Source organism: Roseomonas chloroacetimidivorans, from assembly GCF_049629625.1.
In the GTDB taxonomy this organism is placed as follows: domain Bacteria; phylum Pseudomonadota; class Alphaproteobacteria; order Acetobacterales; family Acetobacteraceae; genus Roseomonas; species Roseomonas chloroacetimidivorans.
The window spans coordinates 110,825-153,253 of the sequence record NZ_JBNBZS010000015.1 but is presented as its reverse complement, the minus strand read 5'-3'; the positions used below and the strand labels follow the sequence as shown (position 1 = coordinate 153,253).

31 protein-coding genes and 1 tRNA gene are annotated in these 42,429 nt (G+C 68.5%); 14 read left to right on the top strand and 18 right to left on the bottom strand.

Annotated elements, in window-relative coordinates; translation table 11 throughout:
• Positions 1-50: 50 nt before the first annotated feature.
• Positions 51-127, top strand: a tRNA-Met gene (locus ACO1BU_RS13875).
• A gap of 329 nt (positions 128-456) precedes the next feature.
• Here the strand turns inward: ACO1BU_RS13875 and ACO1BU_RS13870 are convergent.
• The 6 genes from ACO1BU_RS13870 to ACO1BU_RS13845 form a co-directional block, all read right to left on the bottom strand.
• Positions 457-903: a lysozyme inhibitor LprI family protein gene (locus tag ACO1BU_RS13870; RefSeq protein ID WP_424136545.1), complete on the bottom strand. Its 447-nt coding sequence runs from the start codon at positions 901-903 to the stop codon at positions 457-459.
• Between the two features lie 122 nt (positions 904-1,025).
• Positions 1,026-1,892 (bottom strand): hypothetical protein, encoded by an 867-nt coding sequence (locus ACO1BU_RS13865; protein WP_424136544.1) that lies wholly within the window; start codon positions 1,890-1,892, stop codon positions 1,026-1,028.
• 511 nt (positions 1,893-2,403) lie between these two features.
• Positions 2,404-2,589 carry a hypothetical protein gene (locus ACO1BU_RS13860; protein ID WP_424136550.1) on the bottom strand — a complete coding sequence of 62 codons (186 nt, stop codon included), beginning with the start codon at positions 2,587-2,589 and terminating at the stop codon, positions 2,404-2,406.
• Between the two features lie 296 nt (positions 2,590-2,885).
• Positions 2,886-3,710 carry a tetratricopeptide repeat protein gene (locus ACO1BU_RS13855; protein ID WP_424136543.1) on the bottom strand — a complete coding sequence of 275 codons (825 nt, stop codon included), beginning with the start codon at positions 3,708-3,710 and terminating at the stop codon, positions 2,886-2,888.
• Entirely contained in the window at positions 3,707-5,074 is a 1,368-nt protein-coding gene (locus ACO1BU_RS13850; protein ID WP_424136542.1) for an HlyD family type I secretion periplasmic adaptor subunit, read from the bottom strand. The genes ACO1BU_RS13855 and ACO1BU_RS13850 overlap by 4 nt, the downstream gene beginning before the upstream one ends.
• Positions 5,075-5,076: 2 nt before the next feature.
• The gene (locus ACO1BU_RS13845) at positions 5,077-7,269 is read right to left on the bottom strand and encodes a peptidase domain-containing ABC transporter (RefSeq protein WP_424136541.1); all 2,193 of its coding nucleotides are present in this window, start codon (positions 7,267-7,269) and stop codon (positions 5,077-5,079) included.
• A gap of 713 nt (positions 7,270-7,982) precedes the next feature.
• Between ACO1BU_RS13845 and ACO1BU_RS13840 the strand changes: the two genes are divergently transcribed.
• Positions 7,983-12,062, top strand: coding sequence for an autotransporter-associated beta strand repeat-containing protein (locus ACO1BU_RS13840; protein ID WP_424136540.1), 4,080 nt, complete (start codon positions 7,983-7,985; stop codon positions 12,060-12,062).
• A gap of 287 nt (positions 12,063-12,349) precedes the next feature.
• On the opposite strand, the gene ACO1BU_RS13835 is transcribed toward ACO1BU_RS13840, so the two are convergent.
• The 4 genes from ACO1BU_RS13835 to ACO1BU_RS13820 all read right to left on the bottom strand — a co-directional run bounded on the left by ACO1BU_RS13835 (position 12,350) and on the right by ACO1BU_RS13820 (position 16,453).
• Positions 12,350-12,934 (bottom strand): gluconokinase, encoded by a 585-nt coding sequence (locus tag ACO1BU_RS13835; RefSeq protein WP_424136539.1) that lies wholly within the window; start codon positions 12,932-12,934, stop codon positions 12,350-12,352.
• A gap of 45 nt (positions 12,935-12,979) precedes the next feature.
• The gene (gene gnd / locus ACO1BU_RS13830; protein ID WP_424136538.1) at positions 12,980-13,984 is read right to left on the bottom strand and encodes a phosphogluconate dehydrogenase (NAD(+)-dependent, decarboxylating); all 1,005 of its coding nucleotides are present in this window, start codon (positions 13,982-13,984) and stop codon (positions 12,980-12,982) included.
• A 103-nt stretch (positions 13,985-14,087) separates the two neighbouring features.
• Positions 14,088-14,987 carry a formylglycine-generating enzyme family protein gene (locus ACO1BU_RS13825; protein ID WP_424136537.1) on the bottom strand — a complete coding sequence of 300 codons (900 nt, stop codon included), beginning with the start codon at positions 14,985-14,987 and terminating at the stop codon, positions 14,088-14,090.
• Between the two features lie 14 nt (positions 14,988-15,001).
• A complete protein-coding gene (locus ACO1BU_RS13820) occupies positions 15,002-16,453 on the bottom strand; it encodes a sulfatase family protein (protein ID WP_424136536.1) in 1,452 nt (483 codons plus the stop codon).
• Positions 16,454-16,660: 207 nt separating this feature from the next.
• Between ACO1BU_RS13820 and ACO1BU_RS13815 the strand changes: the two genes are divergently transcribed.
• The 3 genes from ACO1BU_RS13815 (at position 16,661) to ACO1BU_RS13805 (ending at position 20,843) form a co-directional block, all read left to right on the top strand.
• Positions 16,661-17,707 carry a LacI family DNA-binding transcriptional regulator gene (locus ACO1BU_RS13815; RefSeq protein ID WP_424136535.1) on the top strand — a complete coding sequence of 349 codons (1,047 nt, stop codon included), beginning with the start codon at positions 16,661-16,663 and terminating at the stop codon, positions 17,705-17,707.
• 237 nt (positions 17,708-17,944) lie between these two features.
• Positions 17,945-18,946: a Bug family tripartite tricarboxylate transporter substrate binding protein gene (locus ACO1BU_RS13810; protein WP_424136534.1), complete on the top strand. Its 1,002-nt coding sequence runs from the start codon at positions 17,945-17,947 to the stop codon at positions 18,944-18,946.
• A gap of 73 nt (positions 18,947-19,019) precedes the next feature.
• Positions 19,020-20,843 (top strand): chloride channel protein, encoded by a 1,824-nt coding sequence (locus ACO1BU_RS13805; protein WP_424136533.1) that lies wholly within the window; start codon positions 19,020-19,022, stop codon positions 20,841-20,843.
• 360 nt (positions 20,844-21,203) lie between these two features.
• Here ACO1BU_RS13805 and ACO1BU_RS13800 read toward each other — a convergent pair whose 3' ends face one another.
• A complete protein-coding gene (locus tag ACO1BU_RS13800) occupies positions 21,204-21,572 on the bottom strand; it encodes a HigA family addiction module antitoxin (protein ID WP_424136532.1) in 369 nt (122 codons plus the stop codon).
• A 439-nt stretch (positions 21,573-22,011) separates the two neighbouring features.
• Here ACO1BU_RS13800 and ACO1BU_RS13795 point away from each other — a divergent pair, with 439 nt between their 5' ends.
• Together ACO1BU_RS13795 and ACO1BU_RS13790 are read left to right on the top strand one after the other, a co-directional pair.
• On the top strand, positions 22,012-22,476 hold the full coding sequence (locus ACO1BU_RS13795; RefSeq protein ID WP_424136531.1) for a GlcG/HbpS family heme-binding protein: 465 nt from the start codon (positions 22,012-22,014) through the stop codon (positions 22,474-22,476).
• On the top strand, positions 22,473-23,864 hold the full coding sequence (locus tag ACO1BU_RS13790; RefSeq protein WP_424136530.1) for a dipeptidase: 1,392 nt from the start codon (positions 22,473-22,475) through the stop codon (positions 23,862-23,864). The genes ACO1BU_RS13795 and ACO1BU_RS13790 overlap by 4 nt, the downstream gene beginning before the upstream one ends.
• Positions 23,865-23,918: 54 nt before the next feature.
• Here ACO1BU_RS13790 and ACO1BU_RS13785 read toward each other — a convergent pair whose 3' ends face one another.
• The 3 genes from ACO1BU_RS13785 to ACO1BU_RS13775 all read right to left on the bottom strand — a co-directional run bounded on the left by ACO1BU_RS13785 (position 23,919) and on the right by ACO1BU_RS13775 (position 29,977).
• Entirely contained in the window at positions 23,919-24,107 is a 189-nt protein-coding gene (locus ACO1BU_RS13785; protein WP_424136529.1) for a hypothetical protein, read from the bottom strand.
• A gap of 189 nt (positions 24,108-24,296) precedes the next feature.
• Entirely contained in the window at positions 24,297-28,067 is a 3,771-nt protein-coding gene (locus tag ACO1BU_RS13780; RefSeq protein WP_424136528.1) for a translocation/assembly module TamB domain-containing protein, read from the bottom strand.
• On the bottom strand, positions 28,067-29,977 hold the full coding sequence (locus ACO1BU_RS13775; protein ID WP_424136527.1) for an autotransporter assembly complex protein TamA: 1,911 nt from the start codon (positions 29,975-29,977) through the stop codon (positions 28,067-28,069). The genes ACO1BU_RS13780 and ACO1BU_RS13775 overlap by 1 nt, the downstream gene beginning before the upstream one ends.
• Positions 29,978-30,000: 23 nt before the next feature.
• On the opposite strand from ACO1BU_RS13775, the gene ACO1BU_RS13770 reads away from it, so the two are divergent.
• Together ACO1BU_RS13770 and ACO1BU_RS13765 are read left to right on the top strand one after the other, a co-directional pair.
• Entirely contained in the window at positions 30,001-31,152 is a 1,152-nt protein-coding gene (locus tag ACO1BU_RS13770; protein ID WP_424136526.1) for an amidohydrolase, read from the top strand.
• A 12-nt stretch (positions 31,153-31,164) separates the two neighbouring features.
• On the top strand, positions 31,165-33,798 hold the full coding sequence (locus tag ACO1BU_RS13765; protein WP_424136525.1) for a bifunctional acetate--CoA ligase family protein/GNAT family N-acetyltransferase: 2,634 nt from the start codon (positions 31,165-31,167) through the stop codon (positions 33,796-33,798).
• Between the two features lie 7 nt (positions 33,799-33,805).
• Here the strand turns inward: ACO1BU_RS13765 and ACO1BU_RS13760 are convergent, their stop codons facing one another.
• The 3 genes from ACO1BU_RS13760 to otnI form a co-directional block, all read right to left on the bottom strand.
• Positions 33,806-34,684, bottom strand: a complete 879-nt coding sequence (locus tag ACO1BU_RS13760) for a helix-turn-helix domain-containing protein (RefSeq protein WP_424136524.1) — start codon at positions 34,682-34,684, stop codon at positions 33,806-33,808.
• Positions 34,685-34,866: 182 nt separating this feature from the next.
• Positions 34,867-35,745, bottom strand: a complete 879-nt coding sequence (locus ACO1BU_RS13755) for a 2-hydroxy-3-oxopropionate reductase (RefSeq protein ID WP_424136523.1) — start codon at positions 35,743-35,745, stop codon at positions 34,867-34,869.
• Positions 35,746-35,768: 23 nt separating this feature from the next.
• A complete protein-coding gene (gene otnI, locus ACO1BU_RS13750) occupies positions 35,769-36,548 on the bottom strand; it encodes a 2-oxo-tetronate isomerase (RefSeq protein WP_424136522.1) in 780 nt (259 codons plus the stop codon).
• A 105-nt stretch (positions 36,549-36,653) separates the two neighbouring features.
• On the opposite strand from otnI, the gene ACO1BU_RS13745 reads away from it, so the two are divergent.
• From ACO1BU_RS13745 to ACO1BU_RS13725, 5 genes are all read left to right on the top strand, one after another.
• Complete coding sequence (locus ACO1BU_RS13745) at positions 36,654-37,829, top strand: AI-2E family transporter (RefSeq protein WP_424136521.1); 1,176 nt, start codon at positions 36,654-36,656, stop codon at positions 37,827-37,829.
• Positions 37,830-37,987: 158 nt separating this feature from the next.
• Positions 37,988-38,962: an ABC transporter permease gene (locus tag ACO1BU_RS13740; RefSeq protein ID WP_424136520.1), complete on the top strand. Its 975-nt coding sequence runs from the start codon at positions 37,988-37,990 to the stop codon at positions 38,960-38,962.
• A gap of 4 nt (positions 38,963-38,966) precedes the next feature.
• Complete coding sequence (locus ACO1BU_RS13735; RefSeq protein WP_424136519.1) at positions 38,967-39,878, top strand: ABC transporter permease; 912 nt, start codon at positions 38,967-38,969, stop codon at positions 39,876-39,878.
• Positions 39,878-40,867 (top strand): ABC transporter ATP-binding protein, encoded by a 990-nt coding sequence (locus tag ACO1BU_RS13730; protein WP_424136518.1) that lies wholly within the window; start codon positions 39,878-39,880, stop codon positions 40,865-40,867. The genes ACO1BU_RS13735 and ACO1BU_RS13730 overlap by 1 nt, the downstream gene beginning before the upstream one ends.
• Positions 40,860-41,885, top strand: coding sequence for an ABC transporter ATP-binding protein (locus ACO1BU_RS13725; protein ID WP_424136517.1), 1,026 nt, complete (start codon positions 40,860-40,862; stop codon positions 41,883-41,885). Before ACO1BU_RS13730 ends, ACO1BU_RS13725 begins: the two co-directional genes overlap by 8 nt.
• A gap of 11 nt (positions 41,886-41,896) precedes the next feature.
• Here ACO1BU_RS13725 and ACO1BU_RS13720 read toward each other — a convergent pair whose 3' ends face one another.
• On the bottom strand, positions 41,897-42,385 hold the full coding sequence (locus ACO1BU_RS13720) for a CreA family protein (protein WP_424136516.1): 489 nt from the start codon (positions 42,383-42,385) through the stop codon (positions 41,897-41,899).
• Between the last annotated feature and the right edge of the window lie 44 nt (positions 42,386-42,429).

The window sequence follows — 42,429 nt, the reverse complement described above, 5'->3', positions numbered from 1 at the left end:
CAAGACGGATCTCACCACCACGGGTTTTCACCCCAAGAAAACCCGACCATCGCGGGGTGGAGCAGCCCGGTAGCTCGTCAGGCTCATAACCTGAAGGTCACAGGTTCAAATCCTGTCCCCGCATCCAGCTTGACTTGTAGCAGCGCCCCGACGGCATCCGCCTCGGGGCGTTTTTTCGTTCCGGCCGCCTCCGACAAGCGGAGGATAACACCGAGGCGACTTTTGAGTGTGCCGGATGAGCTCATTCTGGCCTGCCGCATCAATCAGCCCTCCGATGCGACGATCTGGTCCGAGCCGACATTCGGCGTGATCTGAAGCGCACGGAGGAAATACCACATCGGTGGGCGGCCTACCCCGCGCCCGCCCGGAGCTCGGCGAAACAGTCGCCGAGAGCGGTACCGCGAGTGCGCCGCGGCCGAAGTAGCGCATCGCTGCTCCTGTCCGCGCGTCTGAAGATCAGTTGTCCGTGTATCGCTGAGTAAGTTGCTGGCTCCGGCGCGTCGTCTTGTCCAGCAGACATGACAGGCTGGCTGTTCCCGTCCCGCTGCCACTGTGCCACTCGTAACTGATCAGATCACCGCAGTCAGAATCACGGAAGGCGATCCAGTTCCTCTGGGCGACCTGCAGCGCGTGCTTCCAGGCCTGGCGCTGCAGCGGCGTGCTGTCCGTATCGGCATCGATATACCTCAGCGCGCGCTGGTAGGCGCTATTCAGCGCAGTGTCGGCCTGCCGCAGCAGCGCCTCCAGGCAGGTCCTCTGCTCCGGCGCGGAGGGCTTGTCGTCGCAGGCCGTGGCTGGCGACGACTGCGCCCATGCAGGTGCCGGATGCGCGGCAACCGCCAGCCAACATACGGCCGCCACAAGCCAGGCAAGGCAGCCCCGCGTTGGACAAGAAGGCTTCATGGCTCAGAATGTCTCCCGCTTGGTGATCTGATTACTGGCACTCCGGGCCAAGCCATCCATCTCCGCGAGGGCGCATCTCGAAGGCGGTGTGGGCGGGGCGCCCGCCCGTCATGCCTGGAGAATCAACGCCGTGCCCGGTAGCCTACGAGGCCACGATCCGCGTCGAAGAGGTAGTCGAAGCCATTCAGGAAACGAAAGCTGGTGTTCACAAAGACTGGCCGCTCCCCGGGCCCCACAAGCGTGATGCCACGTGGCGCGACCGGGTTCGATACGTCTTCCGCGGCGAACGTATAGCCCCAGGGTGCGCTTCCCTCAGGACGCAATTGTATGCTGACGCTTGTTCCCGGTATCAGGGTAAGCTCACCAGCGGTTCCCCGGGTCGCGACACCGGCGAGTTGGCCAGGGGGCACAGTTAGGAACATGCGCGATACGCCCGTGTCCATCAGGACCGTACCGCATGCTGGTGGAACTGCTCCAGCGACACTGATGCAGGCTGGCGGCGCAGCCCAGTCGACGAAGTGCTGGCTGCGTGCCAACTGCACCTTCAGGAAGTCGCTATGGATGTCGTCCCCCCGCAGGCCGACATGCACACCGTCGCGGGTCACCATATAACCTCGTCGCGCCTCATGCCCCGCCGTGTCGGCCAGTTGCAGGAAGGGGTTATGATCAGGCGTGCTCTGTGCCTGATGGTCTCCCTGCCGGGCGAAGCCGATACCCAGCATGGCCACGTGCCGCGGAGCCTCTTCAGGTGTACAGTCACGGGCTTGCACCAGGCAGGAGATGCGCGTGACGGCCAGGATCGGCATTGGCCGGGTTCTGATCGCTGCGCCGCCAGCCCCCGCAATGGTGACCGGCGCAACTACCCACTGTCCCTGCATGACGCGCCCCGAGCTGGAGTAGGTCAGCTCCGCGGGGCCCAACGAGGGAAGGGACTGCAGGTCAGGTATCATGTTGGCCGCGACAACAACACCAGTCGAGCCCGTGTCCATCACTGCTTCCCGCGCCGGTCCGCCGAGGGAAATTAGGAGGTGAGGGACCTCTTCCAGTGGCCGGTCGGGTCCAGGCGCGTTGAGAAAGCGCAGGAACGTACTGCCGTGCCCTCCGCCACTCGGAACTCCGCCCTGTAGGGCCTCGTCCCCTCGGGAGGAGGCGCAGCCGCCCGCCGCAAGCATCAGTGCCGCCAGACCAAGCCGGCGCATCAGGGCACTGCGCGAACTTTTCCGAGACGACGCGCGTGCCGTCATCTCCAGGCACTTCCAAACCGTCCACACGGTGCAAGACCTGGAGTATGCTGCCTCAGGATCATCAGCAGCGAAAAGCAGGTTACCGAAGATTCGTGAACACCCACGACCTGAGCGCACGGGGGTGATCATGGAGGAAGGCCGGTTCGGGTGTTGCCTGGCGAGTAACCATGCTCATTCGCACTCCTCGCCTCCTTACGAGGTGCTTGCCCACCACGGCCGGTGCGGCAATGCACTACCCCCGGGGCCGCAGTGAACCCTATTGCCAGTTACCCGGTATCCAGACAGGGCGTCCCCCGCGATTGTCCCAGTGCCCCGCGACAAAGCGCGAGCCATCCCCGCGGAAATCCGTCCAGTGACCGCCGATCCAGCTATAGCGCTCGCCATTCCAGTGCCAGTGGCCGGGTTGCCAGCTCCAATGACCTGGAGGCGCGACCGGACGCATCTCTTGGTAGGGAGGCGGCGGGATAGGAGGATAGGGCTGCGCCACGGCGCAACCCGTCATCAGTGTCAAACCCAGCGTGAGAATAGACAGGGTACGGACAGTCATCGTTCCTGAACCGCCAAGGCCATGTAACTTGTCGATTAACACAGCCGGACTACCTGCGGTTGCATCGGGCCGGAGCGGCGGTGGAATAGCTGGCCGCCGTGGCGATCAACTTCCCAAGTTCCACTATCTCTGGACCGCTTACTACCCAGTTCCCGTGACGATGCCAGCTAGGGGGCAGGGGGCTGCACATGCTAGGCATCGAGGCGCGCCAGCAGCGCGGCTGCCTGTGCATCTCCACCTTTAGCCGCCAAGCGCAGCCACTCCTCCCCACGGCGCGGGTCACGCGAGACGCCCAGGCCGAGCAACATCATTCGGCCCAATGCTCGCTGTGCTGCCGAAAGCCCCGCTTCTGCCGCCCGGCGCTGAAGCGCGGCCGCGGAGACCATGTCAGCTGGAGCGCCGATCCCCTGTTCTCGCATGGTGCCCAACAGGTGCAGCGCGGCAGGCAGCTCCGCCATCACTGCGCGCTCCAGCCAGGGCAGCGCCGCGGCCGCACCCTGCTCGTTCCGTGCGCCTCGGATCAGACCCAGGGCGTGGCCGAGTGCGCCAGCGGCGGATCCCCCCTCAGCTGCCCACCGGTACCAGTCGGCGGCTTCGTGGCGCCGCTCGGCCGGTCCATGCTCCAGTAGCTGAGCGGCAAGCGCCTGACTCTCAGCGTGGCCGGTTTCGGCAGCACGAAGCGCCCAGTCGAGCGCCTGCGCGGAATCCTGCAGCGGCTCTGCCGCCGCGCCGTGTGACGGTGAGGCCGAGAGCAACCTCGCCAGATGCCATTGCGCCTCGGACTGGCCGGCTTCTGCCGCCCGGCGCAGCCAGTGCATCGCCTCCGCCGCGTCTCTCGGAAGGCCCCGCCCTTCGGCATAGGCGAGCCCGAGCGCCAGGGCCGCATCCACCTCTCCGGCCATGGCCGCCGCGTAGAGCCGACGGGCCGCGTGGCCGTCCCAGTGCGGCAGGCACGCTATGGCGCGCCGGGTAAGGGCGCGCCGCAGTGGCGGACACAGACGCAGGAGCGCGATCATGTCGGCTCGCGCATGCCATCCGACAACGGGGTCAGAACACGGCCCAGGAAGTATTCCAGCACCGTCCACCGCCCCACCTTGACGTCCGCCGTCACGGGCATGCCGGGCAGGATGCTGAAGCCCTTCGGCAGCCCGTGCAGGCGGCCCAGATCCTCGATCTGAATCCGCAGCCGGAAATACGGAGAATTTGGACTGGAGCCTGTCGGCAGCCTCGCGTTGCGGTCCTGGTCGGACCGGGCCAGGAAGCTTGACGGGCTGACCGTGACGACCCTTCCCGTGGCGGCGCCAAACACCGTGAACGGAAGCGAGTCGAACTTCACGACGGCCCGCTGTCCCGGTTCGGCGAAGGCCTCGTCACCACCCGGCAACTCGGCCTCGATTTCCACAGGCGCGTCGGCAGGCACCAGGGAGAGCAGCTCGGTGCCGGCGCTGAGGACTGAGCCCGGTGAGACACGTGCGACAGTGAGCACCACGGCATCCCGCTCCGCGCGCAACTCCGTCACCGAGTGACGAAGAGTGTCGCCCCTCATGGTCTCGCGCAGTGCAGCCAAGCGGGTGGAGGCGCGGGCCAATTCCGTGGTGATCTGCGAGGCCCAGCCGCGCTCCCAAGCCACCTGCTCGCTCTGCTTCGCCTCCAGGTCCTGCCGCAAACGCGCGAGCTCAGACTGAGCATCGGCAAGTTGACGCTCCAGCTGCAAGCGCATGTCCGTGGCCGCGAGCAGGTTCAGCTCGCTCCCGATGCGATCTCGGAACAGCTCGCGGCGGCGCCCCTCCACGTCGCGCGCGATGGCGAGCCGCTGCGCGGTGCCGCGGAGGTCGGAGTTCGCGCCCTCGGCCTGTCGGGCCAGGGCGGCGGCCTCAGCCGCAAATCGACGAAGCGTCGCGTCCCGCTGCGCAGCCCGTTCCTGCGCGAGCGCGCCCTGACGGGCCATAGCCAAGTCATCGGGTTTCGGGGCGAAGGGACTGCCCTGCGCCTCCGCAGTGAGACGCGCGACCTCGGCCTCAAGCTCCGTGACCCGTGCGGCATCGGCACCGAGCCGTGTCTCCGCGAAGGTGGGATCCAGCCGCGCAAGAAGCTGCCCGGCCTGGACACGCTGTCCTTCCCGAACCTCCACCGTGCGAAGGATCGAGGTTTCCAGGGACTGGACGACCATGGTACCGGCCGAGGAGACCGTCGTGCCCGTTGCGGTGACCACCTGGTCCACAGGAACTGCAGAGAGGGCGGCAACACACGCGATGACGCCGCCGCCGAGCACCCAGGCAAGCGAGCGGGCAGCGCGGCCCGTGGGCAGGGCGATTAACGCTGCCGTCGGGCTCTCAAACTCGAGGAGAGCGGCTTCGGCGGAGGCGGTATCCAGCTTCATGGTCATTCAGCCGCCAGGGCCGCCGGCCCCGCCCCTAAAAACATGTGGCGATTCTGCTGCGTCCAGAGCAGGCGATAGACATCGCAGCGCTCAAGCAGGACGCCATGTGGCGCGATGTCCAGCAGCCGGCCCTGATCCAGGACGGCGATCAGGTCGCAGTGCACCAGGGATGAGAGGCGGTGTGAAACGATAACCATAGTCCGGCCCGCTCCGAGCCGCGTCAGGTTGGCGTTCACCACCGCCTCGCTCTCCGGGTCGAGCGCACTCGTCGCCTCGTCGAGGATCAGCACGGGTGGCTCGCTGGCGATCGCGCGTGCGATCGCCAGTCTCTGACGCTGACCGCCAGAGAGATTCGAACTGCCCTCCTCGATCAGGGTGTTCATGCCGCGCGGCAGCCGCTCAATGAACTCCTCGGCGCCGGCCAGCCGTGCGGCGCGCGACGCATCCTCGGCCGTAAGGCCCGGGCGGCCGGCCAGGATGTTCTCCCTCACCGTGCCGCGGAACAGGATGTTGTCCTGCAGGACAATGCCCTGGGAGCGGCGGAGATGGCCGAGATTGATTTCTTTGGCGTCCGTCCCGTCGATCCTCACGGCACCTGCGTATTCGCGGTCGATACCCTGTAGCAACCGCGTGATGGTGGACTTGCCCGAGCCCGAACGGCCTACCAATCCCAGGATCTGGCCCGCTGGAACCCGGAACGAGACATTGTCGAGCGCAGGCCGCTTCGCGCCGGGATAGGTGAAGGTCACGCCTTCAAAGGCGATCTCGCCCTTGATGGTGGGGCGCAGCCCACCCTGCATGGCGGAAGTCTCGGTCGGATTGTTCAGCACCGCGGCGACATGGCCCACCGCCATGCGGGCCTCTTCCAACTCACCCAGCAGCCTGGCCAAGCCGAGCAGCGGCGCGGCCAGGCGCCCCGACAGCATGGTAAAGGCAACCAGCGCTCCGACCTGGATCTCGGCCGAGCCAGAGAGCACGAGCCCCGCCGCCAGAGCCAGCACGCCGCGATCCACGAAGCGCTCCAACGGCAGTGTCGCCGTCACGGGCCAGCTGCCAAGCCGCCCGGCGGCAAGCTGCGCGCGGCCGGCTGCTGCAACGCGCGCGTCCCACTCTTCCCGCCGCGTGCCCTCCAGTGCGAGAGACTTCACGGCGCGGATGCCGTGCACGGTCTCGACCATCAGTGCGTTCTTGGCCATCTCGGCCTGGATCACGCGCCCCTGGGCTCGGCGCATGCTCGGCAGGAAGGCAGCCGTAACCAGCGCGATCAGCCCAGCGCAAACCACCACGACCAATGTGAGCAACGGCTGGAGGAACAGCAGGATAGGTAGCAGTACCAGCAGCGTCGCGGCGTCGAGCGCTGTCGTCATCAGGCGGCCGGTGAGAAAGGCGCGAACCTTGAAGATCTGCGCCACCTGATGATTCACCTCGCCTGCCGGATGCCGCTCGAAATAGCCGAGAGGCAGGGCCAGAAGTCGGTCGAAGACGTGCAGGTTCAGCTTCGCGTCCACGCGCGTGGAGAGAAGCTGGAGAAGCTCACGCCGGGCATGGCCCAGCAGCACCTCTGCCCCGACCGAGATCAGCAGGAAGGTGGCGACAAGCTCGAGGGTGGACCAGCTCTGCCGGGCAATAACGCGGTCGAGGATCGTGGAGGTCAACAGGGCCGGAACCACGGCCAGGACGGAGAGAGCCAGCGAGGCAACCGCGACATCCCGGAGCGTCCGGCGCTGACCCAGGACGAGGCGGAACACCCAGCCCAGGTCGAAGGGTTGTTCGGCCTCGGGCGCCTCCCTTCTGCGGCGCAGCAGGATGGCTTCCCCACTCCATCGCCGGGCGAGGCGCAACTCGTCCATGGGCTGCGGCTCCGCGCCCGGTGCGTCGGGATCGCAGATCCAGACGAGACCGCGGGCGGGGTCGCCGGCAACGGCGAGCACGGCGCCGGTCTCGGTTAGAAGGACGATCGGTGCGTCGCGACGCGCCCGCGCGAGCTGCCGGAAGGGAAGACGCACGCCACGTGCCCAGAGGCCTTGGCTGCGCACCCATTCCGCCAGCTCCGCCGGCGCGGGAACTGCATCCGGCGCGGTGCGCAGCCCGGCGGTCGCGTCCAACTCCACGCCGTGCTGCCGTGCGGCGAGGGAGACCGCCGCAAGCCGCTGAGCACGCGCCGACACGGGATCGGGCTTCGGCCCCTCTGTCATCGCCGGTTTCCTTGATTGCCTGGGCTCGGGCCCGGTCAGGTGCTCTGCAGGGCCGGAGATCTTCCCGACCGAGCTGATGCGGTTTCAGCCGCGATCGCGGCGCGGGCCCGAACGGCCCGGCCGCTCCGCGGCATCATGCCGGAAGGATGGGCCCAGCCTTGCTGCCCAGCACGGCGCGGAAGGCGTCCTCCAGCGGTGCTGAAGCAAGCAGAGGCAGGGGAAGATCACGCATCAGGGCCAAGTGTTCCGGGAAAGTAGCGTTCGCAGAAACCGGAAGGCGCAGGTACCCCTGCCGAGGGCAGGCAGCGCCTATCCGGGGAGGCCGTGTTCGGTGGGCTCTTCTTGATATCAACGCTATAATCACGTTTTCGTCAACGAAAAATACAACCTTAAGTAGCGCTAAGCGCTGTTGCGCCGGAGGCGCTCAGACCACTGGCAAGGGAGGCCGACGGACCATCACGGCGCCGTCGCACCTACAACCCACCGTAAATGGCGATGAGCCGGGCATCCATTTTTGCGTTGACGAAAATGTGATTTTCAACCCATGATTGCGTTGTTCTCAACCAAGAGCCCCAGCGTAGCGCCGTCCGCCTGCTCCGGAACGGTAGGCCTCTTTGCTGCTTCGTCCACGCGCTGAAAGCGTGCAGGGCGCTCCCTTCGGGCGAGATCACCGGACGTGGAATCATCCACCCCTGCCTGCCGAGAAGAGACTGATGTCTGACCTTGTTAATCCGCTTGCCAATCCCGAAGCGGGCTCAATCAGTGATGGCGCGGTGATCAAGATTGACCCGAGCGCCCGTGATGGGCTGCGGATTACGGACGAGAACCACTTCGACCCCGCGGTGAACAATGAGGACGATCTAAGCGATTACGGGTCCCTCCTCGATTCCGATCGATCCCTCGACGACGGCGAGTTGGGCAATGTCGACCAGAGCGCCTGGGACGGCCTCGACAAGATCACGGTCGAGGACCACTTCCCCGTCCCTGAGCGGCCGGTGACCGGAGAGCTGCCGGAGGGCGGCCTGAATCCGGCTGAAGGCGGCCTGCTGGACGGAGCCGAAGTTTTCGCGGGTGAGGGGTTGCTGGACCTGCTTGGCGGCCCCGTGGGCGTCGGCATCTTCGTTGTCGTGACAGCGGCCCAGGTCATCTCGGCGCTTGGGCCGCAGACCGACACGCAACGCCCCGTGCTCGCGCCAGGCAGCTCGTTCAACCCGGATGGCTCGTTCCGGAGCACCGCGCTCGCCCTGAACGGCCAGAAGGTCTCGGTCCTGCAAGTCGGTTCCGAGGCGCAGCTGGTGGCTGCGCTGACGCAGGCTAATGGCGGCGGCAATTTCATCATCAGCCTGACCTCCGATATCCAGATCGCCGCCGACCTGCCGGTGCTGAACTCCCGCGCTGGCGAAACGGTGGTGCTCGGCAACGGCCACACGCTCGACGGTAACGGCCAGTCGCGCGGCTTCGTCGTGGACGGTGCGCGCTTCGGCGCGGAGAACCTCGTGCTGAAGGACCTTGTTGCGCAGGGTGATGCGGGCGCGTCCGGCATGGTGGGCGGCGGCGGCGGCGCGGGCCTCGGAGGCGGCGTCGCCGCACTGGACGGCGCGCAGGTGGTGCTGCGCGACGTGAGCTTCAACGCGGATTCAGCGCGCGGCGGTGCAGGCGGCAATGGCACGAGCCCTGACCTCCTCGACAGCGGCAACGGCGTCGGCAGTGGCGGCGGAATGGCCGGCGCGGGTGCGAAGGGCTTTGGCAGCGGCGGGGCCGGTCAGGCCGGTGGCGGCTGGGGTGGCGGCGGCGGTGGCTGGGGTGCGGCGGGAGCTGGCGGCGGGGCTGGCGGCCAGCACACCCACCACCTTCTCTTCAAGGACAATGGAGCCGGCGGCGGCGGTGGCGCGGGAGCTGGCGGCGCACTCTTCGCGGACAGCCGTTCCAACATCACGGTCCTGGGCGGCTCGATCTCCGGCGGAACGGTCAGCGGTGGCGCCGGCGGGCTCGCCGACGGCTCCTCTAGCGCGTCCGAGGCCGGGCTGTCCGGCAGTGCTGCGGGTTCCGGCATCTTCATCCAGGGCGGCCAGGTGCTGCATCTCGGGGCAGGGGCAGGAGAGACGCAGACCGTCTCGGACGCGATCTCTGACGAGAGCGGCTCAGGCTTCGGAAAGGCCCAGGGCTCGGTCGAGATCTCCGGCAGCGGCCGCGTCGTGCTGAGCGGCACGAACAGCTATACGGGCAGCACCGTTCTTGATGGCGGCACGCTTGAGGTTGCGGCCCGGAACGCGGTGGGCAGCGGAACCATCAGCTTCGGGCAGGGTGCTCGGGCGAATTTGGTTCTGGACACGTCCGCCATGCAGGGCAGGTATTTCGATCCGAAGATCGTGAATGCGGGCGCCGGCGACACCATCGATGTCCAGGGCGTGGCCTATGCGGGTGCCGCCTCCACGATCGCATCGGCCGACGAGACCGAAGTGGTGCTCGGCGGGCAGAGCCGGACGGAGCTGCGTCTGCAGGGCAGCTACGCGCAGGGCAGCATCGTCGCATCGGATGATGGTCACGGCGGAACCTTGCTCAGCTTCACCGACGAAAGCCGGACGGCACCGGTCACGATTGCTGCCGCGGACGCGGGGCAGGGCACCGCGAGCGGCACTGCGGCCGCTGGCGGAAGCGTGACGCTGTTCCAGCTCCTGCCCGGCGGAAGCGTGTCACAGCTCGGCCAGGCGAAGGCCGATGCGAACGGCAACTGGTCCGTGAGCGGGCTCGATCCCATCGCCGTGGGAAGTGCCAAGCTGATAGCATCGGTGGCCGCACCCGACGGCAGTTCGGGTTTCGCCACCCCAGTGCAAGCCGCCAATGTGCCGGCGGCCGATCCAGCGGTGGTTGCGGAGCTGGCCAAGGCGCCGGCCGGTAGCCTCGTCCTGCGGGCCGGCGACTTCAACAGTCTGGCCGCCGCGATCCGTCAGGCCGATGGCGGCCAGCAGGGCAACCTGACCATCATGCTCACCGGCGACATACGGGAGAGTGGTGCCGACTTGCCGGCTTTCGACAACCCCAATGTCAAGGTCACGCTGCTCGGAGGGGGCCACACGCTGAACGGCGGGGGCACCGATCGTGGGCTCTTCGTGTTCAATGGCAATGTGGATGTGAAGGACCTCACGATCAGCGACACCGTGGCCACGGGTGGCCGCGGCGGTGACGGCCTTTTCGGCGGCGGAGGCGGTGCCGGGCTTGGCGGCGCAGTCTTCGTCGGCGGGCAGTCCTCTGTCTCGCTCGAGAACGTCACGATGCAGGACGACAAGGCCGTTGGCGGCGCTGGCGGCAACGGCGGCGATGTGTTCGGCACAAACGGGGGCAGCGGCGGCGGTGGTGGCCTGGGTGGCGATGGCGGAAATGCCGGCGCCACGGGCAGCCACTGGTACTCCTCCCACTACGCCGAGGCCGGCGGCGGCGGCGGCATCGGACGTCAGGCGATCGGCGGCACCGGCGGAAGTAGCGATGCCTATGGGCCGCAGGCCGGCATCATGGTCGGCCTCGGCAATGACGGGCAGGGTAGCGGGGACGATGGCGGCAGCGGTGGCGCCACCGGCATTGATGGCGAAGCGGCCTATAGCGGCGGAGGCGGCGGGATCGCATCGCTCGGTCAGCAGGATGGCGGTGACGGCTCCGGCATCATCATGCCGTCTGTGCCCGAGGCGCAGGGCGGCACCGCTGGTTGGGGCGGCGGCGGCGGCGGTGGCGTGATGAACGGCGCCGGTGGCGATGGCGGCTTCGGCGGCGGCGGCGGCGGCAATGGTGACGGCGGCGGCAATGGCGGCTGGGGTGCTGGCGGCGGCGGCGGCAGCGCGGGTTACGGTCAGGACGGCGGCGGCCAAGCTGGGTTCGGTGCGGGCAAGGGCGGCGACGCCTATGCATTCTGGAACACCAACAAGGGCGGGGGCGGCGGCCTCGGCGCTGGCGGCGGCGTCTTCGTCCAGGCCGGCTCAAGCCTTTCGATCATCGGCGGCTCGGTCGATGGGACAGCCACGGGCGGTGCGGGTGCGGATGGCGGCGGTGATGGGCAGGGCCTCGGTGGAGGCATGTTCATCCAGGGCACGCAGGCCGTTGGCCTGGGCGCCGACCAGGGCGCGATCCTCAACGTGGGCGCCGTGGCTGACGAGGCGGGCAGCGCTTCCTCCGCGGCCGGCCAGGGCCAGCTGGTTATCGAAGGGCAGGGCACCGTGGTGCTGACCTCGACCAGCACCTTCACCGGCGGCACCTTGATCACCTCGGGTACACTCGAACTCGCGGCGGACAGGGCGGCCGGCAGTGGCGAGATCACGTTTGCAGCGGGTGCTGATGCCACGCTGAAGCTGGATCAACCTGAGTCAGGATCGCCCAACAGCCTGCATAATGTCATCGGCGGAATGGACGCCAGTGACAGCATCGACATCACGGGTCTGGCGTATCAGGAAGGAGCCATGCGGGTGACGTCCGCCCCGGACGGCGCTTCCCTGACGCAGATCACGGTTGCGAATGACCTGGCTAGAGCGGATGAGCATCTCACCATGTCGGCTCTGCCCGCCGGCATGGGGCTGACCACCGCCAGTGACGGCCACGGTGGCACGCTTCTGAAGCTCGCTGTCCTCCAGCAAGCTGCAGAGCAGGTGAGCACGTTCTCTGCAGCAGCGCCGGCTCCGGAGAACGGGTCCGCCGGCGGTGCCGGGCTGACCGCTCCTGAGCCGGAACTTGGGGCAGCACCACTGCAGGACGGCTCGCAGGGCCTAGTTCCAGGAGTGATCCACGACGGTCAGGGGACCGTGCGCTAGCCAGGCCCCCGTTCGAGGCCGCGATGGCGCGTGAGCAACGGATTTGTAGCGCTCGCGCCGTTGCGGCCTCACTGCGGGGCAGGCGGTGGGTGTTGTACCGGTCCACCCATCCAAGGGTGGCGAACTCAGCAGGCTCCATGCCCCGCCGGGTCGCATGGCGGCATCTCCACGCGTTCAGGCGCCGGAATGTCCGCACCAGTGCCAAGGACAGTGCCAGCCATCATCTTTGCCAGGCGCCTTCTCCGCGGCTGGCAGTCGCCACTGAGGCAGGACCCCTGATTGCGGGCTCATTCTGCGTTTCCGGGGAGATCACGCTTGGCGAGTTGCTCGAGGATGTAGCTGGTGATGTCGACGAGCGTTCCTGTGCCCGACACGACGATCGGGCGCTCATCCTCGCCCGGCACTTCCAGGGTGGCGAGCTGGCTCTCCAACAAGGAGGCGGGCATGTAGTGGCCCGCACGGCTGATCATGCGCGGCCCAATCAGCTCTGCCGTGCCCTCGATATGGACAAGCTGCACACCCCGGCGCCGACCGATGATCAGGTCCCGGTACTGGCGCTTCAGGGCGGAGCAGGTCACCACGCCTGAGCGACCCATCCTGAGCCAGCCATCGATCACAGCTGCGATGGACCGCAGCCAGGGAGCACGGTCCTCGTCAGTCAGGGGCGTGCCGATGCGCATCTTCTCTACATTGGCGGCGGAGTGCAGGTCGTCGCCTTCCTGCAGTGCACAATCCAAGGCGATCGACAGCAGCTTGCCGACCGTGGACTTGCCGCAGCCAGACACCCCCATCACCACGACGATAACGGGCCGCCGAAGCTGTGGCTTCGGCAGCTGCGCGGCCAGCGCGACCAGGTCAGGCTCAAGATTCACTGAAGAATTCCCAGTCTCCGTTCCACGCCAGCGATGCCAGCGCCGTCAGCCCGCCTCCCCGGCAGGCTTGGTCTTCGGCTCGAGATGCCCGCCAAAGCCGAAGCGCATGGCGGAAAGGATCTTATCCGCATAGGTATGATCCTGGCGCGAGCGGAAGCGGGCGAAGAGCGACGCTGACAGCACATTCGCCGGAACCGCCTGCTCCACGGCCGCCTCGATCGTCCAACGGCCCTCGCCGCTGTCGTCGACATGACCGGAAAAGCCTTCCAGGGGTTCATCCATCGCCAGGGCCGCTGCGGTCAGGTCCAGCAGCCAGGACGAAACCACGCTGCCGCGCCGCCAGACCTCGGCGATATCGGCCAGCTTCAGGTCGAAGCGCTCCCCTTCCGGCAGCTTGTCGCTGGCTTTCGTCCTCAGGATGTCGAAGCCTTCGGCATAGGCCTGCATGAGGCCGTACTCGATGCCGTTGTGGATCATTTTGACGAAATGGCCCGCCCCGGTTGGTCCTGCATGGATGTAGCCCTGCTCGGCACGGGGATCGTGCCCATCCCGACCCGGGGTGCGGGGGATGGTGCCCAGGCCGGGCGCCAGCGTCGCGAAGATCGGATCCAGGTGATCGACAGCCTCCTTCTCGCCCCCGATCATCATGCAGTAACCACGCTCCAGCCCCCAGACGCCCCCGGAGGTGCCGACATCGACATAGCGCAGCCCCTGGCCGGCCAGCTGACCTGCGCGACGGATATCGTCCTTGTAGTAAGAGTTCCCGCCATCGATGATGATGTCGCCGCTTTTCATGACGGCGGCCAGACGCATGACCATGTCGTCCGTGATCTTGCCGGCAGGAAGCATGATCCAGACGATGCGCGGGCCGTTGCCGTCCAGGGCCGCGACCATCGCCTCCGGTGACTCCACCGGGGCGGCTCCCTCCTTGCCAAGTGCCTGCCTGATTTCGGAATTGGTGTCGTAGACGACGCAGTGATGGCCACCACGCATCAGGCGGCGGACGATATTGCCGCCCATCCGCCCCAGGCCGATCATCCCGAGCTGCATCTTCACCCTCCCAATCCGACAGAACAGAAGCCAGGCGGTTCATCATGCTGTGTCGCCCAATTGGCAAGCGGCAAGCCTGGCTTTCGATACGTGATGCGGTGCGTCAGGCCACTCGCCTGACGCAGCGGAAGCCGATGTGGGTCGTCCCCGTCTCGATCGACTGCGGCTGCCGCGCCGCAGGCCGGTAACGGTGACAGTAATTGGGCGCGCAGAGATGCGAGCCACCCTTGATGACCTTGCGCGGGATCTGGCCGGCGGGCCGGCCATGGTCCGCCGTACCCTCTGCCGAGAGGCGACTTGGCGTGCAGCAGGTTCTCATCGCCCCGCGCGGGTGGCCGGAAATCCAGTCGTCCGCCGTCCACTCCCAGACATTCCCGATCATGTCCACGAGGCCGTGCCGGTTGGGTGGGAAGCTGCCGACGGGCGAGGTGCCGACGAAGCCGTCCTCCAGGTGGTTCTCGAAGGGGAACGGACCCTGCCAGATGTTCGCGAGGTGCCGCCCCCCGGGCGCCAACTCGTCGCCCCATGCGAATTCGGTGTCGCCCATCGGCCCCTGCGCAGCAAACTCCCACTCGGCCTCGGTGGGCAACGACTTACCGGCCCAAGCTGCATAGGCCAGCGCGTCTTCGTGGCAGACTTGCACCACGGGATGGCGCGGATCGGGCTCGGCACCGCTTCCGTCCGGGTTGTGCCAGTTCGCGCCCGGCACGAATTGCCACCAGTCACCCCAGAACCGCATGTCGTCCCGGCCGCGCGGCGCCTTGAACACCACGGATCCGGGGACGAGCAGCGCCGGATCGGCTCCGGGGTAGTCCTCGGGACGCGGCAGGCGCTCCGCCACCGTCCGGTAGCCGGTTTCCGCCACGAAGCGTGCGAACTCGCCCTGCGTGACCGGCGCTCGGTCCATCCAGAAGCCCTCGACGTGTCGCTCATGCGCCGGCGCTTCCTCGGGGTAGTGGCGGTCCGATCCCATTCGGAACGCGCCCCCCTCGATCCAGACCATTCCCTCCACAGTGGTTAGCGCCCGCTGCGGTCCCGCACCGCCTCTGTCCAGCCCTGGGTCTTCAGGTCGCTGCGGATTCGCCACTTCAGGATCTCGTTGATCAGCGTGCGGCGGACCTGCTCGTGCGCAGGGTCGTCCCAGAGGTTTCGCAGCTCCTGCGGATCGGCCTGCATGTCAAAGAGCTGACCCTCCTCGCTGTCCACAAAGTGGACGAGCTTCCAGCGATCATCCCGGATCATCGTCATGAACTCGGTGCCGCTCAGGATCCGGTCGCCCGCATGCTCGGCGAAGACGAAGGGGCGCGGGTCTGGCATGCCATCGGTAAGATAGGGCATCAGAGAGCGCGCCTCCATCCAGCGTGGCGCCTGGATGCCAGCCAGTTCCAGGATCGTCGGGCCGAAGTCGAAGAGGGAGACGAGGTCGTCTACCTTCCGGCCGGCCGCGACGCGGCCCGGCGCCCAGACGATTGCGGGCACGCGGACGCTCTGCTCATACATCGTCCACTTCTGGCTGTGCCCGTGGTCGTTCAGGCAGTCACCATGGTCGGAGGTGAAGATGATGACTGTGTCCTGCAGCACCCCGCGGCGCTCCAGCGCGTCCATCAGCTTGCCGATCTGCGTGTCGATCATCGTGACATTGGCGTAGTAGTGCTCGCGCTGCCGCTGCATCTGCTCCGGGGCCGGGTTGTCCAGATGCACGACAGCATCGTGGTCCACGGCCAGGTGCTGCTCTCGCAGCTTCTTCAGCGCGCTTGGCTGGCTGTCGATGTCAGCACGGTCCCAGATAGGCTTGGGCAGGTCCCGACCCTTGTAGGCCTCCAGCACCTCTGGCGTGGGGTCATAAGGCGGGTGCGGGCCCGGGATGCCGATTTCCAGGAAGAAAGGTCCCTCGCCACGCCAGGTATCGATCCAGTGTATGGCGAGGCCGGGAACGAAGTTGTCGGAATGCAGGTGCTCCGGCAGCTCCCAGACAAAGGCGCCGAGCCTGTCGCGGTAATCCTCGCGCCGCGCGTAGGTCACGCGGCTCGGCTTCTCCAGGCCGTGCGACCAGAAGGCCTTGTCCCAGTTGTCCATGAAGAAGGGCAGCCGCGGCGTGGCCCGGTCCTTGTTCTCCACCACGTGGCGCTCGTGGAAGCCGAAGGACTCCTCGAACGGATGCGTGTGCATCTTGCCGACATTGACGCAGCGATAGCCGGTATCGGCCAGTTGCCGCACCCAGGTATGGGTCCAGCGCTCGTCATTCCGGAACACGCCGTTGGTGTGGGGGTAAAGGCCGGTGAACAGGCTTGCCCGTGACGGCGCGCAGGACGGGGAGGTGACGTACATCCGCGTGAAGCAGACGCCCTCCTTCACGAGACGGTCGAGGTTCGGGGTCGTCATATGATCGAACCCGGCCGCCGCGATCGTGTCGAAGCGCTGCTGGTCCGTGATGACGAAGACGATATTCGGGCGCCTGGGCGTGTCCACGGGGATTCCTGTTCGTTGCGCCGATGGGCGAGGGAGGGCGCGGGAGCCCAAAGGCACCCGGTCAGCGGGCAACCTGGGCATCCAGACGGGCATCCAGGCACTCCGACTGGTTTCGTAGCGCTACGATCTGCGCCGGGTCAAGTTCCGCAGCAGTGTTCTGCTTTCGTCGTTTCTGGTCTAGAGCGCGCTTATGGACCCGATTGCCCCATGGACAAGAAGCTGATGCCTGGGCGCCGGCAACGGCGCCGGATGCAACTCGTGACCATGACCGAGGTGGCGCGGGCGGCCGAGGTTTCCGCCTCCACGGTATCGCTCTTTCTCCGCAAGCCCGAGCTGGTGTCGGCGGCTATCGGAAAGCGCATCGCGCAGGCCGTGGAGGAGTTGGGCTACGTGCCCAATCTCGTTGCCGGTGGTCTGGCCGCCGCCGGCTCGCGGGCGGTGAGCGTCATCGTCCCTACGATCCAGAACGACTTCTTTGCCGGCACCATTGCTGCCTTGCAGGGGGAATTGGAGCCCGCCGGGTTCCAGCTTCTTCTGGGCAATACCGACTACGATCTTGCGCGGGAGGAGGAGCTGGTGCGAACGGCTCTTTCCTGGGCGCCGGCCGCCATTGTGCTGGTGGGGCTGGAGCACAGCCGCGGGACGAAGCGCCTGCTCCTCCAGGCTCGTATGCCGGTCTTCGAGATCTGGGAATGTGGCCAGAGTCCGCTCGACACCGCGGTCGGATTCCACCACCGCGATGTCGGCGCCAAGGCGTTGCACCACCTCGTCGCACGCGGACGCCGACGCCTCGCCTTTCTCGGGGCACGCATGGGGGACGATCTGAGGGCACGGCAGCGGGCGTCGGGCTTCTCTCGTGCCGCCGCCGATGCGGGGCTGGAGTTGCCCGCGATCCTCGACACCCCGGGAACGGCGAGCACGGAGGCGGGGGGCAGCCTCCTGGCCCAGGCGCTTGCGCGTCCGGAGCGGATCGACGGCATCGCCTGCTCCAACGACCTTATGGCGCTCGGCGCCCTGTTCGAATGCCAGCGCCGGGGGATCGCCGTTCCGGATGCGCTGGCCATCATCGGCTTCGGCGACCTCGGCTTCAGCGCATCCTGCGTGCCGCCCTTGACCACGATCCGTCCTCCGGGCCGCGCGATTGGTCGTGAGGTGGGCCGTCTCATCAAGGAACGGCTGAAACAGGCAGCGCTGCCGTCCGGATCCCGGACCATCGATCTGGCCTTCGAACTGGTCCAGCGGAGTAGCACCTGAAGGGCCTCCGAAGTCCCGCCGCCATCACGTTGACACCCTTCATCGTAGCGCTACGATAAAGCGGTCGCCTGGAGCCGAATTGCCGCGGGCCGACGAGGCCCCATAGGGCTTGCTGAGCACCCGCCCTCCCTGGCAGCAGCGCCAGGGGCGCATCGTCCGGTCCGCAATCCGTAGCGCGGCACCCAAGGGCGTGCGGCGTGATCGGCATCAGCCTGGGGACAAACGAAGGAGGGAACGATGCATCTCACCCGGCGCCGGCTTGCCACCGCCACCCTCGCGATCGCTGCCGCGGCCGCCACCAGAGTCCAGGCGCAAGGAACAGGGGCCCAGGGAACGGGCAGCTGGCCGGGCCGCCCGGTGCGGGTGCTGATCGGCTTTCCTCCGGGCGGGGGCGTCGACATCGTAGGCCGCATCATCCTCCCTCGGGTCGCGTCACGCCTCGGCCAGCCCTTCGTCATCGAGAACCGGGGCGGGGCCAATGGCAATCTGGCGATGGAGGTCCTCGCCCAGGAGCCGGCCGACGGCTACACGCTGTTCTTCGGCAATGTCGGCAACCTCGCCGTCACCAACGCCCTCTACCCGCATCTGCGCTTCGATACGCTGCGCGACTTCGCGCCGATCGCCCAGACCGTTGAGGTGCCGCTCGTCATCACCGTGCACAGCCGCCTACCGGTGCGCAGCCTCCGGGAGTTCATCGAGTACGCCAAAGCCCGGCCGGGGGAATTGAATGCAGGCTCCGGCGGCTCGGGCGGGCCGTCCCACCTCGCCCTGGAATTGTTCAATCGCAAGGCAGGCACGGAGATCGTGCACGTTCCCTATCGCGGCAGCGCACCGGCGTTGCAGGACCTCGCCACCGGGCGCATTCAGATGATGATCGACTCCTACAACATCATGCGCCCGATGGTGGAGGCCGGTCAGGTACGCCTTCTCGCGATCACGTCGAGTGAGCGGCGGTCTCTCCTTCCCGATCTGCCGACGAGTGCCGAGGCGGGGTTGCAGGACTTCGTAGTCTATGGCTGGCAGGGCTTGGTCACGCGGGCCGGTACGCCTCCGGCCGTGATCGAGGCGCTTGAGAAGGGCATGGCCGCTGCCCTCGAGGAACCCGAGGTGCGGCAGGCGCTGGCGGCGCAGGGCGCCGATGTGCACTTCCGCGGCGCGGCCGAATTCGCCGCCTTCATGCGGTCTGAGCGTGAGCGCTGGAGCGGCGTGATCCGGGACGCCGGCATCACCCTCAATTAATGGCGAGAGCCGCATCGGCCGGCCTCTGCGGGGCAGCTTCCCTGCTGCGGCGCGGTCAGCATCGGTCGTGCTGATGGATGCCACCGCCCGCGCCTCCAACGGCCGCCTCCGGCGTGCCCGGCGGCTGCGCCGCCTTCGGCTGGTGGTGGCCCGGCCAGCCCGGGGGGCGGCAGCCCTGCGCGCCTGGCTCCGTGGCGGAGAGGTGGGGCTGCTTGTCCTCGCCGTCGCCGTGGGCGTTGCCAGCGGGCTTCTCGCCCGGTTGCTGGGCGCCGCAGCCGAGCACCTCCATCTTCTCTTCTACGGGCCGGGCGCGGAGCATGGGCTGAGTGCCATGCGGAAGGTCTCGCCGCCCTGGCTCCTGCTCATCCCCGCAGCGGCGGGCCTCGCCCTGGGGCTTCTGAACCTGGCCCTGGCCCGCTGGTTCCCGCGCACGCCGATCGACCCGATCGAGGCCAACGCGCTCCATGGCGGGCGCATGTCCATCCGGGATGCCATCACTGTGGCGGCGCAGAACCTTATCTCGAACGGTGGCGGCGCGTCGGTGGGGCTCGAGGCCGCCTATGCCCAGGTCGGCAGCAGCACGGCCTCCCGTCTGGGGTTCGCCTTCGGATTGCGGCGCGGGGACCTCCGCGTTCTCGTGGGTTGTGGGGCCGCGGGGGCCATCGCTGCTTCCTTCGGCGCGCCACTCACGGGCGCATTCTACGCCTTTGAACTGGTGATCGGGACCTACGCCCTCAGCAGCCTGGCACCCGTGCTGGCAAGTGCGGTGGCCGGAACACTGGCCGCTAGGCTCCTGGGCGGGGTGGGCGTGCCCACGCCGCTTGGCGCGATTGGCACGCCGGATGCCGGTGATTTCGTATACGCGCTCCTGCTCGGCGGGTTTTGCGGGCTGCTCGGCATCGGGCTGATGCGCGGAATGACCTCGGCGGAGGCGCTGCTCCGCCGCGGCGTGCCCTGGCAAACCCTTCGCCCGGCCCTTGGCGGCCTGATCGTCGGCGGGCTCGGCATGATCACGCCAGGGATCCTCTCCAGCGGCCATGGCGCGCTGCACGGGGTCCTGCTGACGGACAGTTCCGCCCAGGCCCTTCTCGTCCTTCTTCTGCTGAAGGCCTGCGCCTCCGCCGTTTCCATCGGCTCGGGCTTCCGCGGCGGCCTGTTCTTCGCCTCGCTGCTGCTAGGGGCAATCGTCGGCAAGCTCCTCGCGGCCGCTACCGTCCCGCTCTCGTTGCCGAGCGTTGATCCCATGCTCCTCTCGATCGTGGGGATGAGCGCCTTCGGGGCGGCCGTGATCGGCGCGCCGCTGGCCATGACTTTTCTGGCGCTTGAGACCACGCGTGACTTCGCGGTGGCCGGGCCGGTGCTGGCGGCCGTCATCGCTGCGGCAATCGTGGTGCGGCGGCTCTTCGGCTATTCCTTCGCCACCTGGCGCTTCCACCTGCGGGGTGAAGCGATCCGTGGGCCGCACGACGTCGGCTGGATCCGCGACCTCACGGTCGGCAAGGTGATGCGGCGCAATGAGAGAACGATCCGCAGCGATACGCGCCTCTCCGCTTTCATGCGCGACTTCCCGCTCGGCTCCAGCAACCAGGTTGTCGTGGTCGACGAGGCCGGCCGCTATGCCGGAATGGTCCAGGTCGCCGAAGCGCACGCACTCGCCCCCTCTGCCGAGGCGGAGACGGTCGGGGCGCTGCTGCGGGTCCAGGACCGCGCCCTGTTGCCAGCCATGAATGTGAAGGCCGCGATGGCGCTGTTTCAGGCCGCCGAGGTTGACGTGCTCGCGGTTCTGGACGGCGCCGAGACGCGGCGCGTCATCGGCATCCTGACCGAAGCCCACCTGCTCCGGCGCTACGGCGAGGAGCTTGACCGGCGCCGAAGGGAAGAGGCCGGCATCGGATAGCGACAAGGGGCAAGCACGGCACCGTCACATTGTCGGATCGCCGGGCGGGTTTGACCGCTCGACGGGCTCGCGTGATCTTATGCCCTCGTCTGGGCACACGTCTCCTGCCGCCAAACCCGGAAGGCCTGATTGCGCGTACGGCGGTACCGACCGGCGGTCATCAGGTGGCAGGCCTCATCGAGGTGAGTCGAGCTGTCCGATCTCCTGCTTTCCGAGGAGAAATTCGACCGGCTCAAGCGTGTCTTCTCCCGGCCTGTCCCCATCTGCGTAGGGCGGGATCAGAGGATCAGAACCCGGCTGGGCGCGACGGCAAGCCGCCGACCGGTTAGGGGCAGCTCGTCCGAGGCGGTTCCCTACCTGTCAGGCTGCTAGGCGCTTCGGTGCCGCGGACAACATCCGGATCTCCGCCAGTTCGTCACGGATCACGTCCTCGGTGTGGTGGAGGTCCCACTGCTGCTGCAATGCCAGCCATGTCTCCGCGCCGATGCCGGTGGCCTTGGCGAGACGGAGCGCCATGTCTGCCGTCATGCCTCGCTGCCCTTCAATGGTCTGGTTAAGGCTGACGAGGCTGACCCGGATCGCACAGGCGAATTCTTCACGCGACGATCCGATCTGCTGCAAGACCTGTTCCAATAAAGCGCCGGGGTGGCTCGACGGGACAACAGTAAGGTGGGGCGACAGCGTTGGCGCGCCCTCTATCGCACGGCCTATCCTGGCTGGATCGTTCATAGAAGGATGAACGCTAACTCCATTAATCTGGTTTCCCGTGACATGCTGCCCGCAGCAAGCTGGATGCGAAGGCCCGCCAGAGGCAGACGGCGACCAGGACGGGAACAGCAGGGGCCGAAAGAGGCCGGTCCCGCGGCCGGTACACAGGTCTGTGTGACACCAATATGCGGCGCTCGGCCATTTGGCCCGGTTGGCGCCGACGATGCTGGCCACCCTCCTGCTTCGCCGCAACCTTCCGAGGGCCGGGAAGCCTGGATCTGGAGTGTGACCGCCCGATCAATAACAAACCAAGACGCCTGCGGGCCCCGGCATCCAAGTTCATGACTGCACCCCGATCCGCAAGGACTGGGGTTTTTTCATGTCCGCCGGACAGCAATTTGCAACCGGCGCTGCAGGGCATAGAACCGGATTCCGAACCTCTAACGGAGCGGCTGCGTCCATGCCCAATCCCCCCGTCGGCTTCCAGCACGGCATCACCCTCGACCAAGCGCAGCGGATCGCAACGGCCTCTCTCGAAGAGGGGCGTCGCCTGAATCTCGCGCCGCTCACTGTGGTTGTTCTCGACGCGGCCGGGCAGTTGAAGGTCCTGCTGAAGGAGGATGGTTGCAGCCTGCTCCGGCCCGCCATCGCGCATGGTAAGGCCTTCGGTGCGATGGGCCTTGGCTTCGGCGGGCGGGAGCTGGCGCGGCGGTCTCAGGGCATGCCGGGCTTCATGAACGCATTTTCGGACCTCGCGGGCGGCGCGGCGGTGCCAGTGCCCGGCGGCGTTCTGGTTCGGGACGGGCAGGGCACGATCCTGGCGGCCGTCGGCATCTCCGGCGACCTGTCTGACAAGGACGAGGCCGCCGCTGTGGCCGGCATCAAGGCCGTGGGCCTGACGCCAGACACCGGCGACGACGCATGACGGCCCATCTTTCCGCGGTCCTCGCCCGGATCGACGCGGCTGAAGCCGAGATCCGCGCCCGCTATTTCGATTTCCTGCGTATTCCCAGCGTCAGCGCCCAGCCGGCTCATGCGGCAGATTGCCGCCGGGCAGCCGCTTGGCTCGTCGACGAGCTGCGCGCGATCGGCTTCACTGCCGAGATCCGCGAGACAAATGGCCATCCGGCGGTCGTGGCGAATCATCCGGGTACCGGGGGCAGTGCTACGCCGCTGCTCTATTACGGCCATTACGACGTGCAGCCGGCCGAGCCCTTCGAGCTCTGGACCTCGCCGCCCTTCGAGCCGACGCTCGCGCAGGGCAAGCACGGGCTGGTCACGGTCGCTCGCGGCGCAGTGGACGACAAGGGCCAGGTGATGACCTGGCTGGCCGCCATGCGCGCCTGGCACGAGGTTGCCGGCGGCCCGCCCGCACCGATCCGCGTGCTGGTGGAGGGCGAGGAGGAGATCGGCAGCCCAAGCCTGGACGCCTTCCTTGAGGAGCACGCAGCCGAGTTGCGGAACGCCCGCGCCGTCGTGGTCAGCGACACGAATATGTGGGATCCGGCGACACCCGCCATCTCCGCCCGGCTGCGCGGGATGGCCTATGCACAGATTGACCTCTTTGCCGCCTCGCGCGACCTGCATTCCGGCCTCTATGGCGGGATGGCGCTGAACCCGCTGAACCTCCTTTGCCGCATCATTGCGGATCTGCACGACGAGCAGGGGCGCATCCAGCTTCCCGGCTTCTACGACCATGTGCCGGAGGTCGGCGGTAATCTGGACGCAGCCTGGGACGCCCTGGGCTTCGACGAGAAGCGCTTCCTCGGCGATATCGGCCTGTCCGTGCCGGCCGGCGAGAAGGGGCTGAAGCCGCTGGTCCGGCAATGGGCCCGCCCGACCTGTGACGTGAACGGCATCTGGGGCGGCTATACCGGCCCGGGCGCCAAGACCGTGATCGCGGCAGAGGCCCATGCCAAGGTCTCCTTCCGCCTCGTCGGCGACCAGGATCCGAACGCCGTGCTGGATGCGCTGGAGGAATTCGTGAAGGCGCGGCTGCCCGCCGATGCCCGCGTGGAAATCCAGCGCTTCAGCGCCGCGCCGCCCGTGGTCGTGCCGGAGGATAGCCCCGAGGTGGCTGCAGCCCGCCGGGCGCTCCTGGCGGAATACGGGAAGGAGGCCGTGCTGATCGGCTCCGGCGGCTCCATCCCGGTCGTGGAGAGCTTCCGGCGCATCCTTGGCCTGAACAGTGTGCTGATGGGCTTCGGCCTGAACGACGACCAGGTGCACAGCCCGAATGAGAAATTCGACTGGGCCTGTCTGATGCATGGCGCCCGCAGCCACGCGCGGTTGCTGGCGGAGTTGGCGGGCTGAAACAAAAACGGCCCCGCGCCCGGTCGGGCACGGGGCCGTTTCAAAGGATCGGTTTTAGCGCTTGCCGCCGATATCCGCGCGCAGCTCCGCGATCCGGCCCTTGATGCTCTCCCGCAGACTCGGGGAGGTGTGCGGCTTCAGCCCAGCCAGGGTCTGCTCCAACTCGGCCAGGAGGCGGCGCTTCTCATCCGCGCTCCGGCGGATGGGCTTGTTGTCGCTGAACTGACCTTCGAAGGCGCGCATCGTCGCTCCTCCCTCTCCTGTGCTAATCGAAACCCGGTCGAAACGCGGCCTGGAGGCCGGTCCGTGGCAGCCATCACGCGCGCAAGGGCATGACGGCCTGCTTGGCTGGAATGCGGGCATAGTACGCGTTCGGGCACCGGGGCGGAATACCCGCTCCCGGCTCCATCCGGCCTGGGAACATCCCGCCGGTCAGTACTCGAATTCGTAGGTCAGCCCGGCACCCTGACTGTCCGACCCCGCGCCGCTCTCCAGCTTCAGTCGTGGCGTCAGCTCGATCTCCACCCCGACCCGGGGGGAGCCGGTGCTCGTGCCCGGATCCACGTTCAGATAGATGCCCTGGCCGAGATAGCCGCCCGCCTCGATCCCAGGCGTGCCATCCGCCCCGGTCCCGATGCCGAGCCGGTCTAGCCCCAGGGAGCGGCTGATCCGACCTACGAAACCCGTAACCGGGTCCTCCTGCCCGCCGGACAGGGCACCCGACAGCACGCGCGCGAGCTGCGCGATCTGGAACGGCGAGAGCTTGTCGGCCGAGCGGTTGAAGATCAGCCGTGCCAGCACCTCGTCCTGCGGCAATTCGGGGGAGGAGGTGAACTCGATTTTCGGCGCGCGGGGTGTTCCGGTGACGGTCACGTTGATTGTCGTGCTCGTTGCCCGGGTGGTGGCCAGAAGGTCGATCTCGGGGGAGGCGATGTCGCCCTGGAAGCGCAGCACGCCGCGCTCGAAGGTCAGGCGGCGGTCGAGCACGGTCAGAGTGCCGCGCCGGAGGCGAAGCTCTCCCTGCGCCTCCATGCTGGAGATCGTGCCGCCGATATGAACGTCGCCGCCTAGCTCCACATCCAGCCCGCGCCCGCGCAGATAGACCTGGCCGGGGGCACGGAAGGTGATGTCGAGCGCGAGGGGCGCGGCATCGGCCGGCGGCGCGGCGGCGGTCGTCTGGCGCGCCGCCGCACGCCGGGCCGTGGCGGTGCCTGCTGGCGGGCGCGGCGCGCCACGCCCGATCTCCCGCACCGGGCCGATATCGGCCACGCCGCCCGGCAGCCCCTCTGGCACGCCGATGGTCAGCGTGCGCGTGGTGATGGATCCGGCCAGCCGCATTCCCGTGCCGATGGAGCCGGAGAGCCGCATATCCGTGTCGAATGCGCCGCGCAGCAGGTCGCTGGAGACGGGTTCCAGATTCTGGCCGGTCACGATCACCTCGATGGGCTGGCCCTCCGCAAAGGGCTGCACCTCGCCGCGGGCGCGCAGCGTGCCGGGGCCGGCGCGGGCGGTGATGGAATCGATCACGATCCGATCCATGTCGCCACGCACGGTCCCCTGGATGTCGCGCAGCGCGACGCCGTATTCGAGGTTGCGGAACAGCCCTCCGGAGAGACGCGCGGTGCCGGAAAGCTGCGGCTCCGCCACCGTACCGCCCGCGCGGGCGTCGATGGCGACGGTGCCCTGAACCCGGTTGGCGCCGCCCAGGAGGAAGGGCGCGGCGAGCACGCCGATATCGGTCGTGCCACGCAGCGTGGCGTCGACCGGGCCCGAGAAGCTGCTCGGCACGCGCGCCTCCAGGTTCAGCCGTAGGGCGGCGCCGACGCGAAATTCCGCGCGCGTCTCGACTGTTTCGCCACGCATCCGCGCCGTCGCCTGGAAGGTGCCCTCCGGAAGGCCGCGAGCCCAGGGCGCCGCCGTCCGCAGGCCCGTCCCGCGCAACTCGCCCTCAATCCCCGGCCGCGCCACGGGGCCGGTCAGCCGAACATCGCCCGACAGCACGCCGGAGAGCGGCGGATCGGCCACGAAAACATTAACGATCGAAAGGGGCAGGCTGGTCAGTGTGGCGCGGAGATCAGCGTTGTCCGGCCCGTAGCGGCCCGCCAGGCGCAGCGTTCCTCCTGGCCGTCCCTGGAGTGACAGGCCGGGGGTGGAGATGCCGCCATCGGCAGCGAGCAGAATGGTTGCCGGCGCGGAGAGCCGGATCCCCAGCTTCTGCCGCTCCACATTCAGCGCGGCCAGTTCCACGCGCTTCTCCGGTTGGTCCAGCGCGAGACGGGCGCGGAGCGTGGCATGGGCATCGAACGCACGCAGGTCGGCGCGGACATCCAGGGCCGCATCGGTGCCACTGGCCTGCACCGCGCCATTCACCTGCGCGCCACCCGCGCGGATATTGTTGGCGCGCAGATCGGCCTCAATCCCCTGCCGCTGCGCGTTGTCCGGACCCTGTGGGGCCAGCTTGGCCGAAAGGCGCAGCCCGCCAGCCAAGGGCATGCCGGCGACCGGGGTGAGGGGGGCGAGGTCATTGGCCTCCAGCAGCAGCTCCGCCCTGGCGCGCATACGGGCGAGATCCACATCCCCGCTGCCTTCCAGCCGAGCCGGGCCAAGGCCCAGCCGGACGGTCTCGATCCGCAGCCGGTCACCCTCCTGCGCAGCCCGGGCCTCTACCGTCAGGGGCAAGTTCTGAAGCCGCGCGGTGAGGTTAAGATTGCCGGCCGGCACCGTGGCCCTTGGCAGGTTGGCGTCGAGCCGCATGGCCTCGAGGGTTCGCCCATAGGCTTCCAGCGCCGGGGATTCGGCCGTCAGGGCCACGGCTGGGTCGGCCGCGGGCCCGGTGATGCGGGCCCGCGCCTCCAGCTTTCCACGCACGGGAAGATTGGGAAGGTCCTGCGCGGCCAGAGCGGCGTTGAGGGTAAGGTCCAGCGTCTCGCCATAGGCGCCTTCGGCCCGCAGGGTCACGGCCTGACCCTGCACGGCTAGCTCGTGCAGCTGCTGCCGGTTGGCGCGCAGGCGGATGGTGGGGGCGGGGCCGAGAAGCCCCGGCGCCGGCTCCGGCAGGCGTGGGGCCGTGATGGTCGCGTCCACCCCCAGCTCGGGCGCCGCGGTGGTGCCGGTGATCGTGCCATGGGCCGTGATGCCGCCCCAGCCGATGGCCTCCGGAATCAGCCCGGCCAGGGTGTTGGCGTCCTTCACCTCCGTGTCGAAAGAGAGGTCGAGCGAGGAGCCGACAAGCCCCCGTGCCTCCAGCACGGCCGGGCTCGTCTCCACACGCAGCTGGTCCAGCCGCGTGGCCCCGCCCTCGGCCGGCATGGTGCGGAGGATGAAGCGTAGATCGGCGACCTGGGCCGGCAGGAAGCCGCGCAGCGACGCCTCGCCCGTGGCGTCGAGCCCGACCCCGCCGCCGGCCGGCAGGCTGACCCTGCCGCGCGCGTTTGCCTGGGCCGTTTCGCCCAGATCGGCGGAGAGCGTCAGCTCGGCGCCGCTCGACGGTCCGTCCAGCGCCACCCGCAGCTTTGTCGCCTGTTCCGGCTTACCCAGAAGGGAGGCGACCAGCCCGCCGGCGGCCTCGTCATAGGCTAGGTTGATCTTCACCCGGTTCCCGGGCGCCAACGCCAGGTTCAGGTCGAGCGCGCCGGGTGCATCCAGGCGGCGGCCCTTGGCGCCCAAGAAGGCGCCGTCCTCCCCGAGCCGTCCGCCGGCCTCCAGGGAGAGCGCGGCGGGGAAGCCGACTACGGCCTCGCCCATTTCGATCCGGGGCAGGGCGATCCGCTCAACCACCACCTCGACAGGAAGCTGCGGCAATTGCGGCAGGAGCGGGCCGGGCTCCGAGGAGGCCGGGGCAGGGGGGGCATTCGGGTCAGGCACGGGCGCCCGGCTGAAGATCACGCGCCCGGCCGAGATATTGGCCACCCGAAGCTGGCGCGAAGCGAGGCGCAGCAGGTCGAGGTCGAGCGCGATATCTTCAACGACGAGGTAAGGGCCCTGGGAATCCGACAGCACCACGCGTCCGATCCGCGGGGCGGCGGGCAACCCGCCATGCAGGTTCTCGATCTGCAGCCCCGGCACGAAGCGCATCGCCAGCCCGGCGAGCGCATCCTGCCCCGGCCGCACATTCAGCCCGACCCAGACGCCGACCAGCAGCAGGATGGGCAGCAGGATGGCGACGCCGAGAATCGCCAGCAGAATCCGACCGAGGCGGCGCATCAGAAGGCCTGCCCGATGCCGACATAGATCCCGTAGCCGGAATTTCCCGGCTCCTTTGAAAGAGGAACCGCGAAATCGGCCCGGATCGGCCCGATGGCGGTCGAGTAACGCACGCCCAGACCCACGCCGACCCGCAAATCGCCAAAACCGGAGAGCGGATCCTCGCCGACGCTGCCCGCATCGGCGAAGACGGCAATGCCCAAGGCACCCCGGACGCGCTGCCGCAACTCGACACTGCCCTCGATCAGCGAAAGCCCGCCGCGCGGGCTCTGGTCGCGCCGGCGCGGGCCGATGCTTTGATAGTCATAGCCGCGCACCGACCCGCCACCGCCGGCATAGAAGCGAAGATGCGGTGGAATGTTGCCGGCCTCTGCGCCGGCCAGGGTACCGAAGCCCGCGCGCAGCGCGAGAATGCTGCCCTTATCGCCGGTCAGGTCGAAATAGGCGCTGCCCATGCCGCGCACGCGCAGGAAGACCTCTTGCGTGTCCCCGAAGGAGACGGTGGGGGAGACGAGTAGGTTGGCCCGATACCCGCGCGAGGGGTCCAGCACATTGTCCGTGCCATCGAAACGCAGACCCAGCGGTAGCGAGAGCAGAGCATAGCTCAGATCCTGATCCAGCTCCGAGGTCTTGCCGATATCGGCAGCGATGCCGGCGGAGACGGTCAGGCGTGGATCGAGCTTCCGCTCCAGCGAGAAGCCAGCGGTGATGGCGTCGCGGTCATAGGCCAGCAGGCGTTCACGCAGGATTGCCACATCCGTCACCGCCGTGGCGTTCAGTCCCGCGAACCAGGGCTGGCGCAGATTGGCGTTCAGCCGGTAGCCCCAATCACTGACGCCGCGCTGGGTGGTGCGGGATAACTCCGCCTCCAGCCGCAGCCGCTCCGCCCCGCCGAACAGGTTCCGGTGTTCCCAATAGGTGCGGATGTTGGGGCCGTAACGCGTCTCATAGCCCGCGGTGATGCCGACGGCCCGGAAGGGGCGCTCCGCCACAAGAAAGGTGACGGGCAGGCGTCCGTCCGGATCCAGTCTTTCCCCCGTGCGGGCGCGGACAGTGCCGAAGACGCCGAGCGCCAGGATGTCGCGCCGGACCCGGTCCAGTTCGCGCGGGTCGTAAACCTCTCCGGCAAGGACACCGGAGGCGCGGCGCAACAGCCCCTGGTCGACATTCTCTGTTCCCTCGACCGCTGGCTGGGCGAAGCGGGCGCGGGGACCGGGCTGGATGAAGTAGACGACCTCCATGGTGCGGGTGTCATGGTCCACCGTGATCTCGCGCCGGGGCACGGAGGCAAAGGGGTGGCCGGCTTCACGCAGGCGGGTAAGCACCGTTTCCTGGGCGCCATTTACAGTCTCCGCGCGCGCCGGGTCGCCCGGGCCGAGCCCGGCCACCTCGCCAGCTCCCGAGATGTCCAGATCGGGCGCATGCGGCCGCAGCGTGGCGCTGGAAATCCGGTACTGCGGGCCTGTTTCGGCGGAGATCGTGACCGGAACCGGATCGGGGCCTCGCGCCGCGAGCCTCAAGGCGAGGTTCGGCGCGTCGGGGGGCTCCCCGGCCAGGGTGATCCGAGGCGTGCCGGCGTAGTACCCCTGGGAGCGGAGCGCGGTGCGGAGATGGTCCAGGTCCTGCAGCGCGCGGGCGACCAGCCCTTCGGCGCTGGTCGGCACGCTCTCCCGCAGGCGGCGCAGCACGGAGACGCCCTCCATGGCGCTGTCCAGATTCGCATCGCCGGTCCGGGTGAAGGTGATTTCGTAACGGCGCACCGGGCCGTCGCTGTCATCGGCATTCGGGGCCGCGGCGGGGCGGGGCTCCTCGGTCGGGGTGCCGGAAGGCGCCGCAGGCTGGGCCCAGGCCGCGGAGAGCCCGGCCAGAAGGAAAGCAGAGAGTGCGAGTCCGGGGTGGAGAGAAGGCAACGGAAGGGCTAACTCCTCAGACCATGGATCAAGAACTCGCCGACACCCTCACGCGCTGGCGCCACCACCTCCACGCGAACCCGGATGTCACCAAGGAAGAAGGCCCCACCGCCGAATTTGTCTCCCGACGTTTGCGTGAACTCGGCGTGACCGAGATCGAAACGGGGGTCGGCGGCCACGGCGTGGTGGCCACGATCCGGCGCGGCGGCGGCAATCGCAGCGTCGGGCTGCGGGCGGATATGGATGCGCTCCCGATCCAGGAGGCGAGCACCGTGCTGCCCTATCGCAGCACCAAGCCCGGGGTGATGCATGCCTGCGGGCACGACGGCCACACCACCGCGCTGCTGGGGGCGGCTGCGCTGCTGCTCCGGGACGAGAGCTGGTCCGGCACGGTGCGTCTCGTTTTCCAGCCCGCCGAAGAGGGCGGCGGCGGCGCCCGCGCGATGATTGAGGATGGCCTGTTCCAACGCTTCCCGATGGACCGGATCTTCGGCTGGCACAATTGGCCCGGTCTGCCTGTCGGAACAGTGGCGGTGCATGATGGGCCGGTAATGGCGGCCGGCCGCCGCTTCCTGATCAGGATCGAGGGGCATGCGGGCCATGCCGCGCTGCCACATCTGACCCATGATCCCATCGTCGCGGCGGGCCAGGCGATCATGGCCTGCCAGTCGATCGTGTCCCGCAACACCGATCCGCTTGACTCGGCCGTGGTCAGCCTGACGACGATCGAGGGTGGTGAGGCCTGGAACCAGATCGCCGCCCAGGTCACGATCCGCGGCTCCATGCGCTTCCTGCGCGAATCCACCGGCGAGATGATCGTCGAGGGGCTGAACCGTATCGCGCGCGGCCTGTCCGAGACCTACCGGGTGAAGGCCTGGGCCGAGGTGGTCGGCGGCGTGGACGTGACCGCGAATCATGCGGCCGAGGCCGAGCTGGCGGCCGGGGCCGCGGCCACCCTGGCCCCGGTGCGGCGCGACGTGCCCGCTGCCATGACCGGAGAGGACTTCTCGGAGTTCCTGAAGGTGGTACCTGGCGCCTTCGTCTGGATCGGCAATGGCTCCACGGAGGGCGGTCGCGAGCTGCATCACCCGAATTACGACTTCGACGACCGCGTCCTGCCCGTGGCGAGCGGCTATCTGGCCGAAGCCGCCCGGCGCGCCCTGTCCGGCGGCTGAGGGCCGCGGCCGATGGCGCTGCCGGTCTCCGTCTCTGGCCATGGGCTGGCGGCCGGCTTCCGCGACACGGCTCTCTTCGCGCCGCGCCGGGTGGCGCTGCTGGCGGATCCGGCGTTCCCGGCCTCCTCCATCCTGGCACGCAACCTTGCTGCGGGCGGGTTCAAGGGGCAGTTGCACGCGGTGGGCCCGGTCTGGCCCGGGCTCAACCACGCCGCCACGTTGGAGGATCTGGGCGAGCCGCCGGATCTCGGTGTGCTCTGTCTTCCGCCCGAGGCGCTGGAAACGGCCATGGCGGGCCTCGCGGCGCGGGGCTGCTTTGCCACCGTGGTGATCGGCGCAGCGCCGGGTCTTGCCGCGATCTGCGCGCGGACCGGTGTGCGGGCGCTGGGCGAACACTCCTTCGGCCTCTGCATTCCGCCCGCCGGGCTGAACGCCTCCCTGTCCCATATCGCGCCGCGGCCGGGACGGCTTGCCCTGCTCTGCCAGTCCTCGGCCCTTGCCCGTGCCGTGATCGACTGGGCTGAAGGCGAGGCGGTCGGCTTCACCCTGATTGCCGGTATCGGGACAAATGCCGATTACGGCTTCGCCGGCGGGCTGGACTGGCTGGCGCGCGATGCCGGCACGGGCGCCATCCTGCTGGACCTGCGGCGCATCAAGGACCGGCGGCGCTTCATCTCCGCCGCCCGGGCGGCGGGGCGAACCCGTCCGGTCGTGGCGCAGAGGCCCGGCCATGCCGGGCGTGAAGTGGCCGATGCGGTGATGGGCGCCGCGCTGCGCCGTGCCGGCGTGCTGCGCGTGCAGGGGCTGGAGGATCTGCTCTCCGCGGCCGAGACCCTGGCGCGGGTGAAGCCCTCGCTGCGTGCGGGCCCGGATGGGATGCGTGGCGACCGCATTGCCATCGTGGCTAATGGGCTGGGCCCCGGGCAGATGGCGGCTGACGCGGCGCTGCGCGGCGGTGGGCGGCTGGCCGTCATCCCGCCCGACGCGCGCGCGATGCTCGACCTCGCCTTGCCCGGCGGTTGGTCCGGCGAGAACCCTCTGGCGCTGCCGATGGGGGAGGGACACCGGCTGGCCGAGGCGGCCGCGCTGCTTTCGGCCGTGCTGACCGTGGACTCGGTGGTTGCGATCCATGCCCCTGCGGAGGAGGACCCGGCTGTCGCGGCCGAGGCCCTGGCGGCGGCGGCCAGCGCCTCGGGCCGTGGCGGCAGGGCCGCGCCTGTGCTGGCAGCCTGGCTCGGCCAGGCGACGGCGGACCAGCAGCGGCGCATACTCGGCGCGCGTGGCGTGGCCGTTTTTGCGACGCCGGAGGCGGCGGTGCGGGGCGCGCTGCATCTCGCGCAGGACCGGCGCAACCGCGCCGCGGCCGCTGAGCTGCCACCGAGCGATGTGCTGGAGGTCACGCCCGACCGCGCGCGGGTTGCTTCTCTGTTCGCGGCGGTGCGGGCCGAGGGGCGGCTGGCCTTGGACGAGGCTGAGGCCCTGGATGTGCTCGATGCCTATGGCTTTGCCACCGTGGCCCATCGCACCGCCACCACCCTGGACCGCGCCGTGGCGGCAGCCGAGGAGCTGGGCTGGCCTGTCGTCCTGAAAGTGCTGAGCGAGGAGCTGCCGGCCAAGACGGAAGTTGGCGGCGTCGTGCTCGACCTGCGTGACGCGGCTTCGCTGCGCGCAGCCGCCTCCATGGTGACCGCGCGGCTTGCGGCTGACCGCCCCGGCCTGCGCCCGCGCGGCTGGATGCTGCAGCGCCAGGCCGCTGTGGGCGAAGAGGTCCGGTTGCGCTTGGCCGATGATCCGATGTTCGGCCCCTGGATCGGCTTCGGCCGGGGCGGCACGGCGGCGGGGATTGATGCCGATGAGGCGCATGACCTGCCACCGCTGAACCGCGCCCTGGCTCTGGCGATGATCGGCCGCACCCGCATGGCGCGGCTGCTGGACGGCTGGCGCGACCATCCGCCGGTTCCACGGGAATGGCTGGCCGATGCCCTGGTGCGCCTGTCCCAGCTCGCCGTCGATTTTCCGGAAGTGGCGGAGGTCATCATCAACCCGCTGCGTGCGGGGCCTGGTGGCGTGGTGGCGCTGGATGCGAATTTCCGCCTGCGCCCGGCCGGGGAGGTCAGCTTTCTGGCCATCCCGCCCTATCCCGCCGAGCTGACCGGAAGCTTCACGGCGCGGGATGGACGGACGGCCGTGATCCGCCCGATCCGGCCCGAGGATGCCAAGGGAATTGCGGCCTTCGTGCGGCGCGTGTCGCCTGAGGATGTGCGCTACCGCTTTTTCAACCGGCTACGGGAGCTGCCGCCGGCGCAGGTCGCCCGGTTGACGCAGATCGATTACGATCGGGAGATGGCCTTTGCCGCCGTGGATGGCGGGATGATCGCCGGAACAGCCCGCTTGGTGCTCGATCAGGCCGGCGGGGGCGAGTTTGCGATCCTGGTGGACGCCGCCTGGAAGGGTACGGGCCTCGCACGGCACATGATGGGGCGGCTGGTTGAGTGGGGCCGGAGCAAGGGGCTTCGGCACATCGCAGGCCAGGTTCTGGCCGATAATGCCCCCATGTTGCGCTTCGTCCGTGCCATCGGATTCGCGACCCGGCGGACGGAGGATCCGGAGGTTCTGGAAGCCTATCTGGACCTTGGCGGGGGCTGAGAGCCCTTCAGTGCATCCGCGCTTCCGCGAGCAGGAGGCGGATGCGGGCCGCGCCGTCGCTGCCTTTGCGGACCTCGCGCCATGCGCTCTCCGCCACCCGCTGATGGATGGACACCGCCTCGTCGGCTGCTGTCACCGTGCCGACGCCGACGGCCCCAATGGGCGGGCTGTCCGGTGCGAAGGGGCTGGAGCAGACATGGGCACGGTCCCGCCCGCGCATCACCACGAAGTCGCCGCTCGGCTCAGCCTCGGTCAGCAGGCCGAGCTGCACGCCCATCGGTACGCTGTCCATCAGCGTGGCGATGTTCTCCGCCTCGGTTCGTGCCGCGAGGCGGCAACGCTGGCGAACCCGTTCCGAAAGCTGCAGCGCCGGCGCGATACCGTCGGCAAGGGCGTTGCGCAGCGCGCGCTCGCTGACCATGGCGATGATGGAAGGACGGCGGGACTGGTAGAGCCGCTTGCGAGCGGCGAGGACGCCAAGCGCCTGTTCCGCGGCAGCCCGGAATGGGATCCGGTCGGCGGCATTCTCTGCCGCCTCGGCAAAGGCCTCGGCCAGGGCGCTGTCATGCGCCTCCGTGGTCACCAGCGTGCAGAAGGCGCCGCCAAGCTGGAGAAGCTGCTCCGTGTCCTCCTCGATCTGCCGCAGGCGCTCCTGCAGGGCGAGCGGGCGGGAGAAATACTCCACCCCGATCCCGAGCAAGGACAGAGGAGAGATTTTAAGCAGTTCCGCGAGGCGCCGGATCGTATCCAGCTTGATGACCTCGCCTTTTTCATAGCGATAGAGTGCCGCGCGTGAGACGCCCAGCCGCGCCGCGATCTCCTCCGCCCGAAGGCCGGATTCGAGGCGGTAGGCCCGTAACTGCTGTCCGATATCTGCGAAACGCATGGTCCGCTCCTTGCGCGGCAACTGGCTGGGCCGGAGTCCGAAGCGCAGTATCTCACAATACTGGACGAGTCAGTGTAAATGTAACGCTTCGACCGCGGAACAAGAAGCACCGTGTCCTCGGCGCTTCTCGTCACGTCGCCAAGGGCTGCTCCCGGACCGTCCGGGAGGCAGCCGCCGCGGCTTCACCCGACTGTATGCCCGGCCATGATCTCCAGCGCCCGCACCAGCGCCGAATGGTCCTGCTGCGCACCGCCCGCGGCCGACACCGCGGAGAAAAGCTGCTGGGCCGAGGCGGTGTTGGGCAGGGCGACCCCGAGTTCCCGCGCTGATTGCAGAGCGAGGTTCAGGTCCTTCTGGTGCAGCGCGATGCGGAAGCCAGGATCGAAGGTCCGCTTGATCATGCGCTCGCCATGCAGCTCCAGGATGCGGGAGGTGGCGAGGCCGCCCATCAGCGCCTGGCGCACCTTGGCGGGATCGGCCCCGGCCTTCGAGGCGAAGACAAGAGCCTCGGCTACGGCCTCGATGGTGAGGGCGACAACGATCTGGTTCGCGACCTTCGTGGTCTGCCCGGCACCGTTCTCCTCGCCAACCAGGGTGATGTTCTTCCCCATGGCCTGGAAGAGCGGCAGCGCGCGATCGAAGGCCGCCTGGGGGCCGCCCACCATGATCGTCAGGCTCGCCTGCTTGGCGCCGACCTCGCCGCCGGAAACCGGCGCATCGAGGTAGTCGCAGCCCTTTTCCCGGATACGGGCGGCGAAGTCCTTCGTGGCAGTGGGGCTGATCGAGGACATGTCGATGACCAGCGTGCCGGGCTTGAGCGCATCGGCCACCATGCCGGAGCCGAAGAGCACGTCCTCCACATCAGGGGTGTCGGGCACCATCAGGATCACCACCTCGGCCCCCTTCGCCACCTCGGCCGGGGAGGGCAGGACGGTGCAGGCGTTCCGGATCTCGTCAGTCAGGCTGCGGCGATCGGGGACGAGAACCTCATGCCCGGCATTCTTCAGGTGGAGCGCCATAGGGCGGCCCATGATGCCGAGGCCGATGAATCCGATCTTCATGCGGGGCGTCCTTTCTTTGATTGTCAGGCGCGGTACGGGGCGAACCAGCCCAGCCCGTCCTCTGTGATGCCGGCCGGGCGGTATTCGCAGCCAATCCAGCCGCGATACCCCATGGCGTCCAGCCGGGCGAAGACGAAGGGCCAATTTACCTCGCCTGTGCCGGGCTCGTGCCGGCCGGGCGTGTCGGCGATCTGGGCGTGGGTGATGAGGGGCAGCAGCGCCTCGAAGCGCCGGGTGATGTCCCCCTCGGTGATCTGCGCGTGGTACAGGTCGAACTGTAGCCCGACGCGCTCGGGGCCGATCGCCTCAATGATCGCGGCGGCCTGGGCCGTGGTGTTCAGGAAATATCCGGGGATGTCGCGGTGGTTGATCGGCTCGATCAGCGGCTTCACACCCTGGGCGATGCAGCGCTCCGCAGCCCAGGCGAGATTGGTGGCGAGCGTGGCGGTCATGCTGTCCCGCGCGACGCCCGAGGGGGCCAGCCCCGACATGACATGCAGCCGGGAGCAGCCGAGCACCCCCGCATAGTCGAGCGCGCGGGCCATGGCGTCGCGGAATTCCGCCTCGCGCCCCGGCAGGGCGGCAATGCCCCTTTCGCCGTTTTGCCAGTCTCGCTGGCAGGCGTTGAAGAGCACGACGGAAAGGTCCGCCGCGTCGAGACGGTCCCGAATTTCCCGCGCCGGATGGTCATAGGGAAAGAGGAACTCGACCGCCGCGAAGCCTGCAGCCCGTGCGTGGGCGAAGCGCTCGAGGAAAGGCACCTCGGTGAACATGAGCGACAGGTTGGCGGCGAAGCGCGGCAAGCGGATGACCTCCCCCCGGCCCCTGATCGCACCGGACAGCCGTGCGGGGAGGCTAACGCGATTCGGCCGCCCGCCCAAATCGGCCTGTCCCGGAGGGGCATCTGGATGCGGTGGCAGGGCAGCCGGCGGGAAGAAGGGCGCGTTGGCCGCGGCGCGAAGCCGGGCGATAAGGAACTGCGCGACGCCCTTCGGCCCATCGCGGGAGCCATCATGTCGGACGACAAGAAGTTCGTGATCCGCTTCATCGGGGTGGCGGCGCTGGTAGGGCTGCTGGCCGGGTGCTTCCTGGTACTGAGGCCGTTCCTCTCGGCCCTGCTCTGGGCGGCGATCCTGGCTTTCACGACCTGGCCCGCCTATCGCTTCCTCATGGACCGGGGGGGACTCCGGCCGTCCTGGGCCGCCGGGGTGATGGTGACGGCGATGATGGTGGTGATCGGCGTGCCCCTGGCCGTGGCGGCGCCCACCAGCCGGGAAGACATCGATAACATCCGGAACGCGATCCAGGGCTTCCTGACCGACGGGCTGCCTGCGCTGGTCGAGATGGTCGGGCGGCTGCCCTATCTGGGCGCCTTCCTGCGGGAGCGTTTTGAGGCGGTGGACCTCGGGATTGGCAGCCTGTTCAGCATGCTGCGCCCCTATGCCGGCAGTGTGGCCCAGATGGCGCTGAACCTGATCCTGGCCATCGTCTCGAACGTGGCGGAGCTGCTGATCGCCATCCTCCTGACCTTCTTTTTCTACCGCGACGGGGCGCGCATGGCCGGGGCCCTGGAGAGCGCCGCGGAGCGGATCGCGGGCGACCGTGGGCAGCGGCTTGTCATCCTGACAGGCGCGGTGACACGCGGCGTGGTCTATGGGCTGCTGGGGACGGCGGTGGTGCAGGGTGCCATGACGGCCTTCGGCCTCTGGATCTCGGGCGTGCCGCAGCCGGTTCTGCTGGGGATGCTGGCCGGGGTGATCTCCATCCTGCCGATCGGTGCGCCGGTGGTCTGGATTCCCGCCGCGATCTGGCTGCTGGCAAGCGGCAGCACGGGCTGGGGCATCTTCATGGTGCTCTATGGTGCCTTCGGTATTTCCTCGGTCGACAACTTCATCCGGCCCTGGCTCATCTCCCGCGGGGCCGACCTTCCGCTGCTATTGACGCTGCTGGGTGCGCTGGGCGGGGCCTTTGCCTTTGGGTTCCTCGGGCTGTTTCTTGGCCCGGTGCTGCTGGCTGTTGCCTTTTCCATCATCAAGGAGTGGACGCAGGAGGGGCAGACCCGGACGGGGCCTACGGGCATGTAGTGGCCGGCCCTGGTGCGGTGTTTGCTTAGGCTATGCCACTGACCGCGGCGGGTTTGGTCCAGCGGGAGGCAGGAGGTCAGGGCGCCATGGAAGTGAAGTTCGTCGCGTTCCCGCCCGGCGCTCTGGACGCGCCCGCGGTGCTCCGCTAGGCCACGCCGGTGTTCGCTTTTGTCATCTCGCGCATCCTGCAAGCGGTACCGGTCATGCTGGCCGTTGCCCTCATCGCGTTCGCCCTCTTTGCCTTCGTGGGTGATCCGATCGCAACCATGCTTGGCCAGGAATTCACCCCGGCGCAGCGCGACGCGCTGGTGGCGGCGCTCGGGCTCGACCAGCCCGTGCCCGTACAGTTCCTCCGTTTCATCGGGAATGCGCTGCACGGGGAATTCGGCCTTTCCTACCGCCTGTCCCGCCCGGTAGCGGAGCTGATTCTGGAGCGCGCGCCGGCGACGCTGGAACTGGCGCTGTGCGCCTCTGTCGTGGCGCTGGCGGTCGGGCTGCCGATGGGGATCTATACCGGGCTTTACCGGCGGTCCTGGCTCTCCCGCGCCTTCCTGACCTTCAGCCTGATTGGCGTGTCGCTGCCCACCTTTCTCATTGGCATCCTGCTGATCCTCGTCTTCTCGGTGTGGCTGGGCTGGCTGCCGAGCTTCGGGCGCGGGGAAACGGTGCAGCTGGGCTGGTGGAGCACGGGCTTCCTGACGGCCTCCGGCCTGAAGGCGCTGGTGCTACCCTCCATCACCCTGGGGCTGTTCCAGCTCACCCTCATCATGCGGCTCGTCCGGTCAGAGATGCTGGAGGTGATGCGGTCGGACTACGTGAAATTCGCCCGGGCGCGTGGGCTGAAGGACCGTTCCATTCATTTCGGCCACGCGCTGCGGAACACGCTGGTGCCGGTGATCACCATCATTGGCCTCCAGCTCGGCTCCATCATCGCCTTCTCCATCGTCACGGAGACGGTATTTCAGTGGCCGGGCATGGGGCTGCTCTTCATCCAATCCGTGTCCTCGGCCGACATCCCGGTGATGGCGGCCTATCTTCTCCTCATCGCGGCGGTGTTCGTGCTGATCAACCTGGTGGTGGACCTTCTCTACTACGCCGTGGACCCCCGGCTTCGCGCCGGGCGGGGGCACTGACGGCATGGCCGCGCTCGCCCGCTTGCGCGACAGCGACCTGTTCTGGTCGTTCCGCACCACGCCGACGGCGGTGGTCTCCGCGATCGTGGCGCTGGTCTGCATCATCGGTGCCTTCGCGGCGCCCTGGCTTGCGCCCTACAACCCCTTCGACCTCGCCAGCCTCGACCTGATGGACGCGTTCAACCCGCCGGCCTTCATGGACGAGGGGGCTTGGGCCCACCCTTTCGGCACGGACGACCAGGGCCGCGACGTGCTTTCGGCCATCATGTACGGCGCGCGGGTCTCGCTGTTCGTGGGCCTTTCGGCCACGGCCTTCGCGCTGGTCGTGGGCGTGCTGCTCGGGCTGATCGCAGGCTATGCGGGCGGGGTGGTGGATGCGGTGCTGATGCGCATCGCCGACGTGCAGCTGACCTTCCCCAATATCCTTGTCGCGCTGCTCGTGGACGGGGTGGCCCGTGCCGCCCTGCCGCGGGAGGTGCATGACCAGCTTGCCGTCTATGTCGTCATCGTCGCGATCGGCATTTCCGAATGGCCGAAATTCGCCCGTACGGTGCGCGGCTCGGCGATGGTGGAGCGCAACAAGGAATATGTGCTGGCCGCGCGGGTGATCGGCATCTCGCCGGCTCGGATCATGTTGACCCACGTGCTGCCCAATGTGCTGGGCCCGCTACTGGTGCTCGCCACGCTCAATCTCGGCCTCGCCATTCTCTCGGAGGCGACGCTTTCCTTCCTCGGCGTCGGTGTGCCCCCGACCCAGCCCTCGCTTGGAACCCTCATCCGCATCGGCAACGACTTCCTGTTCAGCGGCGAGTGGTGGATCACCATATTCCCCGGGCTTGCGCTCGTCGCGATGGTGCTTTCCGTGAACCTGCTGGGCGACTGGCTGCGTGACGCGCTGAACCCGAGGCTTCGCTGATGGCCCCGCTTCTCGAGGTCCGGGACCTCGTCGTCGAATTTCCGACGCGCCGCGGCATCCTGCGCGCGCTGGACCGGGTGTCCTTCGATATCGCGCCCGGCGAGGTGCTGGGAGTCGTGGGGGAGTCCGGCGCCGGAAAGTCCATGACGGGCGCCGCTATCATCGGGCTGCTGGAGCCGCCGGGGCGGGTGGCCGGCGGGTCTGTCTTTCTGCGTGGCCAACGCATAGACAACCTGCCGCCGCGCGAGATGCGGAAGATCCGGGGCAAGCGGATCGGCGCCATCTTCCAGGATCCGCTGACGACGCTGAACCCGCTCTATACGATTGGCCGCCAGCTTATCGAGACGATGCAGACGCATCTGGACATCGACGCGGCGGAAGCGCGCCGGCGCGCGATCGGCTGGCTGGAGGCGGTCGGCATTCCCGCGGCTTCCGAGCGTGTGGACGCCTACCCGCACCAGTTCTCGGGCGGCATGCGGCAGCGCGTGGTGATTGCGCTCGCCCTTTGCGCCGAGCCGGAGATGGTGGTGGCGGATGAGCCGACCACGGCGCTCGACGTCTCGATCCAGGCGCAGGTCATCGCCCTGCTGAAGCGCCTGACGCGGGAGAAGGGCACCTCCGTCATGCTCATCACCCACGATATGGGCGTCATCGCGGAGACGGCCGACCGGGTGGCGGTGATGTATGCCGGCCGGGTGGCGGAGATCGGGCCCGTGCGGGCGGTGGTGAAGACGGCGGCGCATCCCTACACGGCGGGGCTGATGGCCTCTATTCCACCGCTTTCGCACAAGGTGGACCGCCTGCCGCAGATCGATGGCGCCATGCCGCGCCTGAACGCGATTCCGCCGGGCTGTGCCTACAATCCGCGCTGCCCCCATGTCTTCGATCGCTGCAGGGTGGAACGGCCGGAGCTGATCCCGGCAAAGGAGACGCGGGCCGCGTGCTGGCTTTTTGACAGCCATGCGCCACGGGAGCGGGACCATGTCTGAGTCTGTTCCGATCTTCGAGGCGCGCGAGCTCAGCCGCGATTTCGACGTGTCGAAGCCGGTCCTCCAGCGCCTCTTCTCGCGCGAGGGCAGGCGCACGCTCCGCGCCGTGGATGGAGTCTCCTTCGCCATCCCGCGTGGCACGACCATGTCGCTGGTGGGCGAGAGTGGCTGCGGCAAGTCCACCGTCGCACGGCTTGCGGTCGGGCTTTATGAGCCGAGCGGCGGTGCGGCGCTGTTTGAGGGGCAGGATCTGGCGGAGGCCCGGAAATCCACCGCGCAGCGCCGCCGGATGCAGATGATTTTTCAGGATCCCTATGCCAGCCTGAATTCACGCTGGCGGGTGGCCGACATCGTCGGGGAGCCGATCCGCGCCTTCGGAATTGCCCATGGCGGCGCCGCGCTGCGGGAGAAGGTGGGGGCCCTGTTGCGCCAGGTTGGGCTTTCCCCAGCCGATGGCAGCCGGTTCCCGCATGAGTTCTCCGGAGGCCAGCGGCAGCGCATCTCGATCGCGCGGGCGCTGTCCTCCAACCCCGAGTTCCTGGTCTGCGACGAGCCGACCTCGGCGCTCGACGTTTCCGTTCAGGCGCAGATCCTGAACCTGATGAAGGGGCTGCAGCGCGAACTCGGGCTGACCTACCTCTTCATCTCCCACAATCTCGCGGTGGTGCGGCAGGTCAGCGACCGGGTGGGGGTGATGTATCTCGGGCGGATCGTGGAATCCGCGCCGGCCGAGACGCTCTTCACCACTCCGCGCCACCCCTATACGCGGGCCTTGATGGAGGCGATCCCGGACCTGGACCGCGCGGGGACGGAGCGCCAGCCCGTGGCGGGCGAGGTGCCGAGCCCGATCAACCCGCCCTCTGGCTGCACCTTCAACCCGCGCTGCCCACTGGCGAATGACCGCTGTCGCGCGGAGCGCCCTGCCTTGATCGCCGCGCGCGGCACGCCGCAGACGCTGGTGGCCTGCCACGCGGTCGAGGAAGGCCGCGACGGCTTCGGCGAGCGTGCTGCGGCCTGAGGCGAGGGCGGTTACCGGCCCGGCGCCGCCCCCACCGGCACCACCGCCACGGCGCTGAAGGGCGATCCCTCGACCAGCTTCGTGGACCAGGCGAGATAGGTCACGACCTGCCGCTGCTCGTCGACGAAGCGGTGGACCCGCGTTTCCTTGAAGAAAAAGCTGGTGGACTGCTCATGGACCACCTCGCCGCGTTCCCCGCGCGCCGCGCCGGGCAGGATCTCCACCGGCCCGGTTGCGGTGCAGGCCAGGGCGAAGCGCGCCGGGTCTTCCGCGATGCCGACCATGCCGGAGATGCCGCCGGTGCGCGCCTGGCTGATGTAGCAGGCTACGTTCCGCACCTCGGGGTCCTCGAAGCGCTCGACGACAATCCGATGGCTGCGGGTCAGGCCAAGATTGGTCAGCGCGGTGTTCACATAGCCGATCTGCGCCGTGTCCTCGGCCGCCGAGGCGGGGCCGGCGACGGCGATGGCGGCGAGCAGGGCGAGGGTGGCGCGGTGCATGGCGTTTCTCCGGATTCAGCCAAATAGCGCGCGGCGGCGATGGC

What these genes read in the sequence shown, in the direction of transcription:
- ACO1BU_RS13870 (WP_424136545.1), bottom strand. Translation starts at nt 903, where the DNA reads ATGAAGCCTTCTTGTCCAACGCGGGGCTGCCTTGCCTGGCTTGTGGCG.
- ACO1BU_RS13865 (WP_424136544.1), bottom strand. Translation starts at nt 1,892, where the DNA reads ATGGACACGGGCTCGACTGGTGTTGTTGTCGCGGCCAACATGATACCT.
- ACO1BU_RS13860 (WP_424136550.1), bottom strand. Translation starts at nt 2,589, where the DNA reads ATGCGTCCGGTCGCGCCTCCAGGTCATTGGAGCTGGCAACCCGGCCAC.
- ACO1BU_RS13855 (WP_424136543.1), bottom strand. Translation starts at nt 3,710, where the DNA reads ATGATCGCGCTCCTGCGTCTGTGTCCGCCACTGCGGCGCGCCCTTACC.
- ACO1BU_RS13850 (WP_424136542.1), bottom strand. Translation starts at nt 5,074, where the DNA reads ATGAAGCTGGATACCGCCTCCGCCGAAGCCGCTCTCCTCGAGTTTGAG.
- ACO1BU_RS13845 (WP_424136541.1), bottom strand. Translation starts at nt 7,269, where the DNA reads ATGACAGAGGGGCCGAAGCCCGATCCCGTGTCGGCGCGTGCTCAGCGG.
- ACO1BU_RS13840 (WP_424136540.1), top strand. Translation starts at nt 7,983, where the DNA reads ATGTCTGACCTTGTTAATCCGCTTGCCAATCCCGAAGCGGGCTCAATC.
- gnd (WP_424136538.1), bottom strand. Translation starts at nt 13,984, where the DNA reads ATGCAGCTCGGGATGATCGGCCTGGGGCGGATGGGCGGCAATATCGTC.
- ACO1BU_RS13825 (WP_424136537.1), bottom strand. Translation starts at nt 14,987, where the DNA reads ATGGTCTGGATCGAGGGGGGCGCGTTCCGAATGGGATCGGACCGCCAC.
- ACO1BU_RS13815 (WP_424136535.1), top strand. Translation starts at nt 16,661, where the DNA reads ATGGACAAGAAGCTGATGCCTGGGCGCCGGCAACGGCGCCGGATGCAA.
- ACO1BU_RS13810 (WP_424136534.1), top strand. Translation starts at nt 17,945, where the DNA reads ATGCATCTCACCCGGCGCCGGCTTGCCACCGCCACCCTCGCGATCGCT.
- ACO1BU_RS13805 (WP_424136533.1), top strand. Translation starts at nt 19,020, where the DNA reads ATGGATGCCACCGCCCGCGCCTCCAACGGCCGCCTCCGGCGTGCCCGG.
- ACO1BU_RS13800 (WP_424136532.1), bottom strand. Translation starts at nt 21,572, where the DNA reads ATGAACGATCCAGCCAGGATAGGCCGTGCGATAGAGGGCGCGCCAACG.
- ACO1BU_RS13795 (WP_424136531.1), top strand. Translation starts at nt 22,012, where the DNA reads ATGCCCAATCCCCCCGTCGGCTTCCAGCACGGCATCACCCTCGACCAA.
- ACO1BU_RS13790 (WP_424136530.1), top strand. Translation starts at nt 22,473, where the DNA reads ATGACGGCCCATCTTTCCGCGGTCCTCGCCCGGATCGACGCGGCTGAA.
- ACO1BU_RS13785 (WP_424136529.1), bottom strand. Translation starts at nt 24,107, where the DNA reads ATGCGCGCCTTCGAAGGTCAGTTCAGCGACAACAAGCCCATCCGCCGG.
- ACO1BU_RS13780 (WP_424136528.1), bottom strand. Translation starts at nt 28,067, where the DNA reads ATGCGCCGCCTCGGTCGGATTCTGCTGGCGATTCTCGGCGTCGCCATC.
- ACO1BU_RS13770 (WP_424136526.1), top strand. Translation starts at nt 30,001, where the DNA reads ATGGATCAAGAACTCGCCGACACCCTCACGCGCTGGCGCCACCACCTC.
- ACO1BU_RS13765 (WP_424136525.1), top strand. Translation starts at nt 31,165, where the DNA reads ATGGCGCTGCCGGTCTCCGTCTCTGGCCATGGGCTGGCGGCCGGCTTC.
- ACO1BU_RS13760 (WP_424136524.1), bottom strand. Translation starts at nt 34,684, where the DNA reads ATGCGTTTCGCAGATATCGGACAGCAGTTACGGGCCTACCGCCTCGAA.
- ACO1BU_RS13755 (WP_424136523.1), bottom strand. Translation starts at nt 35,745, where the DNA reads ATGAAGATCGGATTCATCGGCCTCGGCATCATGGGCCGCCCTATGGCG.
- ACO1BU_RS13745 (WP_424136521.1), top strand. Translation starts at nt 36,654, where the DNA reads ATGCGGTGGCAGGGCAGCCGGCGGGAAGAAGGGCGCGTTGGCCGCGGC.
- ACO1BU_RS13735 (WP_424136519.1), top strand. Translation starts at nt 38,967, where the DNA reads ATGGCCGCGCTCGCCCGCTTGCGCGACAGCGACCTGTTCTGGTCGTTC.
- ACO1BU_RS13730 (WP_424136518.1), top strand. Translation starts at nt 39,878, where the DNA reads ATGGCCCCGCTTCTCGAGGTCCGGGACCTCGTCGTCGAATTTCCGACG.
- ACO1BU_RS13725 (WP_424136517.1), top strand. Translation starts at nt 40,860, where the DNA reads ATGTCTGAGTCTGTTCCGATCTTCGAGGCGCGCGAGCTCAGCCGCGAT.
- ACO1BU_RS13720 (WP_424136516.1), bottom strand. Translation starts at nt 42,385, where the DNA reads ATGCACCGCGCCACCCTCGCCCTGCTCGCCGCCATCGCCGTCGCCGGC.